Genomic DNA, 43737 nt, shown 5'->3' on the forward strand with positions numbered 1-43737 from the left:
GGCAAGGAGGTCTTCCCCGTCATCCGAGAGATGGAGAAGTCCAAAGCCGTAGCAACCGCGGACTAGCATTCAGTGAGCACGATAATCGTTCTGGCCGCCGTTCTATTACTCATCGTGGTATGCAGTGCCGCATATCGACTCTTCCTACTGAAGCCGTCTCAACGTGGGCTGTCGAAAAAAGCACGTCATCAAGCTGAACGGCAGATAGACTTGCACGGGCAAACGTACTGCAACCATTGGACCATTCACTAGGTTGGCATGTGGCGGCTTGATGAGACAGATGCCTGCCCTAATTCAGGACACCCCAACTAACTGACTATGGACTTCTGGTCGGAGGCGCAGCTCGCCTCCATTCACAAGATGCTAAATCCTCGCTCGATCGCCGTCGTTGGCGCGACCGAGCGACCACAGTACGGCGGCAGGTTCCTGCGTGCGGCGCTCCAGGCCGGTGACCGGGTGAGCGTATATCCGGTCAACCCCCGCTACGACGAACTACTTGGCCTGAAGTGCTACGCAAGCGTACTGGACCTGCCTGAGGCGCCAGATGCCGTCGGCATCATAGTCCCGTATCACAGGGTGATACCCGTGCTGCGAGAGAGCGCCGAGCGCGGCGCAGGCTCTGCAATTGTCATATCCGCAGGCTTCTCAGAGCGCGGAGTGGATGACCGGCGAGAGCTCCAGGCTGAACTTGGGGATGTTGCTAAGGAGACCGGAGTCCGTATCTCCGGCCCGAACTGCCTGGGCCTCGCGAACATAAAGGACGACATCTGGGCGTGTTCATCGTCACGACTCGAGGGCGTTGAACTCAGGAGTGGAAACGTCGGGCTCGTATGTCAGAGCGGCGCGTCGGCTTTCGGGCCGTTCATGTCGAGGGCCATCGGACGTGGCGTAGGTTACTCCTACATCGTCTCGACGGGAAACGAAGCAGACCTGGAAGCTCCGGACTTCGGCAGGTACCTGCTCGATGACGACGATACCAGCGTCATCGCCATGTTTATCGAGGGCTTCAAGGACGCTCGAAAATTCCTCGAAGTCGCCAGGCTGGCAGCAGAGCGTGGCAAGCCTATTGTGGCCGTCAAGATTGGTCGGTCCGACCTCGGAATGAGGGCCGCACGCTCGCACACCGCCGCGCTCACAGGCGTCGACGAGGTGTACGATGCCGCGTTCGAACAGTACGGTGTCATTCGCGTCCACGACTGGGACAAGCTGCTTGAGATCGCACAGCTCTTGTCAGTGGGCAAGTCGCCGGCCAATCGCGGAATCTCCCTGGTCTCACACTCAGGGGGTGTCTGCTCCCTAACCGCAGACAATCTCGGCGACGCTGGCCTCGAACTGCCCGAACTCACCGACCCTGCCAGAGATGCCATTAATAACATACTCGAGGGGTTCGGATGGGCCGCAAACCCTGCCGACATTACCGGACACGCCAGCCGTGACACGGTGCTGCCCATCATGGAGCACATGATCAGCGAGCCGGAGGTTGGAACGCTGGTCGTCGCGAGTTCAGCCTCGGACGCCCAGGCGCAGCACGTGATCGACGTTCGGGATAGACACGACGAGCTCGTGACGTTCCTGTACACCGGCAACGAGCTGGGGGCCTCCACAGGACTAGACCGGCTGAAGGATGCGGGCGTGCCCGTGTTCCACAGTCCCGAAAACCTCGCTTCTGCGCTGAAGCAGTTCCACGACTACCATTCGTGGCGACAGTCGAGGCATGGGTCCGACTTCGGAAGCGTGGCTCCAATGGACGACACTCAGAGTGCCTTTGCCGCTCGGATCAAGTCCGGGGGAGAAACAACCCTGTCCGAGCACGAGGCCAAACAGCTCATCCAGCAATGGGATGTTACAGTCGCGACTGAGCGGGTAGCCAATTCTGAGGACGAAGCCTTGGCTGCTGCCCGGGAGATAGGCTACCCGGTCGTGGTAAAGGTCAACTCTCCCGACATCCTGCACAAGACCGAGGCTGGAGCCCTGAGAGTAGGCCTGACCTCTGACTATGCAGTGCGAGCAGCCTATGAGGAGGTTGTGGCCAACTCCAAGTCCTACTCACCCGGTGCTCGCCTCGAAGGCGTGCTGGTGGGAGAGATGGTCCGCGATGCTGCCGAAGTCATAGTCGGCGTGACTTACGACTCTCAGCTGGGTCCAGTACTGCTATTCGGAATGGGTGGCGTTCTCGTAGAGGTAATGCGCGATGTCGCGCTGAGGGTGTGCCCAATCTCGCGCCAGGATGCCGAAGAGATGGTCGCCCAGGTACGTGGTAGTCGCCTGCTGCACGGATTCCGAGGTCAGCCAAAAGGCGATGTCGATGCGCTGGTCGATACGCTCGTGCGGGTCTCAGACCTCGCGGTCCACCTTGATGGCGTCATAGAGGAGTTGGACATCAACCCTCTCGCGGTGCTTCCCGAAGGCAGCGGCGTGAAGGCGTTGGATGCTCTGGTAACCCTGAAACAGGACAAGTCATGACGTACACTGTCCGCCGCTCCTGGCTCATTGTGCCTGCCCACGACGATAAGGCTCTGTTTGAGGCTGCCGAGTCAGGTGCCGACGTGGTTGTTCTTGACCTGCAGGACACTGTACACGAGAGTCGCAAGCACAACGCGCGTGCCAACGTGCCCGGCGCCATAGAAACGATGCGAGACGCCGGAGCCGAGGTCTTCGTGCGCTCCGACATCGAGTTGATGTACGCCGACCTCGATGCGTCCGTCTGGCGCGGACTGTCGGGCGTGGTGCTGCCCGGCGTGAAGAGCGTTGAGCAGGTCCAGGAGGCCGACGAGATTCTCTCTCACTTCGAAGCTGAGCGCGGAGTGGTCAAACCTCCACCGGTCGGTCACGTTAGAGAGGCTGACGATCCACGTGGACCAGAACAAGCTCTCGAGATCCACCTTTCGCTCGATACCGGTCCAGGCAACTGGCACGCGGAGGATCTGATCCGAGCCAGCGACCGCGTCAAATCCGTCAGCCTTGGACGCGCCGACCTCGTCATGGACCTCCGTGAGGACCCTGCCGGAGATCTCCACTTGCTCCCGTATCTCATGCAGAGACTAATCATCATCGCAAACGCGACCGGAGTAGAACCTGTCGGAGCGTGGTGGCGCGCGACGTCCCGGGGGCTGGCAGCAGGTTACGGTGATACGCTCCAGGCCGCGCTGACCGGGAGACAGGCTGGTTTCCGAGGCGCACTCTGTATGAGGGCAAACCAGGTCGAGGCGCTAAACAGGGGCTTTACCCCTTCCGGATCGGAGGTGGAGAGCCACACGGCGATGTCTTCTGATTCGGAAATATCGTCCAATGTCATTGCATGGGCAGACGCTTGCGCAGCACGCGATCAGGCGAGAGAACTTGTGCGCGGCCAGTCACAGTCCGGCCCTGTTTAGAGAGAACAAGCTATGACCAGAAGAGTAAGACGCTCCGGGCTGACAATGCCCATCAACAACCCTCGTTTCGTGGGGCGGTCATGGACTCGTGACTGCGACTATCTCAACTTCGATTTCGAAGACTCCGTGCCCCAATCGCAAAAGGAGCACGCCCGTACCCTGGTCCGGGACGCCATTGTGCAGGGCCAGAATGGCGCAGCCGAGATTAATATCAGGATTAACTGCGCCTATCCCGAGGTCGACGTTCCCGCAGCCGTGTGGCCCGGAGTCACGCAGATCAACTTCCCAAAGGCGGAGACGGCCGAGCAGATCAAGAACCTCGACGAACTCATCACCAGGATGGAGAGAGTCCGGGGAATCCGGCCCGGCACCGTTCGCATTGGCGCGACAGTCGAGACCACCCTGGGAGTGGCGAACTCGTACGAGATAGCATCTGCCAGCCGCCGCATCGATTCGTTTGGGCCTGGTACAGGCTATGACATGTCGATGGACATGGGCGTCGAGATGTTTGTGGGGTTCGATCAGTTCTTCTATAACCGCGGCGAGGGCGAGCTTGTAGCTCTTGCGCTCGGACTGGAGCGTGACGGCGGCGTATACATGCCGGACACGACCGGCGATGTGGGAAACGCCGACCTCGCTATCAATCGGGCGCGGGCCAATAGGAAGGCAGGCCTGAGGTCAGGCGGCGGCCTCCACCCAAACGTCGTAGCCCCTCAGAACGAGGGCCTCACTCCCACAGCCGAAGAGGTCGACCACGCCCACAGGATCCTCGACTTCTTTGCAGAGCTTGATGAAGCTGGAGAGGTTGAGGGAGATCTCGACGGCCAGATCGTCGACGTCTACGAGGCTGGGCGCGCGCTTGAGCTGATCGAGTGGGCTGACCTCTGCGCTCAGCGAGACGCGGAGAAGGCCGCTGCCCGCGCGCAGACCGAGGCCACCGAGGAGTCTTCAGCATGAAGCCATTCGTCAGAAGGTCTCATCTGCTGGTCGACCTCCTCAACCGTGAATCAGTCAACTCCTCCTGGACGCACAATGCGGACGCAATCATTCTGGCGATGCCGACAGGTGCACTGGAAAGGTCTTCACTTCGCGCAAACCTGCGACAGACCGTCAACTCGGCTGCACTGGGCGGCGCAGAGGTGTTTGTTCTGACGAATAGGGACCTCGCATTTGCAGACCTGGGGGCCGCTTCCGGTCCAGGTCTGAAGGGAATCGTGTATGCGGGCGCCGAGTCAGGAACTGAGCTTGAACGGCTTGACGAGTGGCTTGACGAGTTCGAAAAGAAGAGTGGTACCCCCGAGAACACGCTCCACATAATCGTGTTGCTCACGTCAGGCGCGGGGGTGTGGAACATCCGCGAGATAGTTCGCGCGTCAGACAGGGTAAGCTCGGTAGGAATCGATGAGCTAGCCCTGTGTAAGAGCTTGGGAATCGTGCCGACCACTGACTTTGACCCATTCGAGTACGCAAAGGGTCGGGTCATAATTGAAGCGCGCGCCTCGAGAGTCCAGCCAATTGGCATGAGTCATCCGTACGGAGTGCTCCCTGAGTTTGGCGATGAAGGTGAGATCGCTCGCCTTGCCCTCAGGTCGAAGAACCTCGGATTCGCCGGCGCTATCTGTCCTGACCCATCCTGGGTCGATCATTGCAACAGGGCATTCGCTCCGCCCGAAGACAGGTTGGAGTTCTACCGGGAGACGAGACGACTATTCGCTGAAGGCGTGGCGCGTGGCACCGCTGCGATTCCCTATCCCGGCACCACAATGATGATCGACGTCCCTGTAGATGAGAACGCCCGCGTCAACTTGGAGCTCTGGGAGCGCTGTGCGGCTCGCGAGGCCGAAAAGGCGACCGCCGTTGCAGAGTCGCTGGCTCGTCTGGCCTGACAGCGTAGGCCGCGCGCCTTCGACGCCAGAATTCAGTCGCTCACCAGGTGCCGCAGCACCATGCCCGAGAATTCCCCCGGCTTCTCCACGTGTGGCAGGTGACCGCACCCGGGAACGACTTCAAGAACCGATCCGGCAATTGCCTCGTGAATTCGATTACCTGCGCTAGGCGGGATGATCCTGTCCTCGGCTCCCCATACAACTGTTGTCGGTACGTCGACCCTCTGTAGGAGCCATTCAAGGCTACGGTCATACATATAGGGCTTCCAGCACAGTCTCGTCGTCATCTCCCGACCGCGAATCTTAAGCTCCCGCTCTTCAGTGCTCAGCTCGCGTTCGAATAGATCCGAGTACTCAGGCACACTTGGTGCATCGTGGAACGAGAGCCGAGTCGTCTCGTCCTCTCCCAACAGGAAGACGTCGGCGATCTCGCCAGTGTCCGGCCTGACACCCGCGGCATCCACCAGGACCAGGCCGCCCAGGCTGCCCGGACTCATGGTCGCCATCTCAGCAGCAATCCATCCGCCAAGGAAGTGCCCGACGAGTGTCACGGCGTCGAGCTTCAGCTCCTGGATCATCCACAGGTAGAAGCGCGCCATGTCCGAGACCGACTCGAGGAACTTGGGCCGCTCCGAACGCCCGAAGCCCGTATGCGTCGGCGCGTACACTGTTGCGGACTTCGAGACTTCTTCCATCCACGGGAGCCAGCCCAGGTTGCCATCGATGCTGTGCAGAAAGAGCAGGGGAGGACCGTCACCACCTTTCAGGAGATGGATCTTAGCTCCGCCGACTTCAATGAACTCCTCGACAAAGGATGTCGTGGTCATGGCGCCACCTCGAACGGCCCCGGAAGCTCCAGCTCTTCGCCGATCTCTCTCAGCGCTGGCAGCACGTCCGAGTCCATCAGTTCCAGGCACCTCATGGAGTCTTCGTGGCTGATACTGCCATCGTTGGTCCACACGGCGAGGATTCCCGGCCGGATGACCGACAGCACCTCTCGAAGCTTTCTGATTACTGTGTCGGGGTTGCCTACTACTATCCGGTTCATTCCGACAACCCTGTCGTAGCCTGCGGCGTCGACACCCCCCACCAGCCGGTCGGGACGGAGGTTGATCTGCGAACTGCGCCGCCTACCCTCGATAGATGTATAGCCAGGAGGGTTCATGTATTCCGGCGGCATGGGGACGCGCCCGACACCGGCATTGCCAGACAGGAACCCTTTGCCCACCTCGTAGGCCTTCTCGTCTGTGTCCTGCACGTGTACTCGGAACAGATATCCGAAGTTCTGCGGACCTGGTTCGTACCCAACCTCGTTCGCAGCCTCGGCGTAGATAGCCTTTGCGTCGCCAACGACCTCTGGGTCCGCCTCCAGGAATACGTAAGGGTAGTGGTGCTGCGCCGCCCAGATCATCGTCTCAGGACTCGCGCTGCCGGGCACCCACACCGGAGGGTGCGGGTCCTGGAGAGGCCGTACGAACGGGTTAACCACCCTGTACTCGAAGTGACGTCCCTCCCACCTGAACGGGCCGGGAGTTGTCCAAGTCTTGATTATCAGATCGTGCGCCTCCTGGAAACGCTCGCGGTTGTGGACAGGGTTCGTGTTCGTGGCCCACGACTCGACTCCGGTGCCGCGCACGAATCCTGATACGAGTCTGCCCCGTGAGATCAGGTCTATCTCCGCTAGCTCCTCGGCCATCCTGACTGGATTGTCCGAGATAGGCAGCGGGTTTCCGAGAAGCACGATCTTCGCGTTCTTCGTCGCGCGTGCAAGGATCGCCGCCTCCAGGTTCATCGCCGCTCCCATGCACGTCGGCGTGTTGTGATGCTCGTTGAGCATCAGCCCGTCGAACCCCATCTCCTCGCAGTACTCGTACTCATCGAGGTAATAGTTGTACATGTCCGCTGCGGTCTCTGGATCGAAGTGGGAGTTTGGGAACGTAAGCCTCACCGCGCTGCGGTAGCTGTTCCTCACGTCCTCCTCGGTGTAGTGGAAGTAGGCTCGCTCTGTGAAGCGCATCAGAAACATGGTCTGCACCCCCGTGTGTCCGGCTGATACTATTCGCACGTCCGTCTACGGTCAAGCTGACGTTGACGATGTCCCTCCCCACAAATAAGCTGGGGCGAACCACCCGCAGAAAGGACTTACCCATGCCTATCGAACAGAACTCATCGGAACTCTCTCAGGTTCTCGACACCGACCAGCAGATTGAGTGGCACGGAAGCGGCTACGGAGGCGTCGGCGGCCCCGCCGAAGGTCCGCTCTGGTGGCATGAAGGTGGCTACCTGCTCTTCAGCGATATTCACAACAACCGTAGGATGAAGCTGATTCCCGGCGAAGGGGTGTCTGTCTACCAGCAGCCCACCAACCACGCCAACGGACTGACCCGCGACCTCAGGGGCAGGCTCGTAGCCTGTGAGCACAGCTCCCGCCGGGTGACGCGACAGGACTCCGATGGGGAAGTAACCGTCATTGCCTGGAGCTACCGAGGCCGAAGGCTGAACCGCCCCAACGACGCGGTGGTGAAGTCTGACGGAAGCATCTACTTCACCGATCCCGGCGCGCCCGGTCCCGGTCTCGACCTCGACTTCGCAGGGGTCTACATGGTCCCTCCAGACCTCGGTGACATAACCATGATCGTGGGTGATTTCCTGACTCCCAACGGCCTCGCATTCTCCCCGGACGAGAGCATCCTGTACGTGAATGACACACGCAGGCAGCACATCCGTGCATTCGATGTTCAACCCAACAACACGATCGCGTTGGCCTCCGATCGGGTCCTGTGCGACCTCAGCGGGGATCGGCCTGGCGTGCCCGACGGCATGAAGGTCGACGTCGAAGGCAATATGTACTGCGGAGGGGCAGGCGGAGTCTGGGTGATCGACTCTGATGGCAACCACCTAGGCACGGTCGCTCACGGCGAGGGCGCGACTACCAACGTCGCCTTCGGCGGCGATGACTGGAAGACGCTCTACTTCACTACTTGGAACATGGTCGGAAGTGTCCGTGTGAACATACCCGGCATCCCGGTGCCGACGGACCGCTAGCGGGATACGAACCCAGTGACTCTCTGCCCAGGTAGTCGAGTCGCTGGTGGGTGCACCGATGGGCGCTAAGTTGACGTTCGAGTCGTCGCAGGCTCGGTTGGCACTGTACCCAGGGGAGCTTGCGGTCTTCTTACGAATATCATCAACACGCCGCCCGCGAACGTTAGCCCAGCAAATATTGTGAAAGGCACGATGTACGTACCGGTAGTGTCGAACATGTAGCCCGCAAACAGAGGTGCAAAGATCATCGCGATGTTCATTGGGAACTGCGAGATCCCCATTATCGTGGCGAATGCTTTTCTCCCAAAGTATTCGCCACGGATCGCAGTCGTCAGCGGACTCCTACCTCCAAAGCCAATCCCATATAGCACCGCAAATACGTATGCCATCACTACGCCATCGAACAGGGCGATGATCAAAATGCCCGCTCCCTGCACGAACATGAAGAAGGCAATCATCAGGGTCTTGGGGAGTCTGTCGGCGTAGTATCCGGATATGAACTGCGCTGGCAGAGCAATGATGGTGTAGGTCGTGTGGACCGAAGCTGCCGCGGTGAGGGACATCCCTGTGTCCGTCAGCTTTGGCACGAGATGCAGCGCCAATGAAACGATAGCCACGCTGGACGCAACCTGGGCGATTGTCAGCATCCAGAAAGCTGGCGTCTTCAGCGCCTGTTTGACGGTGAATTCGGGTTCAACGTCCACTATTGGTTCTGATGTGGCGCCCTCAGTGCTTGCTACCTGAGCATGCTGAGTGTCCCCGTCTGGATGGAGCCCCATATCCTCGGGGTGGTTCCGAATGGCCTTCGTTGCCGGCCCCACGATGGCCAGCAGGACGATGCCTATTCCAAGCGCAGTGCTTTCGAATCCGTATGTGTCGATTGCCAGCGCGAATGGTGTAACTAGCAACCCGCCGAGGTGTATGCCAGACATCGCGGTCGCCATTGCGAACGACCGACGCCTGCTGAACCAGTTGTTCACAAGCGCGATGAGCGCCAGCCAGCCCCCCAGTCCCGACCCTAGCGTAATGAAAATGTACGCCATGTAAAACTGGATGAGACTCTCGTCGAGGGAGTCGAATGGCGTGAATTTAGCTATTAGCCGAAGGTTCCCCAGTGTCTCAATCTGGGACAGCCATATGAATCCCACCCCCATGATCGTGTAACCGATCATTACCATGCGCCTGGTGCCAATGCGGTCGATCAGCACGCCCTCTAACGGCCCTAGTACCGCCCCTTCGACCCGTGCGAGTGAGAATGCGCCGGAGAGTGCCGTGCGGCTCCATTGGAACTGGCGCTCCAGTGCTACCAGCATCGTGCCGAGTCCCTGGAAGACTGTAAGGGACATCAGCGTCAGCATGATGGAGGAGATGCCGACCAGCCACCAGCCGTAGAAGACACCACGCACGCCTGCTACGGCCTCTCTGGCCGACGCGGGTCTGAATACGCCTTTACGCAACGAGGAGTAAGTCCAGTTAAGGGATTCGGGGCCGAAATTCCCCGTCCGAGATTAACACATCGGTGTGTCCCGTGACAGAGTCAATGGTTAATGGACTCATGGGCCTACAGGCATCTGCTCCTGATTCAGATTATGGGAGCAGACCAAACGCAGTATTATGTTCCCACTGAATCTGAGATGAGTCTGTGCCAGTGAAGGCACAACTCAACGCCTTCAAGGAGTCGAACATGCCGCTGGGAGACATTCTGATTTCGGAAGCCGAAATTGCCAGCGAAATTCCACGGCTGGCTGGCAGGATCTCAGAGGACTACCGCGACGCCGATCCACTGTTCGTTGGCGTGATGGATGGCGCCATGTGTTTTCTTGTGGACCTGATCCGGGCGTTCCCGCATTCCGTAGACGTTGCCACCGCTCGGGTCCAAAGCTACAGCGGGACTGAACCGGGCAAGATCACAGTGGAGTGGCTGCCGACTCAGCAGTCTCTTGAGGGTCGGCATGTTCTCCTGGTGGAGGACATAGTGGACACGGGAGCGACCCTGACTGCGCTTTCCCGGCACGTGATCGACCTAGGAGCCAGGTCTGTCAATGTGTGTTCTCTGTTGGACAAACCATCGAAGAGGACACACATCTTGGAAGTAGCGTACGTAGGCTTCGAGATTCCCGACGTCTTCGTAGTCGGCTGCGGCCTGGACTACAACGGTGCGTACAGGAACCTGAGAGACGTGCGTGCGCTGGAAATTGGCCAGTTAAAAGAGTCATGACCTGAGCGCGTGCAACTGGCGTGGTGAGAAGGGGAACGAAGGGAAATGCAAACGCCCCAAGTGACCTCACCCTCGAGACCAGCGTCCGCGCCTGCGATGCGCCACCGACGCTACTAGCCTCTAGGATCCAATTCCCGTGAACCTGCGACGCACCGCCTGTTCGTTCGGGATTTGGACCTTCCGACCCTGCCAGCGCAACCTGCGGCGTCCCGCCTGCTGTAACCGCTTTGCTGAGTCGTAAGCCTCAACCACTTGGGGCATAATGAAGATTATACTCATATTGGCCATTTGTCAATACTTTTTCTGAGAATTTTCTGAAATTACTCGAAATTGAGTATCCTGGCAGCCTGTTCAGCAGTCCCAGTTCAGATCTGGTTCCTGTAAGTCAGGTTGACCAGGCACCGGGTGCAAAATACAATCGCCCTGCTTCCAAGGCTATTCCACAAGAGAGGTGAAACGAGATGGCAGTCGTAGGATCTGGAGACTTTCAATACGAGCGCGTTCCAGAGTGGCCGAACATGCCGAAGTACTGGGAATTTGGAGCAGCGTCAGACGGCGCAGTCAACTCCAGGGACGAGGTCTACATCTTCAGCCGTGGACTCCATCCACTGACGATCTGGGACACCGACGGCAACTTCATTAGCTCCTGGGGTGAGGGAACTTTCTCTGCCAACCCGCACGGTATATACATTGCGCCGAATGACAATGTCTGGCTTGTCGACCGCGACTACCACATCGCCACCGAGTACACACCGGGCGGTGAGGCACTCAGGACTCTGGGGGAGAAGCTCGCGCCGTCTCCGTCATTCCAGGGCATGCCATTCAATATGCCGTCAGGACTGGCCATCGCACCGGACGGCCACATGTTTGTCTCCGATGGATACGGAGGGCACCGCGTCCACAAGTTCACCGCCGATGGAGAACTGGTCAAGTCGTGGGGCAAGCAGGGTACCGGGCCCGGCGAGTTTGCGCTCCTGCACAACGTCTGGGTGGACAAGAACAGTAGGGTCTTCATCGCCGACCGCGAGAACAACCGCATACAGACCTTCGATGACGAAGGAAACTTCCTCGAAGAGTGGACCGATATGGTCGCTCCCGGGGATCTCTGGATTCACGACGACATCATCTACGTCATCGAGCAGGGCGGCGGCAATGGCGTCAGCATCTGGACCATGGACGGCGAGCTGATAACCCGCTGGCGAGGCAACGAAGGCGCCGGATTGGGAACGCTCATCGGCGGTCACGGCATCTGCGTCGACTCCCAGGGCAGCATCTACGTCACTGAGATCGGCCAGGGCGAGCGAGTCTCCAAGTTCGTCCGGGTGTAACCTAGGGCGCTCTCGCGAGCGATAAGCCTACGACTCTGTGTGCGCCTGCCATCTTCAGCGCGGCGGCGCACGCAGAGGCCGTTGATCCAGTGGTAACAAGGTCGTCAACCAGGAGTACCCTCGCGCCATCAACATGAGACCGTGACCTGAAGCCGCCCTGCACGTTGGACCAGCGGTCCTCGCGTGATTCGGTTTCGAGTTGGGACGGCGCGTTCTTTACTCTCAACAACGTGTCAGTACTGACGGACACATTCATTCTGCGGCCCAGTTCTGCGGCTATCAGAGACGCCTGAGAGTACCCTCGCTGCCTGACCCGCGACGGGTGACTTGGGACCGGCACGATGATGTCCGGGTCTGCCGTGCGTCGTGTCCCCCAAAAGGCGTACAGTAGCTCGGCCAACTCGGGAGCAATGCTCCGCATTCCACCGTACTTCAGCGACGTGATTGCCCTATATATCGGGCTGCTCGGCACATAAAGATACGGAGAGCGAATCGCGTCGATTGAGGGCGCATGTGCCTGGCACCACGAGCAGATCCCGGCCACGCCGGGGTTGGCGCACACTGTGCAGAATGGTCGCTCGAGCTTCGGCATCCTGTCCACGCAGGAGGGACACACGAACCGGCCTCTACTGCCGCACCCCAGGCAGTCGATTGGAAACACGACATCCAACGCCGCCTTCCAGAGACGATCTACGACAGTGACCGACGTTGTCTTGTCGGATGATCGGTTGGGCCGCGAGGCCTCGGAATCAACCTCCTGGTGCAGTTCTATGCCACCAGCCAACGTTCCAGGTCTTCGCGATTCTTGTCCATCCATGCGATGTTGATGGCCATGCGCTCCAGACCCTGCCGGATCGTCCGCTCCGCTGAAGGTACGGGATTGGAGGCGAAGAACTCCTCGACCTCCTGGCGCTTTTCCTCGGTTGTGAACAGCGATGAGATGCCGACGAGTCTCATTATGGCGAAGCCGCCCTCACCGTAGCGACGGTCGAACTCATCCCAGTTGTCCTTGAGGAACTGCCAGGCAAGTTCGCGGCCCTGTCGGTTGGACGCCACCGCAACCATCACCCGGATGGTGTCCTGGCTCCGGACGTAGTCGTCGTCGAGCGACCGATTCAGCGTCTGTCCGAGCATATCCTGGTCGTTGAAGTTGCAAAGCGCGCCGAGCAGGCGCATCTTCTCTTCTTGGAGCGTCGCCCCCTGCTCCAACTCCCACAGCGTGTCGTACAGGTCGCGGTCACCCTGTTTGGCAGCCATCGAGAAAGTCGCCGATCTGAGATCTGCAGGTACCGATGCCGGATCTTCCCTGTAACTCTGGAATCGCCTGCCTGCTTCGTCGAGAGTCTCGGCATCATCGAATCGACCAAGTTGGCCGAGCGCTGTCGACCTGAGCAGCACGTCCCTGTGGCCCTCGTCGGGTCTCGCATCCCAGCCCACACGTTCGCCGATTGGCTTGAAGATGCTCCGACCAAACGCCTGGTAAGCCGTGTAAAAGGCTTCGTCAGACAGCAGGTTGTCGAGGGCGTTCAGCGATGCTGCAAGGTCGCTGGCTACTGAAGGATCAATCTCGTTGGAGTAGGCCTCGGCCAGGTTCAGGTACGCCGATGCCGGTATGTGCCCGGCCTTGGCCAGCGCGTAGGCGTCGGAATTCATTCCGAGCCTGTCCTGCGCTGGAAGCGTTAGACTCCTGATCGGAGCCTTGAGCCTTTCAATCTCGTCGTCTGAGTACTTGACCCGGTAGAAGCCAGACTGCCCGGGGTTGACCTTGATCCACTCGTCGCCTTGGCCGAAGGACGCGGGCTTCAGGTTAAGTGTTGCGTCCGGCGCATCCATTAGTTCTCGCACCGGCTCGGCATTGGACGCGGTTCGAGCAGTTATGGGCACCTTCCAGGTAGTTTCGTCCTCTTCACCTTCACCCAGCACGTCGTCGTACAGGAACCTGGACTGCGAAAGACCGACGTCAATAGTGTCATCGGAGCGGGAGATACTAGTCTCGAGCACCGGGTAACCCGTCTGCGAGGTCCATGTGTCCATGATCTCCGCGACCGGTTGGCCCGAGGCTTCCCCAAGTGCGTTCCACAGATCGCGTGTCCGGGCGTTCGCATACTCGTGCCGCTTGATGTATATCTGGAGTCCCTGCTGGAAGTCGTCCTCTCCAAGGTAGTGCTCCAGCATCCTCAGAATGGAACCGCCCTTCGAGTAGCTGATGGCGTCGAACAGCTGACCGATCTCCGCCGGGTTGCCCACTTCCTGTTCAATAGGGTGTGAATTTCGAAGCCCATCGAGGTTGAGGGCTGATCCTGTGTCGTGCGTTAGGAACTGGGTCCACATCTCCCACTCTGGATGCAGGTAGTCGACGGCCTTGTCTCCCATCCAGGACGCGAAGCTCTCGTTGAGCCACAGATCGTCCCACCACTCCATTGTCACGAGATTTCCGAACCACTGGTGCGCCATCTCGTGCGAGACGATAGCAGCGACAATCTCCCGGGTTCCTGCCGAACTGTTTTCGGGGTCCACCAGGAGTGCTACTTCTCTGTAAGTAATCGCTCCCCAGTTCTCCATCGCGCCGGCTGCAAAGTCCGGGATAGCGATGTGATCCAACTTGGACAGCGGGTAGGGGACACCGAAGTACTGGTGGAAGTAGTCCAGCAGGTCCATCGATGTCTCGAGCGCGAACTGGCCCTTGTCCTCATTGCCGCGAGTCGCCCACACCCGCATCAGGACTCCATCCTCAGTCCTGTCCTCGACACATTCTAGGTCGCCGACGATGAACGCGAGCAGGTAGGTGGACATGACTGGCGTCTCAGCAAAGCGCACGGACTTCTTTCCGCTCGCTCCCACGGTGGTAGTGACCGGCTCCGTGTTCGAAATGACCTCAAGCTCCTCAGGCACAATGAGTGTGACATCGAACGTCGCCTTAACCGCGGGCTCGTCCCAGCATGGGAACGCCCTGCGCGCGTCAGTCGACTCGAACTGGGTTGTGGCCATCCAGCGCTGGTTGCCGTCCACGTCCGTGTACGACGACCGGTAGAAGCCGCGCAGCTTGTCGTTGAGCTCACCTGTGAAGTCGATGCCGAGCTGAGCTGTGCCTGCCGGAATCGGACTGTCGAACGAAACGGTAAGCGTCTCGCGCTCCTCGTCTAACGAGATTCCGGTCGCTCGATATGATGATCCGCTCGCTAGAGTAATGCGAGCGTAGTGGATGTCGAGCTCTGAGCTGTTGAGCACGATCTCAGACGTCGCTTCCTCCACTTCAACATCGATCGACACGTAGCCGTCGAACTTGAAAGTGTCCAGATTGGGCTCCAGGTTCAGGGCGTATCGCGTGGGCCGCACGCCGGTTGGTAGCTGCCACTCGTTTGATGATGCCATTCCGGGTCCTTTGCTTGTCTGTTACTCAGGTTGTCGGGAGGATCGTCAGGAGGCCGTCCAGTTGGGCTGCCGCTTCTCGGAGAATGCACGAGGTCCTTCGATCCTGTCCGCCGAGGAGTTGTGCTTCTGAGCCTCGCTGTAGTTACGAGACATGGCCACGTCGAGGGGCCAGTCCAGACCCATGTACCCCATCTGCTTGCTCGCCCGTATTGATAGGGGAGCGCACTCCAGTATCTCGTTTGCCCATCTCTCCGCCGTCGGCATGAGGTCAGCTAGGGGCACGACCTCGTTTACGAGGCCTATTCGGTACGCCTCCTGCGCGCTGATGCGTCGCGCAGTGAGCATCATTCCCATCGCAATCTTCGTGGGCAGGTGACGGGGAAGCCTGAACACTCCTCCGGCTCCAGCGTACAGTCCTACGCGAGGCTCAGGCAGACCGACCTGCGCGTGATCGGCCGCGATGATGATGTCGCAGGCCATAGCGGTCTCCAGCCCGCCTCCGAGTGCGTACCCGTTTACGGCCGCAATCATCGGCTTCCAGCACTCAAAGTTCGACGTGATGCCGCCAAACGGCGCGCGAGCATATCGTACGTTTGGGTCCTGATCGCCGTGCTGGCCCTGGTCCCGCTCCGCTGTATATCGCAGATCGTTGCCCGCGCTGAATGCCCTCTCTCCGGCTCCGGTGAGGATGGCTACCCACGCGTCGGGGTCATCGTTGAACCTCGTGAAAGCGTCGTGCAGCTCAGCGTTTGCCGGAGGGTGAAGCGCGTTCATACGCTCGGGCCGGTTAATCGTCACATATGTGATCCGGTCCTTCTGCTCGTAGGTAATGAACTCGTAAGACATGGGTGACTCCTCAGAGTGGTTGCTTCAGAACGTGCAGAGTATATCAGAGGCCCTAACTACCAACCCTCGCCCCATTTCTCCCTGTAAGCGACCTCTTCGACAGGCTGGCGACGGGTCGGACCGTAGCGGTTGTTGTCAGCGGGGAACCCGATTGGCAGCAGCGCAGCCGTCTCTACGTTCTCAGGTATTCCGAGGAGTTCCTTGATCTCATCTTCATACCGTTTGTGAAGACTGGTCAGGCAGCTGCCGAGTCCGAGCCCACGCGCTGTCAGCAGGATGTTCTGCACGGAAGGAAAGATCGAACCTCCCCGACCCATCGTCGATGGACCTCCGTCGTGCTCGATGCACGCCATCAGGAGGACCGGGGCCTGGCCTATCGTCCTTGCCAGGTGGTCTGCCGACCTTCGAACGTGAGACTGGATGTCCGGCGGATTCGGGTTGGCGGAGCCATATGCGTGCTCCCAGCCCTGCTCGTAGTATTCGCCGATCTTCTTCTTAGTCTCAGCATCTGTGATAACCAGGAACTTCCAGCCCTGCCTGTTGCCGCCGCTGGGAGCCTTCGTACCCGCCTCGATCAGCTTGTGGATAAGCTCGTCCGGAACCGGGTCGGACTTGAAGTAGCGTATCGCGCGTTGTGAGTAGATGGCCTCGAACAGGCCGATGTCTTCTGCCATGGATGTCTCCTTGTGTTGCCTGGGCGGTCTCTCCCGCCCTTTATGCCACTAGTTGTATCGAACATGCGGTACCCTTGCCAACCTGTTTCGATGGTACAGGGTCATTCAGACCTGCTGGTGCGACTGAATTACCTGTCTGCTATCATGTGCCCGCAATTTGCCACGATGTGAACAGGGAGGCCTAGCTTTGAAAGTCGGATCAAGATTGGATGGAAGGACACCACAGCAGATTGCGGCGTCGGCTCGTCGTGCGGAAAGGCTGGGCTTTGATGCCTACTCCTCCTCGGAGACAAACCATAACCCGTTTCTTCCGCTGTCCATAGCCGCGGAACACACGGAACGCATCAACCTGCGCACTTCCATAGCACTGGCTTTTGCAAGAAGTCCCATGGATGTCGCTTACATCGGCTGGGACCTCCAGGCAATGTCCAACGGCAGGTTCACACTAGGTCTGGGCAGCCAGGTCCGCGGACACATCGTCCGACGCTTCGGCATGAACTGGTCCGCACCGGCTCCCAGGATGAGGGAGTACATTCAGGCGCTTCGACATATCTGGAATGCCTGGCAGACACAGGAGCCGGTCAAGTTCCACGGCGATCACTTCGACTTCAACCTCATGCCCCCGTTCTTCAATCCTGGTCCCATCGAAAAGCCGGACGTGAAGGTGTTTGTGTCCGCGGTGAATCCATACATGCTCCGTGTGGCAGGGGAGGTCTGCGACGGGGTGCTGCTCCACGGTTTCTGCACTCCCAAGTACACCCGAGAGGTGATCATTCCAAACCTGGAAATCGGCGCCAAAAGAGCGGGCAGATCCCTGGACGATTTCGAGATCAACGCCGGCGGGTTCATCATTACCGGAGCCACGGAAGAAGAAGTGGAGTCCAAGAAGGCTGGAGTGAAAGGGCAGATTTCATTCTACGCTTCGACCAGGAGCTATGAGTCGGTTATGAGCACGCACGGCTGGGAAGACACCGCCGCGAGACTGTACCGGATGTCCGTCGACAACAAGTGGGGAGAGATGCCCAACCAGGTTACTGACGACATGCTCGAGACCTTCGCTGTGATCGGCACCCACGATGAGATCGTGGACAAGCTCAAGGAGGCCCATGGCGACTACGCCACGTCTATCAGCTTCGACATCCCGACACCCACGGGCGAGGACGAAGAGATGATGGCAGGTATGGTTGCCGAGCTGCAGTCGGAGTAAAGCTCAGGGGCCTTACGGTCCGGTGATTCACAGATCCTGGTTCATCCGGAGGAAGAGTTGAACATAAAGAGCATCCGAGCATTCCCTGTAAACCTGAGGCCGCCGATTGTGACTGAGCCGCGAGTGCCAGCCATACCTGGCGCAGGACACTTCACTAGCCCCATGGCCCGGTACGAGGGCGAATTCCCCGATAGAGGCTGGAGCTCTGACTGGGGCCGCGTCGCATGTGTGGTGACTGCCGACGACGGCACATGGGGTCTTGGCATTACTACGAATAGCGGCCCCGTCGTCTCCATCATCAACGACCACTTCTCGCCGCTGCTCGAAGGCCAGAACGCGATGTCGATCGAAAAGCACTGGGACCTGATGCGGCGAGCGTCGTCTCCATACGGCACGCACGGCCTGACCAGCTACGCGATCAGTGCGGTCGACAACGCCCTCTGGGACCTAAAAGGCAAACTGCTAGGCCTGCCGGTGTATGAGTTGCTCGGCGGCCCGGTCAAGGACCGCATCTTCTGCTACGCCTCTAACACGATGCTGACTTACGGCACTGAGAATTACATTGACTGGTTCCTGGAACTGGGCTTCAAGGCCGTTAAGTTGTTCGTCCGTCACGGCCCTGAGCACGACCTCGAAGGCCTGCGTAAGAACGAGGAACTCGTCGCACGCACCCGCGAGCAGGTTGGGCCCGACGTAGAGATCGCGGTCGACTCATGGATGTCCCTGAACACCGAGTACATAGTCCGGCTGGTAGAGGCGCTCAAGCCATACAGGATTAAGTGGCTCGAAGACTATCTTCTTCCGGAAGACCTCGACAGCTACATGAAAGTCCGTCAGCGCGTTCCGGGACAGACGCTCGCTACCGGCGAACACTGGTACACGATCCACCCATTCGCGTTGGCTGCCGGACAGGGACTCGTGGACATACTCCAGCCCGACATTGCGTGGGTAGGTGGAATGACCGCCAGCATACGGATATGCCACATCGCCGAAGCACACGGCGTTACCGTTATCGGACACGGCGGGATGAACTACCCGTACGGCCAGCACCTTGCATACGCGATGCCTGTAATCCCGTGGGGAGAGAGGTCCGAGGGTGTTGCCCCTCCAGGTGTGCCACTGGAGGAGATGGTCCTGCTGCCGGGCACGCCTGCTATCAAGGACGGCTACGTTAAGCCCAGCGATGCTCCCGGCTTCGGCTTTGAGTTCGACCTCGACTGGCTGGAGGAACGCACCGCCTGATAGTCAGACGATTACCCCCTGCTTTCGCAGTTCATCAACGTCTTCAGGTGAGCAGCCTAGTACTGTCGTTAAGACCTCATCTGTGTGCTCGGAGTATCGAGGCGCCTTCGTTACGGCGTTTTCCTCATCTGAGAGTTTGACTGGTATGCCGACCATCTTGTAGTCGCCCCGTACCGGATCGTCTACATTGACGATCATCTCCCTCGCGATAAGGTGCTCGTTTTCGAGTACCTCAGCCGCTCCGATCGTCGCTCCCGCGAGCACACCAGACTCCGCCAGAATCTTCATGGCTTCCCACTTGGTGTGTTTCGACGTCCACTCGGTGATCACGCGTTCCGCTTCATCGCTGTTCTTCACACGCTCTTCTTCGTCGTCGAAACGGGGATCGCCTATGAGGTCAGACCTGTCCATCGCCGCCAGCATCAGGTCCCAGCCGTCACCACGAGGATGGATCATCACATAGTCGTTTGGACCGCCCGGTTCGCACGGGAACACCATGGGGAGGCCACGTGTCCCACTGTGACCCTGTCGGGTGTGGTCGATGCCGTGCCCAAGTGTCCTTGTGAGAAACATCCGCATCAGGTTCACCACAGAGTCCTGCATCGACACTTCGACCATCTGCCCCACACCTGTGCGATCTCGCTTGTGGAGCGCGGCAAGTATGCCGATGGCAGCGTGAAGCCCGCTTCCCGAGTCTCCGACTCCGGGCGTGATCATCACTGGTGGTCTGTCTTCGTATCCGGTGGTCGCCATCGCTCCGCCAACGGCCTGCGCGACGAACTCGTAACCCTTGTAGTCCGCATATGGCCCGTAGGTGCCAAAGCCCTTGATGGTCGCGTAGATCAGTCTCGGATTCAGACAGTGCAGCACGTCCCATCCCAGGCCCAGCCTGTCCAGCATCCCCGGCGAGAAGTTCTCGACCAGCACATCGGCCCACTGCGCCAGCCGGATGAACAGCTCCTTGCCCCTTTCCGTCTTGAGGTCGAGAGTCACCGCCCTCTTGTTGTTGTTGAAAATCAGGAAGTAGACGCTGTCTGAGTCTTCGCGGTGTGCGAGATCAGTGCGTGTGCTGTCTCCGCCCCTGGTATCTTCGACCTTTATGACGTCCGCGCCCAGGAATCCCAGCATCTGGGCACATGACGGTCCGGCCTGAACGTGAGTGAGGTCCAGTACCTTGATGTTGGATAGCGCCTGGTCCATCCGATTTCCCCCTAGTGTATTTTGTGCCTGCTGTCCGGAAACCCTATTTCGGAGTTGTCTCCTGGGCAACGATCCTGGCTATGTCCGACACGGCTTCGTCGAGCCTGCCGTCATGGTTCACTACCCTGTGGTCGAACCAGTCAGCTGCCTTCATTTCCTCGCGCGCCGTCTCCAACTTGATCCTTAGCGCCTCGCCTTGCTCTGTGCCGCGATCCGTAAGTCGCCTGTCCAGCGACTCCATGCTTGGCGGCTCGAGAAATATCAGCACCGCGTCAGAGTACAGCCTCTTGACCGTTGCTGCGCCCTGGACGTCCACTTTCAGAAGCACATTGCGACCAGCCTCAAGGGCATCAGTCACCTGCGACTTTGGGACCCCATACAGGTTGCCGTACACTTCAGCCCACTCCAGCAGGCCGTCTTCATCTATCATGCGCTGAAATTCACCGCGTGCCATGAAGAGGTAGTCGACGTCGTCGCGCTCGCCCGGTCTCTTTGGACGGGTAGTCGCCGTAGTCGTAAAGTAGAAATCCTCGCGCTGCTGCTTCATAACAGAGAGCAGGGCGTCCTTCCCGACCCCTGAGGGCCCGGACAGGACAAACAGGCGGCCGTCAGATTTGCTGTCCACGGACCGGTTGGTCAACCGTACGTCAGGACCTCAGGCCTTCCAGTGTCTCCCAGAAAGATGGGTAGGAGACATCCGCGGCCTCTGAATCACCAATGTGAGTCTCACCGCCGGCAACGAGTCCTGCTACCGCCATGGACATGGCTATTCGATGGTCTCCGTGGCTGACGACTTCCGCGCCTGTGAGCTTAGAGCCACCCTCGATGATCATGCCGTCGTCGATCTCTCGTATCGAGGCTCCAAGGGCGTGTAGACCCTCGGCGGTCGCCGAGATCCGATCCGATTCCTTGACCCTTAGTTCCGCGGCGTCCCTTATGACAGTTTGGCCCGAGGCCTGCGAGGCAGCCATTGCCAGCACCGGAAGCTCATCGACTACGCGCGGGATGATATCTCCACCAATTTCGATGCCCTTCAGGTCGCTTGATTCGACGACAAGGTCTGCAGCCGGCTCATTGCCGTCCTCGCGAACATTCTCCATCCGAATGTTCGCGCCCATCTCGGCCAGGACATCGAGCACGCCGGTGCGGGACGGGTTGACCCCGACCCCTTTGACGGTAATCCGGGCGTTAGGGTGTGCTGCTCCAGCGACAAGCCAGAAGGCGGCCCCGCTGATGTCAGAGGGCACCTGGATGTTGATCGACTTCAGTTCAGACGGTCTTACGGTCACCCTGAGTCCGTCCTTTTCGATGTCGGCCCCCATGGCGGCCATCATCCTCTCGGTATGGTCACGGGATTCGGCGGGCTGGATCACAGTGGTCTCGCCCTCTGCGTACAGACCCGCAATCAGAATGCACGACTTGAGCTGAGCGCTCGCGACGGGCATATCGTATTCGATTCCTTGAATTTCACCACCGCTGAAGGCTAGGGGCGCAAGCGAGCCGCCATTTCGGCCCATCACTTCGGCTCCCATCATCGAAAGTGGTGTCAGGATTCTCTTCATGGGTCGACGTCTCAGGGACGAGTCTCCAGTGATGACGCTGAAGAACGATTGTGCCGCGAGCAGACCAGAGACCAGTCGCATCGTAGTGCCGCTGTTCCCGGAAAAGAGGACATCGTTCGGCTCGACCAGGCCGGACTTGCCCCTGCCCGAGATGTTGAAGTACTCCCTGTCGGCAGTAGCTCCATCCTCTGCCGCGCGTTCGATCTCCACGCCCAGGCCCCTCAGGCAGCCAAGCATCGAGGTCCGGTCGTCGCCAACGCAGAAGTTGGAGACCACAGCGTCGCCGTCAGAAATGGCATTCAACAGCGCCGCCCGGTGCGAGATGGACTTATCGCCGGGAGGAACGACCGTTCCTTCGAGGCGGGGACTGTGCTCGACTGTTCGGTTCACTGACCCTATCTCCTGGATCTGTACGTGGTGTTTTGCTCTTCTTCCTTCTGTCGAAGCGCGCCAAGCCTTTGGGCGAGTTTCTCACCCAGCATCGCGCTCGCTATGGATTCACCTGCGCTGGGTATCCGTACGCCTTCCTGTGGGACGACAGCGTCCGCCTCCCACCTCGCCCTGTGTTCCCAGGCGCTTACAAACCGCTCGATTAGCTCTTCGCTCCCGTCCTTGATCTCGTTTCTGAACTCGTACAACTCGAGGATTAACTGGTCTATCCAGTGTGCCAGCGCCTCCGGATCTGCCAGGGACATAGCCTCATTGTCCAGTGGATCGTTGGAGGCATGCCTCCCAAACACCTCGAACTGAGACTCCGCAAGCATGTGCATCTCACGCCAACCGTCACTACCCGCGGTCGAGTTGACGAACGCTGACGACATAATGACCGGAAGGTGGTGCATTGCCGCGGCATATGAATCATGCTCTGCGGGATCGAGGAACACCGGCTTGGCGCCGAGTGCCTCGATCAGTCCCACGACGGTCCTGATCGACTGCTCGTCCGAAGTCTCTGAGGGAGTGACAGTGTACCTTGCGCCGTTGAAGATCGACGGATCGGCCTCTTCGAGAGAATATGGAGTCGCCTTCAACAGTGGATGACCACCAACGAAGCTAGCGTCTGATGGCAGGTACTCGCTGGCCCACTTAATCACAGGGCCCTTGACGCTGACCGTATCGGTCACGACCGCACCAGGCTCAATTGATGGTCCGACCGCTTCCATCAGCTCATGTAGCTCGCCGAGCGGTGCGTCGAGTATCACGAGTTGGGCGGTCTCCACCGCTTGCCGAAGGCCGCCAATAGTCTTGTGAGCTGCATCCATCTTTGATACAGCAGACATGACAGCGCGGTCTCCTGACGTAATCACGACCTCGGTGTTGCTGAGTTTGCGCTTCATAAGGGACTGCCCGATTGAAACTCCAATCGGTCCGACTCCCACAATTGTTATTCGTTCCAAGATGACACCTCAACGTTCCGGTGTTAGCGTCCATCGTCGCTGATAGACTATCACAGAAGGCTCGAACCTAGGATTATGTCTCCGAAGAGGTTTACTACTGGCCATATCACTGTTGAGAAGACGGGAATGCCGAAAACGATCCCGGCCAGAATCAGGATCAACAGAATTCCCGGACCGTACCTTTCGGTCTTGGCGTAGGCACTAGCCGCATCCTTCGGTAGCACCCCCAGCGCCACCTTGAATCCATCTAGCGGAGCGATGGGGAGCAGGTTGAATACGGCGAGTACCAGGTTCCATCTCACTAGAGATACGAGGGCGAACTCAATCAGGGCTCTGCCTTCGAACCTGCCGACAGTAAACTCCGGACCTGCCAGCCCCGCAACGTCAGCCCTAACTGCGATACCGAACACGGCGGCAGCTATGATGTTCGATAGCGGCCCGGCCAGTGATACCATCGCCAGCCCAATTCGCTGCCCGATTCGCAGGAAGGTCGGACTGACCGGCACGGGCTTGCCCCAGCCGAAACCGGCTAGAAGGATAAGCACGCTGCCCAACGGGTCCAGGTGCCGTATAGGATTGAGCGAGAGTCGCCCCAGGTTGGCGGCTGTGCGGTCGCCGAGTGACGTCGCCACATACGCATGGCTGAACTCGTGGACGGTAATCCCTATTACGAGCGAAGCGCACAGTGTAACGACCGTTATCAGACCCAGGAGCGGGTCTCTCTCGAACAGATCGATCGACGAGATTAGCAACGTTTATCGAAATCAAAAAAACGGAGCGAGTTGACCGCTCCGTTTTTCTTTACTTGGTCTTAGTGGTATTTGGCCTTAGTGACCGCCGCATCCGCATCCGCCGCCACCTCCACCGCCGCAGCCACATCCGCCGCCGCCGCCGCCGCAAGCGCATCCGCCGCCGCCGCCACCGCAGCCGCATCCGGCCTGGAAGTTCGGGTTACTGATCACGAACCCGCTCCTCATCAGCCCTTCCATATAGTCTATGGTCGAGCCGTCGAGCAGGGGTGCGCTGTCTGCGTCAACCAGCACCTGGATTTCGTGGGTGTCGATAACGAAGTCATTCTCAGCGGCCTCAGCTTCGACGCTGAGCATGTACTGAACGCCGCCTTGAGGACCGGGCATCACCATTACGCGGAGCAGCCCGTCGCCCTCACCCTCCTCCTGGAGGATATCCTGGAACTTCTGGGCGGCCAGTTCGCTGACCTCTAGTAGCTGAGTTGTCGCCACGTGCATTACCTCCGCAATCCTAGCTCTTACGAGGAGTCTCCAATTGGCCGCAATGCTAGCATGGGCCCCCAAACCAGTCAAGGAAATCGTTGACTCCGGAATTTCTACTCCGCTATAATTTCGCCAACTATCCTTGGTGGTTTGAGCGAGGCGGACCCACCCGTTCCCATCCCGAACACGGAAGTGAAACGCTTCAGCGCCGACGATACTAGGCCACTGCCAGGGTGTTCCTCAAAAAAGGTCGGAGTTGACCGAAGACCTTGCGAAAATGGCAGTTCATACGTCGCTTTGCGCTGCCTGTTGCCCTCCAAAAATGGGTTTTCAGCCCATTCCCGCCATGATACAATCACGTCACTATTACTAAGAGGGGGAAAGTCGGGGCGGCGACTTCTACCAGATACTCACTGTCCAAGGGCCCTGCTCAGGGCGTTTTGTGCGATGGGCGCGGCTTTACCAGTCGAAAATCATTACATATAATGAACCTACCTGACTCTTTTACCGGAAAGTTGAACGAATGACTACTGAACAAGAGCGAGAGCAAGTGGCCCCTGAAGAAGAAGATATGGGCCAGCTGCTCGATCAGATGATGGGGGAGATCAAGAATGTCCGCCGGGGCGACGTCGTTGAGGGCGTCGTGATGCGGGCAGACACCTCCGACGGCCTGTTTGTCAACATCGGACAGAAGGCCGAAGCCCATGTTCCCGCGAATGAGATGCGCACCATTGATACCACCGATATCGAAGGACTGGTGGGAGGGTCCATAATCGCAATGGTTGTTCGCCCTGAATCGGGCGACAATCCCGCGATACTGTCCGTGGATCGAGCTATTGGCGAGCAGGGCTGGCGCTACCTCGAGAAGGCGATGGATGCCGGAGAGGTTATCGAAGGCAGTATCGCCGGTTTCAACAGGGGTGGCTCAATCGTCGAAGTCGAAGGAGTCCAGGGCTTCGTACCCATGTCTCAGTTGGTTTCGGTACCCCGTGAGCGCTTCCGTATCTACCAGGAAGGCGGCGATGGCCTCTCCGAAGGAGAGACCGAGACCATTCAGGAGGCCCAGAACGCCGAAATCGGGCGCCAGATTCAGATGAAGGTTCTTGAAGTGAACCGGAGCCGGAATCGGGCCATCTTCTCCGAGCGGCAGGCCGTTCAGGAGTCGCGTGATGCTCGCAAGGCCAAGCTGATAGAAGAGCTTGAAGAAGGTCAGACCAGAAACGGTACCGTAACTGGCATCAGCAGCTTCGGCGCATTCGTCGACATTGGCGGCGCTGATGGGTTGATTCATATCTCAGAACTCTCGTGGAGCATGGTCAACTCCCCCGAAGAAGTGGTGAGCGTCGGCCAGAAGGTCGACGTATACGTACTGCGGGTAGACGCCGAAAACATGAAGATCGCTCTCAGCCTCAGGCGGCTCCAGCCCGAGCCGTGGGAGACCATCCACGAGCGTCACAACATCGGCGATGTCGTAAATGCAACTGTGACCAAGTTGACCAACTTCGGAGCCTTCGCGAGAGTTGAGGACTCCATTGAAGGTCTGATTCACATTTCCGAACTCTCAGCAAGGATGATTAATCACCCTCGGGAAGTTGTGAGGGAAGGTGAACAGGTAGAAGTCAAAATTCTGCGGATCGAGCCAGAACGTAGAAGGCTTGGACTCAGCCTCAAGCAGGCGAGTGAAGAGCGGTTCTTCTAACCCTGTACCCTTATCTGTCGAACTGACTTTCCCGACGAGGAGACGCTTCCATGGCCAGCAGGTTTGAGAAATTCTCGGAAAAGGCACGTCGAGTCCTTTCCCTGGCACAAGAAGAGGCACAGCGGTTTAACCATACTTACATTGGTACCGAGCATATTCTTCTTGGCCTTGTCCGCGAGACAGATGGAGTCGCTGCCAAGGTGCTCAACAACCTTGGTGTGGAGCTCAGCAAGGTCCGATCTGCAGTCGAGTTCATCATCGGCAGGGGAGAGCGAACCCCTTCCGGTGAGATTGGACTCACACCCAGGGCCAAGAAAGTCATTGAGCTGGCTGTCGACGAGGCCCGAAGGCTCAATCACAACTACATCGGCACCGAACACCTGTTGATCGGCCTGATGCGTGAGGGCGAGGGCGTCCCCGCAGGCGTGCTTGAGAGTCTCGGAGTCACCCTGGACAAGATTCGCGCCGAGACGAGTCGGATACTCAGTCAGAACGTCCAGCAGTCACAGAGCAGCGGCAGTGGAAGAGCAACTTCAAGAACGCCGACGCTCGACCAGCTCGGCATAGACCTCACCCAGGCTGCCCGCTCAGGCAAGCTTGATGAGACCGTGGGTCGCGAGCGGGAGATTCAGCGCGTAACCCAGATTCTCAGCCGCAGGACGAAGAACAACCCGGTGCTCGTCGGCGAGCCTGGAGTTGGCAAGACTGCAATTGTCGAGGCGCTCGCACAGAGAATATCGAATAATGACGTTCCCAGCACACTTCAGGGCAGGCGACTCGTGACACTCGACATGGGTGCGCTGGTGGCGGGCACGAAGTATAGGGGCGAATTCGAAGAACGCCTAAAGAAGGTCGTTGAAGAGATCCGCAATGCAGGCAACTGCATCCTTTTCATAGACGAAGTCCATACTATGGTGGGTGCCGGGGCTGCCGAGGGCGCGGTCGACGCCGCGAACATCCTGAAGCCGTCGCTGGCACGCGGAGAGTTGCAGACAATCGGTGCAACGACCCTCGATGACTACCGGAAGTACGTGGAACGAGACCCCGCTCTCGAAAGACGATTCCAGCCCGTCAGGGTGGAAGAGCCTACTACTGAAGAGACTGTCGACATCCTGCGCGGAGTCAAAAAGCACTACGAAGAGCACCATCAGCTCACAATAACCGATGAGGCTCTTCAGCAGGCGGCAGTACTGGCGTCCAGGTACATCTCAGATCGCTTCCTGCCCGATAAGGCTATCGACCTCATCGACGAGGCGTCCTCTCGTGTTCGCATCAATTTCAGCACCGCGCCACTGTCCGTGCAGGAAGTGACGAAGATGCTGGAGAGTGTCCGCAATGAGAAAGACGAGGCCATCGCGAGCAGGCAGTATGAGTACGCTGCCGAACTCCGGGACAGAGAGGCGAGCATCGCCGATAAACTCGATGAGCTCGAACAATCCTGGAAGGACGAGCAGTCCGATGAAGCTCCGAAGGTCACAGAGGAGGACATCGCCGAAGTAGTGAGCATGTGGACCTCAATCCCGGTCACTGGACTGGCTGCTGATGAGACCGAAAGACTCATCAACATGGAGGAAGTCCTCCATCAGAAGGTCATTGGGCAGGATGAGCCTATTACGATGATCTCCAAGGCGGTCCGCAGGGGACGCGCTGGTCTCAAGAACCCGAGACGCCCCACTGGCATATTCATGTTCCTGGGGCCGACTGGCGTGGGTAAGACCCTGCTTGTCCGCAAACTCGCCGAGTTCCTGTTCGGTTCTGAGGATGCCCTTATTCGAATCGACATGTCTGAATTCATGGAGCGGCACTCGGTCGCCCGTCTGGTCGGTGCACCTCCGGGATACATCGGCTACGACGACGGCGGTCAGCTCACCGAGGCAGTCAGGCGCAAGTCTTATTGCGTCATTCTGCTCGACGAGATCGAGAAGGCGCACCCTGAGGTCTTCAACATCCTGCTCCAGATTTTCGACGACGGGCACCTGACCGACTCCAAGGGTCGCAAGGTGGACTTCCGCAACACTATCGTCGCCATGACCTCAAACATAGGCTCAGACTTAATCCGGCAGGACAGGTCCATCGGCTTCGCCGCCAGGTCAGGTCAGGGTCAGTCAGAGGACGAAGCCTACAATCGAATGAAGAACAACGTGCTGGACGAGGTAAAGCGGTTCTTCCGCCCTGAGTTCCTCAACAGGATCGACGGGAGCGTCGTGTTCCACTCCCTTAACCAGGACCACATGCACCAGATCATTCCAATCGAGCTTAGGGACGTAACGTCCAACCTGATCGAGAAGGGAATTAGCCTTGTCGTAACCGATGCGGCTAAGAACTGGCTGGTCGAGAAGGGTTATGATCCCGTTTTCGGCGCCCGCCCACTTCGCCGCGTTATCCAGGACCACGTTGAGGACAAACTCTCTGACTCGATATTGGGTGGACGGCTGGGACCCGCTGATACTGCCATCATCGATGTTGATGACGAGGGAGAGATCGTCGTCAGGGCTGAGTCTCCAGCCTCGGTGGCGTCTCCGACCTAAGTCCGGCTACAACCGCAATCTGCTGAAGGTCTGGGAAGGAACTCCTCCCAGACCTTCACTGTGTTAAGGGGACAATGGCAAGAAAGGCCAGATCGGTATTCGTGTGCTCTGCCTGCGGTGGCGAGTCCTCCCGTTGGGAGGGTCGCTGTTCGGCCTGCGGCGACTGGAATACTCTGAATGAGGTAGCGCAGCCAGCAGCTCCCAGGCGTGGGACTTGGGCTGGTTCAACAGGAAGCGAACCTGTGCCTCTGCGTGAAGTGACGCTCCAGGATCATCCAAGAACGACGTTCCAGTCATCGGAAGTAAATCGAGTCCTCGGTGGTGGACTGGTCCCGGGATCTGTGACTCTGGTTGCTGGCGACCCCGGTATCGGCAAGTCCACTCTGCTACTGGACGCCGCTGCCTACGCATCCGGGGAGTGCCCGGTCCTTTACGTCACCGGTGAAGAGTCCGCTCATCAGGTAAAGCTGCGTGCGGACCGACTCAAGATCGATGTTCCTGGTCTCTATCTTCTACCTGCGACTGGTCTGGCTGAGATCATGACGCACATGGACGGCCTGAAGCCTTCACTGGTCGTCATAGACTCTATCCAGACTGTCTTCGATGAAGAACTGCCGTCCGAAGCCGGGAGCATGGCGCAGATCAGGGAGTGCGCTCGCCGCCTCACACAGTGGGCCAAGGCGACTGCGACCTCAGTCATTATGACCGGGCATGTGACCAAGGGGGGAGAGATAGCCGGTCCGAGAGTCCTCGAACACGTCGTTGATGTCGTTCTGTACCTTGAAGGGGACCCTGTAAACTCTTTCAGACTGCTCCGGTCGATCAAGAATCGCTTCGGCTCTACTAACGAGGTCGGAGTCTTCGAGATGACAGAGACGGGCATGAAAGACGTGAAGGACCCATCGGCCCAGTTACTTTCTCAGCACTCCGCAGGTTCCATTGGCTCAGTCGTCGTTCCGGCGCTTGAGGGCACCAGGCCGATTCTCGTGGAATTGCAGGCGCTGACCAATCCCTCGCTGTTGCCCACGCCGAGGCGGGTTGCGTCAGGAGTCGACTACAACAGGCTGCTCTTGGTATGTGCTGTACTGACTCGAAGAGTAGGGATTTCGCTCTCCAGCCAGGACGTAATAGTGAACGTCACTGGCGGAGTCAGGGTCGTCGAGACTGCGGCAGACCTGGCAATTGCCCTGGCGATAGTCTCTTCTGTGCGTGACGTGCCCGTTGATGCGGGGACCGCCGCCTTCGGCGAACTGGGATTGGGAGGAGAGGTCCGTTCCGTAGGCCAGCCAGCAAGGAGAGTACAGGAGGTTGGAAGACTCGGCCTGTCCAGTTGCGTCGTTCCCGGAGGGGTTGCTCTGGACAGTCCTACTGGCTCGCTAGAACTGCTTCGTACAACGACGCTCAGGCAGGCAATTACAAGTGCGATGTCCGGGTCGCGGTCGAAGCCTCCGGTCAGCGTCGTCTAACATGGTCGGGAGGTCGGTAACTTGAAGGCAGCCTACTTCCAGTGCATTGGCGGGGCGAGTGGAGACATGGTTCTCAGCGCCGTCATAGACGCAGGTGTCCCACGTGGAGTTATCACCGGTGCTTTGGATGCGATGAACGTAACCGGCGTCGCTCTCAGTGTCGAGCAATCTCAGCGTGGTGGCGTTGTTGGTACGTACGTGGGGGTCGAGCTTGACGACCAGGCACGTAAGTCACACCGTTTTGACGACTTCATTGCCTCTGTTCAGTCGTCGGGGCTCTCCAATCGTGTCAAGAAGCAATCTACTGCCGTCTTCAATCGCATGGCCGACGCCGAAGCCAGAGTGCATCGAACGTCTGCGGAACACCTGCACCTTCACGAACTGGGAACGCTCGATACCCTGGTGGATGTGGTTGGCGGCGTAGTCGGGCTCGAACACCTCGGAGTAGAGCGTGTTTTCTCGTCGCCATTTCCCATGGGAACCGGCGTGTTCAGGAGCGATCACGGTATTCTGCCCGTACCTTCTCCGGCTACTTCAGCGCTCTTCACCATGGCGGATGCGCCGCTAGTTCCTGCCCCCAACAACCCTGTCAGGACTGGCGAAATGGTGACACCAACTGGCGCGGGTATCATCACTACGCTCGCCGAATTTCGCCAGCCTCAGATGTCTATGCAGGCGCAGGGCTACGGTCTAGGCACGAGAGATCCCGATGAGTACCCGAATGTGTTGAGTCTCTGGGTAGGGGAGGTTTCCGAGGGTGAAAAGACGGGCGGCTTGTCTATCCTGGAAACGAACCTTGATGACGCCACAGGTGAGGTTCTCGGATACGTACAGGAGCGGCTGTTCGAGATTGGAGCCAGGGACGTCTGGTTCACTCCAATCCAGATGAAGAAGAACAGGCCAGCCACCATGTTGTGCGCAATCGTGGACGAGCGCACCGAGAGACAGGTCGTTGATGTGATTATGCGGGAGACGACCACGCTCGGTGTGAGGGTGCGCCCAATAGAACGATACGAGGCTGGACGCGAGATTCGGTCAATCCAGACCCGACTCGGTACCGCGAAAGTTAAGCTGAAGGTCATTGACCACGAGACTGTTGCCGCCAGTCCTGAGTACGAGGATTGTCGCAGGATCGCGTCCGAAACAGGCCTTCCTTTGAACGAAGTATTTCGCGTGGTCCAGCGCACTGCAGAAGACCTGCTATTGACCCCCAATCCGACGCTGCCCTAAAGTCATACGAAGCAGATAGCGGGCCCCAGTGGCGCAATCGGCAGCGCACCCGACTTGTAATCGGGAGGTTGGTGGGTTCGAATCCCCCCTGGGGCTCTCCTCTCACTATTCTGCCCCGTTTGCTATTCTTGGATTGGAAAAGTTGGCTATGCTAAACTACTTTGGATTAGCCGTGGACGGGTGGGTGAGTGGTTAATACCACCAGACTGTAAATCTGGCGCTCGGAAGGGCTACGGGGGTTCGAATCCCTCCCCGTCCACCATAATGACAGGTTTCTGATCGCCAAATAGGATCGGGCCCACATAGCTCAGGAGGTAGAGCGCGTTCTTGGTAAGAACGAGGTCAGCAGTTCGAGTCTGCTTGTGGGTGGCTAAGCAGAAGTTTGAGCGGACGAAGCCCCACGTAAACGTCGGTACCATTGGTCACGTTGACCATGGGAAGACGACACTTACGGCTGCCATAACCAAGGTGTTGGCGTCAGCCGGTATGGCAGACTTCCGTCCTTTTGACTCTATCGACAACGCTCCCGAAGAGCGGGAACGTGGTGTTACGATCGCGATCCAGCACGTTGAGTACGAGACCGACACTCGTCACTACGCGCACGTTGACTGCCCAGGTCACGCCGACTACATCAAGAACATGATCACCGGTGCTGCCCAGATGGACGGCGCAATCCTGGTCGTCAGCGCTCCCGACGGGCCTATGCCGCAGACCCGCGAGCACATCCTGCTTGCGCGTCAGGTTGAAGTTCCGGCGGTCGTAGTCGCTCTCAACAAGGTCGATGCAATGGAGGACGAGGAACTCCTCGAGCTTGTCGAGCTTGAGATGGCTGAGCTCCTGTCCGAGTATGGTTTCCCAGGCGACGAAATCCCGATCGTTAGGGTCAGCGCACTCAACGCGCTAGAAGCCGAAGACAACACCCGGGATGGTGAGTGGACAAAGGGAATCTGGGAGCTAATGGATGCTGTCGACAGCTACATTCCGGTTCCGGATCGCCCTCGTGATCTGGACTTCCTAATGCCCATTGAGGACGTCTTCGGAATCAAGGGTCGTGGCACCGTGGTTACTGGCCGTGTCGAACGCGGCATCGTCAGGATGGGTGACACCATTGAGATCGTTGGAATCAAGGAGACCACGAACACCGTGGTCACCGGTGTGGAGATGTTCCACAAGATTCTGGATGAGGGTGAGCCCGGAGACGCAGTTGGTGTCCTCCTGCGAGGCGTGGACCGAGAAGCAATTGAGCGCGGCCAGGTGCTAGTTGCACCCGGCAGTATGACTCCGCACCGAGAGTACGAGGCCCAGGTCTACGTACTCAGCAAGGACGAAGGCGGCAGGCACACCCCGTTCTTCAACGGCTACAAGCCGCAGTTCTACATCAGAACCACCGACGTGACCGGCGAGATCCAGTTGCCGGACGGCGTCGAGATGGTCATGCCAGGCGACAACATCGAGATGAACATCAAGCTGATCACGCCAGTGGCGCTTGAAGAGCAGCTCAGGTTCGCCGTTCGTGAGGGCGGCAGGACGGTTGGGTCCGGCGTCATCACGAAGATCCTGGACTAGTCCGCACAGTCAAATCGATTTAATCCGCGCCCTCTCGCCGATCAAGCAGATCGGGAGGGGGCGATGGAGTAGAAACTCCTGCCAGCCCGGAGGATTTCCACGAACCGATGGCCGCAAAATGGACATCGGTCGTTCTCGTTAGTTGTCAGGAGTAGGGAGCAGATAGAAGATGGCCCGTCGGGGAGAAGCCAGAATTCTCGTAACGCTCGGCTGCACCACGTGTAGAGAGCGGACTTATAACTCCAGCAAGAACCGGCGGAACGATCCACAACGTCTGGAGTTGATGAAGTTCTGCCCCCGGTGCCGGGAGCACGTACTGCACCGAGAGGTGAGGTAGCCGTGGCTCGGGATCCCGGTGTAACACGCAGAGTCGGAGGCGAGGTAGCCCGTCGCGCCTTTAGCGTTCGAATGATTGGCGAAGTCGTAGGCGAACTCCGTAGGGTCACCTGGCCCACCAAGGAGGAAACGCTCCGACTGAGCATAATGGTGATCGCGGTGGCTGTGGCCATCGGTGCATTCCTCGGACTGGTGGATCTGGGTTTTGCTCGAATAATGGGGATACTGCTGGGGAATTGAGCCAATGACGACTCAGATCACACATGCCGATCCTGAAGTCCGCTGGTACATAATCCACGCCTACTCAGGCCAGGAAAAGCGGGTCAAGGATAATCTCGAACAGCGCATCAAGACCATGGATATGCAGGACAAGATACTGCAGGTCGTGGTGCCAACCGAAGACGAGATGGAGATCAAGGGAGGCCAGCGCAAGGCTGTCCCTCGCACAATCTTCCCTGGATACATCCTCGTTCAGATGAGAATGGACGATCAGAGCTGGTTCGTAGTTCGCAACACCCCTGGAGTCACCGGATTCGTTTCAGCAGAGGACGAAAGCGAAAATCGGCCCAAGCCTGTGCCGTTGGAGGAGCGAGAGGTCGAGACCATTCTGAGGCAGATTGAGACCGACACTCCGAGACCCAGGATAGGTCTTGAGAAAGGCCAGAGTGTCCGAATCACCGACGGCCCCTTCGTGGACTTTATGGGCACCGTCGACGAGGTTTCACAGGAGCGGGCGAAGGTCAAAGTTCTCGTGTCCTTCTTCGGTCGCGAGACCCCCGTCGAGCTCGACTTCCTACAGGTCGAACGCGCCTAACACGACAGTCCAGTCTTACTAGCAATACACTCCATAGGATCAGACATTTGGCCAAGAAAGTACGCGCACTCATAAAGCTCCAGATCGAAGGCGGCAGGGCAAGCCCCGCCCCTCCTGTAGGTCCTGCGCTCGGACAGCACGGCGTCAACATCATGGCGTTCGTGAAGGAGTACAACGAGCGGACGTCTCAGAACGCGGGGACAATTGTCCCAGTCGAGTTGACGGTCTTCGAAGACCGTTCGTTCACATTCATCACCAAGAGCCCGCCAGCGGCCGAGCTGCTTCGCAAGGCTGCAGGAGTCGACAAGGGCAGCGGCAACCCGAAGGCTGAGCCCCTGTCTGTCACCGTTACGCGTGACCAGGTCAGGGAGATCGCTGAGGTCAAGGCCGCCGATCTCAACGCTGCCGACATAGAAGGCGCCATGAAGATCATCGAGGGCACAGCCCGCAGCATGGGACTCAGGGTCAGCTGATCCACTCACTCCTCAGATCGAGTTTAACGGACTAACCAAGAGGACTTACCCACATGGCCAGTAGAGGCAAGCGATATAACGACGCAGTCGGCCTGTTGGACGCCGATGCAAGGTACGCTCCGCAGGAAGCTGTTGAGATTACCAAGAAGACGGCCAGCGCCAAGTTCGACGAGACCATAGAGCTGCACATCCGCACCGGTGCAGACCCGCGCTACGCCGATCAGATGGTAAGAGGCGTTGCCGTACTGCCCCATGGCGTGGGCAAGCCGGTTAGAGTGCTGGTGTTCTGCCAGGGTGAGGCTGAGACCATTGCTCGTGAAGCAGGTGCTGACCACGTCGGAAGCGATGAACTGATCCGCGAGATCGAAAACGGCTTCCTGGACTTTGATGTATCCATTGCGACCCCGGACATGATGGGTCGTGTCGGTCGGCTGGGCCGAATCCTCGGACGCAGAGGCTTGATGCCCAATCCAAGGACCGGAACGGTCGTTCAACAGGAGGGCATCCCTCAGGCCATCTCAGACGCAAAGAAGGGCAGGGTGGAGTTTAGACTCGACAGAACCGGCCTGATCCATGTGCCGATAGGCAAGGCCAGCTTTGAAGATGACCTACTCATGGACAACCTCACAACACTGGTTGACAATGTAATTCGAGCCCGTCCGAGCGGCGTGAAGGGACAATACCTCAGGGCGGCGTTTCTCACTGCCACGATGGGCCCCAGCGTGCCTGTAGACGTTGATAGACTTTCCGACCTTCGTATAGAATAGCCTCGTCGCCTGGTGGGTTGGATGCGAGGCTAAGGCCTCTAAATCTATGCCCCGATTGGCCAGGCTCAGACAGACAGAAGAAACAGTCGCCAGAGACAGCGGGTTCCCCATAGGGACTAAGACATCAGCCCGCCTAGGCCGCACAAGAGTGCAATCAAGACAACGATTGACGTGCCCTGTGCCCCTGGCTCAGGGCATTCGTATTTATGTAGGGAGCGATAGCTGAAGTGCCGACACAAGCCAAAGTTGACGCAGTAAACGTACTTGCCGAAAAGTTCGAGAAGAGTGCAGTCGTAGTTACGACAAACTACGCTGGGCTTCCAGTGGGTGAAATGACGGAACTGAGGCGCGCCCTTCGTGAGGCCGGCGTCGAGTACCGAATCATCAAGAACACGCTAGCGTTCCTTGCGGCCGATCAGGCAGGCAAGCCTGCCATCAAGGACGTAATAGATGGCCCAACCGGGGTCGCATTCGGTTACGGAGAGGTGACTGAGCCAGCAAGGGCTCTGAGCACCTTCATTCGAGCCAATAGGTCTGCTCTCACGATCCAGGGAGGCGAACTTGACGGTCGGGCACTTTCCGGCGACGATGTTCAGCGACTCGCTGAATTGCCATCTCGGGACCAGCTCGTCGCAACCCTTCTGATGAGGATGAATGGCCCAATCGGCGGGCTTGTCAACGTACTGAACGGACCTCTCTCCGGTCTCGCAAGAGTCCTGCAGGGACGCATTGACAACATGGAAGAGCAACAGGCATAGAGTTTACCGGCCAATCAAACGAAGAACGGCAGCACACACGGAGGTGAATGGCAATGGCCCTTACGAAAGATGAACTGATAGACGAAATCAAGGGACTGTCGGTCTTGGAACTGGCAGACCTGGTCAAGGCTCTCGAAGAGGAATTCGGCGTCAGCGCCGCGGCCCCGGTCCAGATGGCCACAGTCGCCGGTGTTGCTGGCACTGCTGAAGCCGCCGCCGATGTCGAAGAGCAGACTGAGTTCAACGTAACTCTCCAGGAGATCGGCCCGAACAAGATCCAGGTCATCAAGGCTGTCCGCGAGGTCACCACTCTGGGACTCAAGGAAGCCAAGGACTTGGTCGAGAGCGCGCCCGCCGCGGTCAAGGAAGCCATTCCGAAAGAGGAAGCCGACTCCCTTAAGGACAAGCTTGAAGAGGCAGGAGCTGTCGTAGAAGTCGGCTAAGCTCCGACCTACCCAGATAGCGAACAAGAGGCCCGCGCTGATTCAGTGCGGGCCTCTTTGCTTAAATGCAGGTTCGCAGGTCCCTAACAGTAACTACGCGAGATACGGAATCGTCTGAGGCCCCTCTGGGATCACACATAGTCGCGAGTCCGGCCCCGCGGCATCCAGCCTATCGTGTGTGGCTCTCTCGACGTCATCCACCGGCTCCAGATGTGCCTGCCTAATCCCTTCATCGCCCAGGTAGCCGGTCTTGATCAGCACACTTGCCCTCATCTGAATCTGGGCCTGTATCTGTACCTGCCACTGGTCGTGGACGTTGTGACCGTCCCCGCAGATCATCTCAAGTAGCTCTTCAGGGCTGGACCTTGACCTCAATAGCCTGCTGTACTCGCCGTGTTCTGGAACACCGTCCGAGCACTCCGCGGCGCAGATTATCGTTCCCCCAGTCTTGATGACCTGGGCCGCCGCCGACATGCCCTTCACAGACTGGTACAGGTTCATGTCTAGCGGGTAACCGCTGTTGGTTGTCACGACGACGTCGAACGGCTCTTCAACCTGCTGCATGGCCACCGACTTCGCGAACCGACTGGCGGCACGATGGGCCGTTGGCGGGTCTCCGGCGTAGACGCTCGTAACTTGGTGGTCCCGGTTCAGTGTGACCTCTACAGTAAAGTCCACTCCCGTCTGTTCAGCGATCTCTCTAATCGCGTCATGGATTGGATTACCTACCGTCACGCCCCAGGTGGCATTTGTATGCCCAATCATCTCTGCATTGTGCAGCATCATCGTCGTCTGAAAGGCTGCCAGCCCAGGTGCGACCATCTTGGGTCCACCCGAGAATCCCGCAAAGAAGTGAGGCTCGACGAACCCCAGAGTCACCCTGACGTCAGCCTCTGTCCAGAGCCGATTGAGCAGGATCGGGATGCCTCCAGATGTTTCGCCCAAATGCACGACAGCTGACGAGTCAAAAGCGTCATGATTCACGACGGTATATCGTTCGACGACCTGAGACCCAAGCATGTCCCTGAGTTCGTTGCACGTGTTCGGTCTGTGCGTTCCTGTTGCGACGAGAATAACTATGTTCTCGTCAGGGACGTGTCTCAACTCCTCCAGTACCACGGGCAGTACGGTACTGGTAGGCATAGGGCGCGTGATATCGCACACAGATATGGCGACAATGTCATTTGGTCCAGCTAATCGGCGAAGTGGAGAGGCGCCTCCCACCGGGTCTCTGACTGCCGTCCTTAGCGCACCGTACTGGTCAGGCAGTCCAGGGAGGTACTGAGGCTGAACGACGGTTGTGCGATGCTCGGGGACATCTATGACCAGGCCGTCCTTCCCGTAAGCCAGCCTTACTCTCAACGTGCCAGCTCGGCCCAGACTGTCCAGGCCTCACGCTCGTAGGGCAGCCCCCTGCGATCGATTCTCATTCGCGGCTGCCTCACTGTGCGTCGAGGCGACTGCTTCCTTACCCAGCCGTCAGGCCCTTCCAGCGTCGACTCGACCGTCGTCAGACCATCAATGTAGTAGTGCATTGGAATGACGATCCTTGGATCTAGCGTGTCGACCAACGCATCGACCTCATCGAATGTCAGAAGATGACACGAGTCATCGGCGGGTGTCATCAGCACGTCCACCTTGCCCAGTTCACGGGTTACATCGTCTGGAATGTCGTGCCTGTTGTCGCCAACATGGCAATACCGGACGCCCTCATGCTCAACGATAAAGATAATGTTGGCCATTCCAGCCCGTCCCGACGAACCAGAGTGAAGATCGCGAACGCCTGTAACGGTCGTATTACCCACTTGGCGCGCTCCTGCATCCGCCAACACTGATGTACCACCCGGGAGCGCTTCAACAGCGTTGTGATCGAAGTGGTCGTGAGTTACGGCGACTAGGTCGACCTCAATAGAAGGGAATGACTTCAAGAACCAGTAGTTCTCTTCGTCGTTTCCGAACGGGTCTATAAGCAACTTCTCGCCGGACAAGTCCTCAAACAGGAAGGCGGAGTGTCCCAGGTACGTGACCGACATCAGCTACCTGTCCTTCCGGAGCAGGGTCTCACACAAGTGGGCCGCATCGACCAGGTCCGGAATCGTGACGTACTCGCGGACGGTGTGCATCCCATGATCGGCCATGCCAACGACGACCGCGCTTATCTCGTTCAACCTGAACACGTTCCCGTCCGTGCCCCCTCCTGAAGGTTGGAGCGTCGGAGTGAGGCCTAGTGATTCCAGCGCTCCCTTCACTCGGTGCAGTGCGGGGTCGTCCTCTTCAAGGTTGTAAGCGACGAATTCGGTGTGAAGATGGCAGTCGATCTCGGCTTCCGGGAACATATCCCTTACGTCGTTGACGGCTTCGTCGACCTGTATGCGAATGCTGTCCAGCGACTCTATGTTCCGGCTGCGAAACTCCCCATGAACGGTTGTCGACTCGGGTACCGCATTTCGCACGGTCCCGCCCTCGATGGTGCCGACGTTGAACGTCGTCTCATCGTCGATCCTGCCCTGCGGCAGTCGCGTGATTAGCTCTGCGGCGATACGAATTGCGGACAGTCCCTTTTCGGGCTCCACACCTGCATGGGCGGCTCGCCCCGTGATCTCGATGTCAAGTCCGATGTATTCAGGACTGGAGGACGTAATCTGGCTGGGCGGGCCCTCTCCGTCAAAAACGATCGCCTCCTTGCCGCTGAGCAGAGAGAAGTCCAGGTTCCGCGCACCAACAAGGCCGATCTCCTCTTCACGCGTAAACGCGACCTCGACAGCGTTGTATTCGACGTTGTCCTCCAATATCGATTCCAGCGCCTCAATTATCGCTGCGACACCTGCCTTGCAATCACCCCCCAGGATGGTTGTCCCGTCCGTGTAGATTCTATCGCCGTCGACCAGCGGTTGAATTCCTCGTCCCGGCTCAACCGTGTCCATGTGGGCGGATAGGATTATGGGATCTTCGCGACCATCGTTGGCGACGACGTTGCCGTAGTCGTCTCTCTCGACGTTGAAACCGTAGCCCTCAAGCCTGGCAATGAGATATTGAGCCATGGCCTCTTCTTCTCCTGAAGGGCTGTCGATCCTTGCAATCTCACAGAAAGTCTCAACTAACCTGTCGCGTCTGATCATTGTGTGTCCTTAAACTTGATTGAAAGCGATTGTATCGCGTCAATTGTATTGTGCCACTACGGGCTGTCAACCCGCTCCTATTCATGTGGCAGATTCCGTCCACTTTGGGGTTGACGGATTTGGAACACGTGTGCTAAGTTCAAAATCACGATGCCGACCGTGGCCGAGGGTTTCGAATCTCGATAGACAGTTCAAGTTAATCGAGAGCAGACTGAGCGCATGAGCGAGCAGGGTACACCAAGATACACGCCGACGATCCATGATATGCCTGTCGGGGAGAAACCCCGTGAGCGCCTTCGCGACAACGGACCCGGCAGCCTTTCCAATGGCGAACTAATCGCAATTCTCCTAAGGGACGGCACGAGGGGCGAAAACGTCCTCGCGCTCTCGAGCCGCATACTGGCGGAACTGGACGGACTTCAGGGACTTTCCAGGACGAACCTGGAGGAGATCTGCCAGTTCCACGGTATCGGTCCGGCCAAAGCCAGCCAGGTAATCGCTGCCATAGAACTGGGCCGCCGCACGGCCAGCATGGTTCCTGACGCCAGGCCAGTCATCAGCTGTGCCGACGACATCAAGAACCTGGTTGGCGCGGAGATGGCCGCGCTTGATCAGGAGCAGCTTAGAGTCTTCTTGCTTAACAATAAGCACCAGGTTATTGGCGTGGACACCGTCTACCAGGGCACGGTCAACTCAGCCTCGATAAGGGTCTCCGAGATTCTCAGGCCAGCCATCCGGCGGAACTGTCCGGCCATACTCGTTGTGCACAACCATCCCTCTGGCGATCCAACACCTAGCCCAGAGGATATACTGGTGACGCGGCGCCTGAACCAGAGCGCCGAGATCATGGATATCGACCTGCTCGATCACATAGTAGTCGGTCATCCGGATGTTGTAAGCATGAAGTCCAGGCACTTGGGATTATGAGCAAGGAGAGAGGTGAACATGAGCGAGCGACAACTAGGAGACGTCGGCACCGAGAGGCAATGGGAGGACGACCACGTGATGACCTGGGACCTCGTGCTCGAGCCTGGTCAGTCCAGCGACTGGCACCAGCACTCCAGGCCATACGTATTCATCGTTACCCGACCTGGCAGGCTCTTGGCCGAATACGACGATGGGTCATCGGCAGAACGCGATTACGCCCTCGGCGAAATCGTACAGGGTCAGTGCGGTTCGATCCACAGGGTTACCAACGTCGGGGACGCACTCTACAGCAATTCGATCATTGAGATAAAGTAGGACTGCAAGGGGAATAGACAGGAGGAGACCACTATGCCTAGGGGAGACGCACCACTCGGGGACATTGCAACCGATGTCCTGTTTGAAAATGACAAAGTCAAGATCTGGAACCTGATAGTCAATCCCGGCGAGTCAAGCGACTGGCACATGCATGGGCGTGACTATGTCACGATCGTTGTGGAGGGCGTAGGGCTCACGGTAGAGTACGACGACGGCACGTCCGACGACAGCCCCTCTGGCCCGGGCACCTGGCGTTTCCACGGCGAGCACAAAATCCATCGTGTCATAAACAACTCAGATACCAGGTACGTCAATGTCCTTGTCGAACTGAAAGATCAGTAGAGGTAATCGCAGTATGAATGTCCTCGTGATGGCTGCCGGCTCAGTCGGCGGGTACTTCGGAGGCCTTCTCGCGAAGGCGGGAAACGATGTCCAGTTCGTCGCGAGAGGAGAAAACCTGGCTGCCATTAACAGCAGCGGCTTGATTGTCGAGAGCGAAACGTCAGGCAATTTCACCGTCGAAGCCAAGGCTGTAGAGCGCCCTGACGGTTCCTGGGTCGCTGACCTCGTCCTGTTCTGCGTTAAGAGCTACCACAACAGTGTCGCAATGGACACAATTGCTCCTGCAGTAGGCGAGGAAACGGCCATACTCACGCTCCAGAATGGAGTGGGTAGCGGTGACGAGTTGTCGGCAGTCTTCGGTGCGCATCGTGTGTTGTTGGGCGCAGCCTACGTCGAGGCTGCTCATCCAGCACCCGGTGTGTTCCGGGAGGTTGGTTGGGAAGGCCGCATCGTGTTCGCTGAGCAGGATGGAAGGCCTTCGCAACGCGAGGCTGACATAAGGCAGGCTTTTGCCGGCGCTGGTATAGACTCCGAGATTGCCGAAGACATCGAACAGGCGCTGTGGAACAAGCTGGTCTACATTTGTGGCCTTAGCGGTATGACCTGCATCACACACTCGTCGTTCTTAGAGGTTATGGACTCGCCGGAGACGCGGGAGATGGCGCTGGGTGTCATCACTGAGGCTGCCGCTGTTGGAAAGGCGGCCGGGGTGAATCTCGCTCCGGACCTCGTAGACTCGATTATGAAGATCTTCATCGATGACAAAGAGCACCTGATCTCTTCAATGCACGCCGATCTCAATGCTGGCCGGCCAATGGAGTTCGGCAACCTGAACGGCAAGGTATCCCAGCTGGGAGGAGAGTTGGGTGTACCGACGCCGAATAACGACTTCATCACTGCCTGTCTAACTCCTCAGCACAAACGCGCCATGGCAAAATACTAACAGGGCGTCTGAATGTATCCGATGATCATTGGAGGACTCAGTTTTGACCTACACCTACAATCCTGATGACGTGAAACAGAGAGAACTCGCCCCTGGGGTAATGCTCAGGACGATGTGGGGCGAGAAGGTCATGCTCAGCGTGGTTGAAATCGACGCGAACTCAGAAGTGTCGATGCACGAGCACCCGCATGAACAGGCTGGAATGGTGCTTGAAGGAGAGTTCGATTTCACAATCGGCGGCGTGACCACCAGGGTCAAGCCGGGGGACACCTACATCATCCCCGGCGGAGTCGAGCATGGACTGGTGGCTACGGACCAGCCATCTAAGGCCCTGGATATATTCAGCCCTCCGCGCGAGGACTACATGGACTGATCTCGCTCGCTGGCATCGTGAAAAACATAAGGGGAGTTCGATCGAACGCCCCTTCGTATTGTCGTGGTAGTTTTACTACCTACTGGCGACTATCTAGGCTCCGTAGCGGACCTCGGCGACGGGGTCGCTGTACTCGACACCCTTGGTGGACCAGAAAACCGAAGCGATGTCGTCAACAGCGGCAACCAGCGCCTCAGCATTGTCCATGCTGACGGTCTGCTTGCACTGGCCGGCGAGCTTAAGGGCGGCGTTGAACTTCGCCGCGATCTCGTTGGCGTCCGTGCCGGGCCAGGTGTAGTCGGCCCAGAGTACACGAAGCTCGTGCTTGCACAGCTCGGCATGCTCTTCCTTGACGGTGATGTAACGGGACAGCGAGTTCTGGGCCGCCGCGTCGTCGCCCTCGAGCTGACCGATGCGAAGAACCATCTTCTGTACTGTCTGCGCGGCGATCTTCGCCGAGACGGGGTCATAGATTCCACAGGGGATGTCGCAGTGGGCGCTAGCCTCACGCACTCCCAGTAGTCCTTTCAAAGCAGACGCAAATGTCATAGCCTGCGTTACTCCTTTCTGATCTTGGCAGTCTTCCTTGCCTCTTAGATTCGGTATGAAGATACAGAAATACAGGTAGGGGCGCAACCCTGAGCAATCGCGTTACGAGCTATGCTGGGTGAAGCCCTGAACGCTCAATGTGAACCGTACGATGTCGGACCGGTGGGCCGCATGCCCAGCGCCCTCATACACACTGAGCCGGGAGTTCGGAATCGCGCTCAGCGCCCTCTCTGAGTTAATCAGCGGAAAGTACGGGTCCTTGCTCCCCCAGATTACCAGCGACTCGCATCTGATACCCGAGAATGCGTCCATGTCGGGCTCGACGAGATTGACTTCGAGGTTTGGGTAGGGCTGCCTGCGCCCTATGAGCCTGTTCACCCACCACGCGCCTGTGCTCAGGATCCTGCCGACTGTGGACAGGTCGCCAAACCCTATCAGGCTGCTGAAAAAGGCTTGCTGAAGCCTCGTTCTTTGGGTTGGCGAGATACAATGCACTCACCAGTCCAACT

At 58.4% G+C, this 43737-nt stretch carries 45 protein-coding genes, 3 tRNA genes and 1 rRNA gene (1 of these 49 cut by a window edge); 31 read left to right on the forward strand and 18 right to left on the reverse strand.

The genetic code is table 11. The features are described from left to right. From J4G14_02765 to J4G14_02785, 5 genes are all read left to right on the forward strand, one after another. A protein-coding gene (locus tag J4G14_02765; GenBank protein ID MCE2456722.1) for an LLM class flavin-dependent oxidoreductase crosses the window boundary here: on the forward strand, positions 1-66 show its final stretch. The gene continues 1137 nt to the left of window position 1, outside the view; 66 of the gene's 1203 nt are visible here — the last part of the coding sequence; the start codon falls outside the window, past its left edge; its stop codon occupies positions 64-66. 252 nt (positions 67-318) lie between these two features. Continuing rightward, positions 319-2463, forward strand: coding sequence for an acetate--CoA ligase family protein (locus J4G14_02770; GenBank protein MCE2456723.1), 2145 nt, complete (start codon positions 319-321; stop codon positions 2461-2463). After that, positions 2460-3374: a hypothetical protein gene (locus J4G14_02775; protein ID MCE2456724.1), complete on the forward strand. Its 915-nt coding sequence runs from the start codon at positions 2460-2462 to the stop codon at positions 3372-3374. Before J4G14_02770 ends, J4G14_02775 begins: the two co-directional genes overlap by 4 nt. A 12-nt stretch (positions 3375-3386) precedes the next feature. Then, positions 3387-4331 (forward strand): hypothetical protein, encoded by a 945-nt coding sequence (locus tag J4G14_02780; GenBank protein MCE2456725.1) that lies wholly within the window; start codon positions 3387-3389, stop codon positions 4329-4331. Beyond that, complete coding sequence (locus J4G14_02785; protein ID MCE2456726.1) at positions 4328-5260, forward strand: hypothetical protein; 933 nt, start codon at positions 4328-4330, stop codon at positions 5258-5260. Before J4G14_02780 ends, J4G14_02785 begins: the two co-directional genes overlap by 4 nt. A gap of 32 nt (positions 5261-5292) precedes the next feature. On the opposite strand, the gene J4G14_02790 is transcribed toward J4G14_02785, so the two are convergent. Beyond that, positions 5293-6087: an alpha/beta hydrolase gene (locus tag J4G14_02790; protein MCE2456727.1), complete on the reverse strand. Its 795-nt coding sequence runs from the start codon at positions 6085-6087 to the stop codon at positions 5293-5295. Next, a complete protein-coding gene (locus tag J4G14_02795; protein ID MCE2456728.1) occupies positions 6084-7286 on the reverse strand; it encodes an LLM class flavin-dependent oxidoreductase in 1203 nt (400 codons plus the stop codon). Before J4G14_02795 ends, J4G14_02790 begins: the two co-directional genes overlap by 4 nt. Positions 7287-7408: 122 nt before the next feature. Between J4G14_02795 and J4G14_02800 the strand changes: the two genes are divergently transcribed. Next, positions 7409-8305 carry an SMP-30/gluconolactonase/LRE family protein gene (locus tag J4G14_02800; GenBank protein ID MCE2456729.1) on the forward strand — a complete coding sequence of 299 codons (897 nt, stop codon included), beginning with the start codon at positions 7409-7411 and terminating at the stop codon, positions 8303-8305. Positions 8306-8370: 65 nt separating this feature from the next. Here the strand turns inward: J4G14_02800 and J4G14_02805 are convergent, their stop codons facing one another. Further along, positions 8371-9762 carry an MFS transporter gene (locus J4G14_02805; protein ID MCE2456730.1) on the reverse strand — a complete coding sequence of 464 codons (1392 nt, stop codon included), beginning with the start codon at positions 9760-9762 and terminating at the stop codon, positions 8371-8373. Between the two features lie 191 nt (positions 9763-9953). Between J4G14_02805 and hpt the strand changes: the two genes are divergently transcribed. Beyond that, positions 9954-10523, forward strand: a complete 570-nt coding sequence (hpt, locus tag J4G14_02810; GenBank protein ID MCE2456731.1) for a hypoxanthine phosphoribosyltransferase — start codon at positions 9954-9956, stop codon at positions 10521-10523. Positions 10524-10984: 461 nt separating this feature from the next. Continuing rightward, complete coding sequence (locus tag J4G14_02815) at positions 10985-11851, forward strand: 6-bladed beta-propeller (protein ID MCE2456732.1); 867 nt, start codon at positions 10985-10987, stop codon at positions 11849-11851. 1 nt (position 11852) lies between these two features. Here the strand turns inward: J4G14_02815 and J4G14_02820 are convergent, their stop codons facing one another. Genes J4G14_02820 through J4G14_02835 form a run of 4 tightly spaced genes read right to left on the reverse strand, consistent with a single transcriptional unit; the run spans position 11853 to position 16743 of the window. Beyond that, on the reverse strand, positions 11853-12635 hold the full coding sequence (locus J4G14_02820; GenBank protein MCE2456733.1) for a ComF family protein: 783 nt from the start codon (positions 12633-12635) through the stop codon (positions 11853-11855). Next, entirely contained in the window at positions 12620-15223 is a 2604-nt protein-coding gene (locus J4G14_02825) for a M1 family metallopeptidase (protein MCE2456734.1), read from the reverse strand. The genes J4G14_02820 and J4G14_02825 overlap by 16 nt, the downstream gene beginning before the upstream one ends. Before the next feature lie 45 nt (positions 15224-15268). Further along, positions 15269-16069 carry an enoyl-CoA hydratase/isomerase family protein gene (locus J4G14_02830; GenBank protein ID MCE2456735.1) on the reverse strand — a complete coding sequence of 267 codons (801 nt, stop codon included), beginning with the start codon at positions 16067-16069 and terminating at the stop codon, positions 15269-15271. 56 nt (positions 16070-16125) lie between these two features. Further along, a complete protein-coding gene (locus tag J4G14_02835; protein MCE2456736.1) occupies positions 16126-16743 on the reverse strand; it encodes a nitroreductase family protein in 618 nt (205 codons plus the stop codon). 187 nt (positions 16744-16930) lie between these two features. Between J4G14_02835 and J4G14_02840 the strand changes: the two genes are divergently transcribed. Together J4G14_02840 and J4G14_02845 are read left to right on the forward strand one after the other, a co-directional pair. After that, a complete protein-coding gene (locus tag J4G14_02840) occupies positions 16931-17950 on the forward strand; it encodes a TIGR03617 family F420-dependent LLM class oxidoreductase (protein MCE2456737.1) in 1020 nt (339 codons plus the stop codon). A 57-nt stretch (positions 17951-18007) separates the two neighbouring features. Beyond that, positions 18008-19192, forward strand: coding sequence for an L-rhamnonate dehydratase (locus J4G14_02845; GenBank protein ID MCE2456738.1), 1185 nt, complete (start codon positions 18008-18010; stop codon positions 19190-19192). Between the two features lie 3 nt (positions 19193-19195). Here the strand turns inward: J4G14_02845 and J4G14_02850 are convergent, their stop codons facing one another. The 6 genes from J4G14_02850 to J4G14_02875 all read right to left on the reverse strand — a co-directional run bounded on the left by J4G14_02850 (position 19196) and on the right by J4G14_02875 (position 24589). After that, a complete protein-coding gene (locus J4G14_02850) occupies positions 19196-20392 on the reverse strand; it encodes a CoA transferase (protein MCE2456739.1) in 1197 nt (398 codons plus the stop codon). Between the two features lie 43 nt (positions 20393-20435). Continuing rightward, a complete protein-coding gene (gene gmk, locus J4G14_02855; GenBank protein ID MCE2456740.1) occupies positions 20436-21032 on the reverse strand; it encodes a guanylate kinase in 597 nt (198 codons plus the stop codon). Positions 21033-21039: 7 nt separating this feature from the next. Continuing rightward, positions 21040-22344, reverse strand: a complete 1305-nt coding sequence (gene aroA, locus J4G14_02860; protein MCE2456741.1) for a 3-phosphoshikimate 1-carboxyvinyltransferase — start codon at positions 22342-22344, stop codon at positions 21040-21042. A gap of 5 nt (positions 22345-22349) precedes the next feature. Continuing rightward, the gene (locus J4G14_02865; GenBank protein ID MCE2456742.1) at positions 22350-23348 is read right to left on the reverse strand and encodes a prephenate dehydrogenase; all 999 of its coding nucleotides are present in this window, start codon (positions 23346-23348) and stop codon (positions 22350-22352) included. 50 nt (positions 23349-23398) lie between these two features. Continuing rightward, on the reverse strand, positions 23399-24100 hold the full coding sequence (locus J4G14_02870) for a site-2 protease family protein (protein ID MCE2456743.1): 702 nt from the start codon (positions 24098-24100) through the stop codon (positions 23399-23401). Between the two features lie 75 nt (positions 24101-24175). After that, positions 24176-24589: an iron-sulfur cluster assembly accessory protein gene (locus tag J4G14_02875; protein ID MCE2456744.1), complete on the reverse strand. Its 414-nt coding sequence runs from the start codon at positions 24587-24589 to the stop codon at positions 24176-24178. A gap of 132 nt (positions 24590-24721) precedes the next feature. Here J4G14_02875 and rrf point away from each other — a divergent pair. The 16 genes from rrf (at position 24722) to rplL (ending at position 36660) form a co-directional block, all read left to right on the forward strand. After that, a 5S ribosomal RNA gene (gene rrf / locus J4G14_02880) occupies positions 24722-24814 on the forward strand. Positions 24815-25103: 289 nt separating this feature from the next. Continuing rightward, the gene (locus J4G14_02885) at positions 25104-26279 is read left to right on the forward strand and encodes a S1 RNA-binding domain-containing protein (GenBank protein ID MCE2456745.1); all 1176 of its coding nucleotides are present in this window, start codon (positions 25104-25106) and stop codon (positions 26277-26279) included. A gap of 50 nt (positions 26280-26329) precedes the next feature. Next, a complete protein-coding gene (locus tag J4G14_02890) occupies positions 26330-28807 on the forward strand; it encodes an ATP-dependent Clp protease ATP-binding subunit (protein MCE2456746.1) in 2478 nt (825 codons plus the stop codon). 74 nt (positions 28808-28881) lie between these two features. Beyond that, on the forward strand, positions 28882-30273 hold the full coding sequence (gene radA / locus J4G14_02895; GenBank protein MCE2456747.1) for a DNA repair protein RadA: 1392 nt from the start codon (positions 28882-28884) through the stop codon (positions 30271-30273). A 21-nt stretch (positions 30274-30294) separates the two neighbouring features. Continuing rightward, entirely contained in the window at positions 30295-31503 is a 1209-nt protein-coding gene (larC, locus tag J4G14_02900) for a nickel pincer cofactor biosynthesis protein LarC (protein ID MCE2456748.1), read from the forward strand. A gap of 22 nt (positions 31504-31525) precedes the next feature. Further along, positions 31526-31599, forward strand: a tRNA-Thr gene (locus J4G14_02905). 78 nt (positions 31600-31677) lie between these two features. Then, positions 31678-31765 (forward strand) — tRNA-Tyr (locus J4G14_02910). A gap of 34 nt (positions 31766-31799) precedes the next feature. Further along, positions 31800-31872 (forward strand) — tRNA-Thr (locus J4G14_02915). Continuing rightward, the gene (gene tuf / locus J4G14_02920; GenBank protein ID MCE2456749.1) at positions 31870-33069 is read left to right on the forward strand and encodes an elongation factor Tu; all 1200 of its coding nucleotides are present in this window, start codon (positions 31870-31872) and stop codon (positions 33067-33069) included. Before J4G14_02915 ends, tuf begins: the two co-directional genes overlap by 3 nt. Positions 33070-33238: 169 nt before the next feature. After that, on the forward strand, positions 33239-33406 hold the full coding sequence (gene rpmG / locus J4G14_02925) for a 50S ribosomal protein L33 (protein MCE2456750.1): 168 nt from the start codon (positions 33239-33241) through the stop codon (positions 33404-33406). A 2-nt stretch (positions 33407-33408) separates the two neighbouring features. After that, the gene (secE, locus tag J4G14_02930; protein MCE2456751.1) at positions 33409-33645 is read left to right on the forward strand and encodes a preprotein translocase subunit SecE; all 237 of its coding nucleotides are present in this window, start codon (positions 33409-33411) and stop codon (positions 33643-33645) included. A 4-nt stretch (positions 33646-33649) separates the two neighbouring features. Continuing rightward, entirely contained in the window at positions 33650-34219 is a 570-nt protein-coding gene (nusG, locus tag J4G14_02935; protein MCE2456752.1) for a transcription termination/antitermination factor NusG, read from the forward strand. A gap of 47 nt (positions 34220-34266) precedes the next feature. After that, positions 34267-34692, forward strand: coding sequence for a 50S ribosomal protein L11 (rplK, locus tag J4G14_02940; protein ID MCE2456753.1), 426 nt, complete (start codon positions 34267-34269; stop codon positions 34690-34692). Between the two features lie 53 nt (positions 34693-34745). Further along, complete coding sequence (gene rplA, locus J4G14_02945; protein MCE2456754.1) at positions 34746-35459, forward strand: 50S ribosomal protein L1; 714 nt, start codon at positions 34746-34748, stop codon at positions 35457-35459. Positions 35460-35686: 227 nt separating this feature from the next. Next, positions 35687-36217: a 50S ribosomal protein L10 gene (locus J4G14_02950; GenBank protein MCE2456755.1), complete on the forward strand. Its 531-nt coding sequence runs from the start codon at positions 35687-35689 to the stop codon at positions 36215-36217. A gap of 53 nt (positions 36218-36270) precedes the next feature. Then, positions 36271-36660 (forward strand): 50S ribosomal protein L7/L12, encoded by a 390-nt coding sequence (rplL, locus tag J4G14_02955; protein ID MCE2456756.1) that lies wholly within the window; start codon positions 36271-36273, stop codon positions 36658-36660. Positions 36661-36753: 93 nt separating this feature from the next. Here rplL and larA read toward each other — a convergent pair whose 3' ends face one another. Genes larA through J4G14_02970 form a run of 3 tightly spaced genes read right to left on the reverse strand, consistent with a single transcriptional unit; the run spans position 36754 to position 39701 of the window. After that, complete coding sequence (larA, locus tag J4G14_02960; protein ID MCE2456757.1) at positions 36754-38022, reverse strand: nickel-dependent lactate racemase; 1269 nt, start codon at positions 38020-38022, stop codon at positions 36754-36756. After that, positions 38019-38693 carry an MBL fold metallo-hydrolase gene (locus J4G14_02965; GenBank protein MCE2456758.1) on the reverse strand — a complete coding sequence of 225 codons (675 nt, stop codon included), beginning with the start codon at positions 38691-38693 and terminating at the stop codon, positions 38019-38021. The genes larA and J4G14_02965 overlap by 4 nt, the downstream gene beginning before the upstream one ends. Before the next feature lie 3 nt (positions 38694-38696). Further along, complete coding sequence (locus J4G14_02970) at positions 38697-39701, reverse strand: M20/M25/M40 family metallo-hydrolase (GenBank protein ID MCE2456759.1); 1005 nt, start codon at positions 39699-39701, stop codon at positions 38697-38699. A gap of 297 nt (positions 39702-39998) precedes the next feature. Here J4G14_02970 and radC point away from each other — a divergent pair, with 297 nt between their 5' ends. The 5 genes from radC to J4G14_02995 are packed head-to-tail and all read left to right on the forward strand — an operon-like array spanning position 39999 to position 42679. Beyond that, positions 39999-40706, forward strand: coding sequence for a DNA repair protein RadC (gene radC, locus J4G14_02975; protein ID MCE2456760.1), 708 nt, complete (start codon positions 39999-40001; stop codon positions 40704-40706). Positions 40707-40724: 18 nt separating this feature from the next. Beyond that, positions 40725-41021, forward strand: a complete 297-nt coding sequence (locus J4G14_02980) for a hypothetical protein (protein MCE2456761.1) — start codon at positions 40725-40727, stop codon at positions 41019-41021. Positions 41022-41054: 33 nt separating this feature from the next. Then, positions 41055-41363, forward strand: coding sequence for a hypothetical protein (locus J4G14_02985; protein MCE2456762.1), 309 nt, complete (start codon positions 41055-41057; stop codon positions 41361-41363). 13 nt (positions 41364-41376) lie between these two features. After that, positions 41377-42306, forward strand: coding sequence for a 2-dehydropantoate 2-reductase (locus J4G14_02990; protein MCE2456763.1), 930 nt, complete (start codon positions 41377-41379; stop codon positions 42304-42306). A 43-nt stretch (positions 42307-42349) separates the two neighbouring features. Then, entirely contained in the window at positions 42350-42679 is a 330-nt protein-coding gene (locus J4G14_02995) for a cupin domain-containing protein (protein MCE2456764.1), read from the forward strand. Positions 42680-42772: 93 nt separating this feature from the next. Here J4G14_02995 and sodN read toward each other — a convergent pair whose 3' ends face one another. Further along, positions 42773-43228: a superoxide dismutase, Ni gene (gene sodN / locus J4G14_03000; protein ID MCE2456765.1), complete on the reverse strand. Its 456-nt coding sequence runs from the start codon at positions 43226-43228 to the stop codon at positions 42773-42775. A gap of 102 nt (positions 43229-43330) precedes the next feature. After that, entirely contained in the window at positions 43331-43723 is a 393-nt protein-coding gene (locus tag J4G14_03005) for an alpha/beta hydrolase (protein MCE2456766.1), read from the reverse strand. Positions 43724-43737: the final 14 nt, after the last annotated feature.

It is taken from the genome of Dehalococcoidia bacterium (assembly GCA_021295915.1).
Lineage (GTDB): Bacteria > Chloroflexota > Dehalococcoidia > Lucifugimonadales > UBA1123 > VXRN01.

Bases quoted from the DNA above. Each gene is read 5' to 3' on its own strand.
- J4G14_02980 (MCE2456761.1), top strand. From the start codon at position 40,725: ATGAGCGAGCGACAACTAGGAGACGTCGGCACCGAGAGGCAATGGGAG.
- J4G14_02785 (MCE2456726.1), top strand. From the start codon at position 4,328: ATGAAGCCATTCGTCAGAAGGTCTCATCTGCTGGTCGACCTCCTCAAC.
- J4G14_02990 (MCE2456763.1), top strand. From the start codon at position 41,377: ATGAATGTCCTCGTGATGGCTGCCGGCTCAGTCGGCGGGTACTTCGGA.
- J4G14_02770 (MCE2456723.1), top strand. From the start codon at position 319: ATGGACTTCTGGTCGGAGGCGCAGCTCGCCTCCATTCACAAGATGCTA.
- rplA (MCE2456754.1), top strand. From the start codon at position 34,746: ATGGCCAGTAGAGGCAAGCGATATAACGACGCAGTCGGCCTGTTGGAC.
- rpmG (MCE2456750.1), top strand. From the start codon at position 33,239: ATGGCCCGTCGGGGAGAAGCCAGAATTCTCGTAACGCTCGGCTGCACC.
- J4G14_02890 (MCE2456746.1), top strand. From the start codon at position 26,330: ATGGCCAGCAGGTTTGAGAAATTCTCGGAAAAGGCACGTCGAGTCCTT.
- J4G14_02965 (MCE2456758.1), bottom strand. From the start codon at position 38,693: ATGTCGGTCACGTACCTGGGACACTCCGCCTTCCTGTTTGAGGACTTG.
- sodN (MCE2456765.1), bottom strand. From the start codon at position 43,228: ATGACATTTGCGTCTGCTTTGAAAGGACTACTGGGAGTGCGTGAGGCT.
- J4G14_02775 (MCE2456724.1), top strand. From the start codon at position 2,460: ATGACGTACACTGTCCGCCGCTCCTGGCTCATTGTGCCTGCCCACGAC.
- J4G14_02830 (MCE2456735.1), bottom strand. From the start codon at position 16,069: ATGTCTTACGAGTTCATTACCTACGAGCAGAAGGACCGGATCACATAT.
- J4G14_02825 (MCE2456734.1), bottom strand. From the start codon at position 15,223: ATGGCATCATCAAACGAGTGGCAGCTACCAACCGGCGTGCGGCCCACG.
- J4G14_02790 (MCE2456727.1), bottom strand. From the start codon at position 6,087: ATGACCACGACATCCTTTGTCGAGGAGTTCATTGAAGTCGGCGGAGCT.
- radC (MCE2456760.1), top strand. From the start codon at position 39,999: ATGAGCGAGCAGGGTACACCAAGATACACGCCGACGATCCATGATATG.
- radA (MCE2456747.1), top strand. From the start codon at position 28,882: ATGGCAAGAAAGGCCAGATCGGTATTCGTGTGCTCTGCCTGCGGTGGC.
- J4G14_02850 (MCE2456739.1), bottom strand. From the start codon at position 20,392: ATGGACCAGGCGCTATCCAACATCAAGGTACTGGACCTCACTCACGTT.
- J4G14_02835 (MCE2456736.1), bottom strand. From the start codon at position 16,743: ATGGCAGAAGACATCGGCCTGTTCGAGGCCATCTACTCACAACGCGCG.
- J4G14_02800 (MCE2456729.1), top strand. From the start codon at position 7,409: ATGCCTATCGAACAGAACTCATCGGAACTCTCTCAGGTTCTCGACACC.
- J4G14_02815 (MCE2456732.1), top strand. From the start codon at position 10,985: ATGGCAGTCGTAGGATCTGGAGACTTTCAATACGAGCGCGTTCCAGAG.
- J4G14_02885 (MCE2456745.1), top strand. From the start codon at position 25,104: ATGACTACTGAACAAGAGCGAGAGCAAGTGGCCCCTGAAGAAGAAGAT.
- rplL (MCE2456756.1), top strand. From the start codon at position 36,271: ATGGCCCTTACGAAAGATGAACTGATAGACGAAATCAAGGGACTGTCG.
- J4G14_02985 (MCE2456762.1), top strand. From the start codon at position 41,055: ATGCCTAGGGGAGACGCACCACTCGGGGACATTGCAACCGATGTCCTG.
- J4G14_02970 (MCE2456759.1), bottom strand. From the start codon at position 39,701: ATGGCTCAATATCTCATTGCCAGGCTTGAGGGCTACGGTTTCAACGTC.
- J4G14_02795 (MCE2456728.1), bottom strand. From the start codon at position 7,286: ATGTTTCTGATGCGCTTCACAGAGCGAGCCTACTTCCACTACACCGAG.
- J4G14_02780 (MCE2456725.1), top strand. From the start codon at position 3,387: ATGACCAGAAGAGTAAGACGCTCCGGGCTGACAATGCCCATCAACAAC.
- nusG (MCE2456752.1), top strand. From the start codon at position 33,650: ATGACGACTCAGATCACACATGCCGATCCTGAAGTCCGCTGGTACATA.